Below are 49,584 nucleotides of genomic sequence, written 5' to 3'. Positions count from 1 at the left end.
TTAAATAACTCTATAGAGATATAATATTAATAAAAATATCTCTATAGAGTTATTTTCATTAAAACGAATCTATTTTTTATATACCACATGTTTCTACTTGCTCCCATAATAGATAAGGAGGTTCCTCAGAATGAGAAAAATTTTATATCACGGTTCCTTGGAAATTATTTCTACTCCTATGTATGGTCAGGGAAAGGTCTATAATGACTACGGACAGGGCTTTTATTGTACGGAGAGTCTGGAACTGGCGAAGGAGTGGTCGTGCGCCGAGCGGGAGGACGGCTATGTGAATCAGTATGAAATGGATGAAACCGGTCTTTTGATTTTAAATTTGATGGAGAAGCACTACAGCGTTCTTCATTGGCTGGCGATTTTGATGAAATACCGGAAAATCCGCCTTTCTTCGGCGGTCATGAAACGGGGAAGAGAGTGGCTGCTGGAACATTTCCTCCCGGATGTGGACGGATATGATGTGGTGATTGGGTACCGGGCGGATGATTCGTATTTTTCATTTGCAAGGGCGTTTGTAAATAATGAAATATCGTTAGAGCAGCTTTCGTATGCGATGCGGCTGGGAAAATTGGGAGAGCAGTATGTATTAAAGAGTCAGAAGGCATTTCAGGCGATACACTTTCTTTCTTATGAAGGAGTAGATTCAGTGGAATATTATGTAAAACGAAGAGCCAGAGATGAGCAAGCTAGAAATGCATACCGGAAAAAGGTGGAAGGGGATGATATCGACGGTATTTATATGCGGGATTTGATTCGAGGGGAGGTGTCGGCTGAGGATGAGCGCTTATGGGATTGAATATCTGGATGATGCGATGAGGAATCTGGGGGAAATGACAGATTATGCGGTCAATGCCTGTGGGATGGATCTGGAAGATTTTTGGAAATTGTTTCTTACAACCGGGTATGCAGAAAAATTTGGGGAAGGTGTACCAAGAGTAGTGAGCGGCTTTTCTGGAACGGAGCTTGCGGAGGAAGTGCTTCGAAAAGCGGGAAAAAAGGACGAACTGCCGGAACCGCAGGTAGAATTTACCTGTTCCAGAGAGTATTGGAGTGGCTGGATACTGGCGTATTATCAGTGGTACAGTGAGAAGAAATTTAAGGAAATTGAAGCAGGGCTTCCGGTCCGGGAGGTTGTGGAAATGTATCCGGCACTTCATGAAGCTCCGGAGGATAAATTTGTTGAGGCGGCAGACAGAATCATTCGAAGAAAAGAGCAGGGGAAAAACGCGTTGCGGCGGATCCGGAAGATGGCGGGATATACCCAAAAGGATCTTTCAGAGCAATCGGGGGTTACGCTGCGGAGTATTCAGCAGTATGAACAGGGAAAAAAGAAGATTCAAAAAGCATCCGCAGAAACCGTGCGTGCGCTTGCACGGTCACTGGGATGCCAGATGGAAGATTTGCTGTAATTGCGAAGGAATTGGACAGTTTCAATTTGCTATAGCGCAGTCGCCTTCGGCAGACTGAAAATAAATTCCGTCCCCACGCCCTCGGTGCTGACAACGTCGATATTTTCCCCATGTGCCTGAACAATCTCTTTGACAATCGCAAGCCCCAGCCCGGTGCCCTTTTTATCTTTTCCGCGCGATAAGTCGGTTTTGTAGAAACGTTCAAAGATTTTCTTCTGGCTGTCCTTCGGGATGCCGATGCCGGTGTCTTTGACGGAAATGAAGATTTTTTCGTACCGGATGGAGGTCTGGATGTAAATGATCGAATCCTCGTGGCTGAATTTGATCGCGTTGTCGATCAGGTTGTAGAGAACCTGCTGGATTTTTCCGAGATCGGCGTAGACCATCTGGATGCTATCCGCAAAGGTCAGGTCAAACGTGATGCCTTTCGCGCTGCACGTGCCCTCGAAGGTTGCGGCGGTATCCTTGATCGTCCGGTTGATATCGAAATTTGTCCGGGTTAAGTAGCCTTTGCTGTCTAGGGAGTTGAGTGTCAGCATGCCTTGGGTCAGCTTGTTAAGGCGCTCGGTCTCGGAAATGACGATGTGCAGGTATTTGTGATAGAGTTCCTGCGGGATTGTGCCATCGAGAATTGCCTCGAGATAGCCTTTGATGGAAGTCAGAGGCGAGCGGAAATCGTGCGATACGTTCGCGATGAAATTGTGCTGGTACTGTTCCATTTCATTTAACTCGCTGGACATATAGTTTAATGTGCTGGCGAGATAGCCGATCTCGTCGTGGGTGGTAATCGGGATATTGTGTGCCAGGTTTCCGGCTGCATATTCATTGGCTGCGACCGTAATCTTTTTGAGTGGGAAATAGACCACTTTTGTAAAAACAAGAAGCACCACCAGGGATAGGAAGAACAGGATGATCGATGTTATGTAAATAATATTCAGAAATCCGTTCTGTTCCGCCTCAATGTTCTGGATTGGCATATGAATCACGATGTAGCCGTAGGTCTTCATATTGCCTGTGATCGGGGCGGAAACGGAGAGTACTTTGCTGTCAAACAGGTTGTAATACTGTCCGATGGAATAGAGCCGGTTGCCCTGTGCGGTCGGGTCGAAATCGTCGATTGCGATGCCGGTACGACTGTCGCTGCTGTCCGCAACGATGGTGCCCTCATGGTTCAGGATCCAGATATCCGATTGCAGATAGGCGGAAACCGCCTCGAGCTGTGGGTATGCCGAGTCGAGATTGATGGTTTTGCCCTCGTAGGCTTTGCTGCACCGATCGGCAATCATGGTCGCCTCGTCATACAGAACCTCCGATTCGCGTTCCACCAGATGGTGGTAGGTCATCTCAGATGAGATGGTCGCGATCGTGATGAATCCAAGCAGACCGAAGATGAGATAGCCGATCAGCAGTTTATAATAAAGAGAATGTGTGTAGTGGTTTGATTTCATGGTAAACCTCCGGTTACCTCTTCACGTAACAGTTCAGTTCCTTTACTAACAGTTACCGTTTTACCTCAAATTTATATCCAATCCCCCAGACGGTTGTCAGCGCCCACTTGTCGTTGCCCTTGATTTTTTCACGGAGCCGCTTGATATGGACATCTACCGTCCGCGTGTCGCCGATGTATTCATATCCCCAGATATGGTCGAGAAGTTGCTCCCTTGTGAATACCTGGTTTGGTGAGGACGCGAGGAAATAGAGCAGTTCCAGTTCCTTCGGCGGCAGCTCGATCGAGTGTCCGTTGTAAATGACGGAGTAGTTCGTCAGGTTGACGATGAGATCCGGATATTCGACAAAATTGCCATGCTGTTCGGTCACGGACGATGCAGGCATCTGCACCGGTAGCTGGTAGCGCCGCAGAACGGCTTTGACTCTGGCAACCAACTCTTTCGAATCGAATGGTTTGATCATGTAGTCATCGGCGCCCAGCTCCAGCCCCAGCACCTTATCAAAGATTTCGCCCTTGGCGGAGAGCATGATGATTGGCACCTGGGAGGTACTTCGCAGTTCCCGGCAGACCTGATAGCCGTCGATGCCCGGAAGCATCAGATCAAGGAGAATCAGGTTGGGCTGAAATTCGGGAAATACCCGGAGAGCTTCTTCCCCGTCTCCGACAATTTTCGTTTCAAAACATTCTTTCGTCAGGTAAAGTGAGATTAGTTCAGCAATGTTGTAGTCGTCATCTACGATGAGAATGCGCTGCTTTTCAGCCATGTTGATTCCTCCTGTTTTTTTGGATATTTGTAACTGTTCAGTACCTGAACAGTTATGGATATTTCTTATTTAAATGTCACGATTGTAACGCCTGTATCGCCTTCGCCAAACTCGCCAAGCCGGTATTCCTTGACATAGCTTAATTTCTTCAAGTGGCGGTGTACGCCCGCTTTCAAAGCGCCGGTTCCACGACCATGTACGACGCGGACCTGCGGAAGATGCGCCAGGTAGGCATCATCCAGGTATTTGTCGAGTACCGGGATCGCCTCATCGACGGTCATGCCAATCAGGTTGACCTCCGGCGATACGCTGAAGGACTTGGACATCTTGATCTTGCTGCTTCCGCTTCCGGATCCGCGGGAACCACCCGTATGTGTGCCGGAAAGTCCCGGTCCGGTGATGGATGCTTCCTCGACCATTTCCAGATCGCGGATATTGACGAGGGAGCGCAGAATTCCCATCTGTACATACAGATCGCCCTTGGCGTTCGGCAGGGAGCTGACGGTTCCCTTTAAATTCATCGAGAGAACGCGCACGGTATCGCCGAGACGCAGCTTTTTCGCGGAAACGGCTTTTTTCGGTGCGGCGGTTTTCTTAACTGCCAGTTTCTTGTCTACATCCTGGATCTTGCCGCGCAGCTTGGTCCGCTCGGCTTCCAGTTCTTTATTGACGCCGGAAGACTTGGCAAGCTTGTTGATGTTGCGGATCGTCTGATCGGCGGTGTCCTTTGCATCCTGAAGGATCTTCTGAGCTTCCTCGCGGGCTTTGGAAAGCATTTTTTCCTTCTGCTCGGAGAAACGTTCTTCCTTCTGCTGGAGGCGGTTCTTCAGCGTTTCAATCTCCTGTTTATAGGAGGCGATCTCTTCGCGCTCTTTTTCAATGGTCACGCGGCTGTTTTCCAGATTGGCAAGCAGATCCTCGAAGGATTCGTCCTTCTGCTCCATCTGGTTTTTCGCCTCGTCGATGATATAATCCGGCAGCCCCAGCTTGCGGGAAATGGCAAATGCATTACTTTTTCCTGGAATACCGATGAGCAGGCGGTAGGTCGGGCGGAGAGTCTCGACGTTGAACTCGCAGCAGGCATTTTCAACGCCTGGCGCGGTCAGCGCAAAGACTTTTAATTCGCTGTAATGCGTGGTTGCGATCGTCCGGCAGGTCATGTTGTGCAGGAAATTTAAAACCGCAATCGCCAGCGCCGCGCCCTCGGTCGGGTCGGTACCGGAACAGAGCTCATCGAAGAGACAGAGCGAATTGGCGTCCGCCTCATTTAAAATCGAAACGATATTCGTCATATGGGCGGAGAATGTACTCAGATTCTGCTCGATGCTCTGCTCATCGCCAATGTCGGCAAATACATTGTCAAAAACAGCCAGCTCGGATCCTTCAAATGCCGGGATATGGAGTCCTGACTGCCCCATCAGGGTAAAGAGTCCGACGGTTTTTAAAGAAACGGTTTTACCACCCGTGTTTGGACCCGTCACAATCAGAAGGTCAAACGAATCGCCAACCCAGATGTTGATCGGAACGACCTGTTTCGGATTTAAGAGCGGATGGCGTCCGTCCTTGATATTGATATACCGTTTGTTGTTAAATTTCGGTTCCACGCAGTTATAGTGGCGGGAAAGAGCTGCCTTTGCGAAAATGAAATCGAGCTCTGCCAGAATCGAAAGATCCGAGAGGATCGCGTCGGTGTAAGGCATAAGCTGGCTGGAAAGAGCTGCCAGAACGAACTCAATTTCCCGTTTTTCCTGGATTTCCAGCTCGCGCAGTTCGTTGTTCAGCTTGACGATCGCGAGCGGCTCGATAAATACAGTCGAACCGGTCGAGGACTGGTCGTGCACCATGCCTGGGACCTGGGATTTATACTCAGCCTTGACCGGCAGGCAGTAGCGCCCGTCGCGCATTGTGATGACGGCATCCTGTAAATAGGTCCGGCTGGAATTTAAAATAGAATTTAACTGGGTATGGACGCGTCCGCCCACGATCTTCATGGAGCGGCGCACTTTGGCAAGTCCCGGACTTGCGTCATCGCTGACCTCATCCTCGGATGGCAGGCAGCGCTTGATCTCATTGTTGACCGGCGTCAGCGGATCCAGGGCGCGGAAGCGCTCATCGAGGGAATCATCTGGAAATTCTTCGGATTTCTCATGGCGTCCGTAGCTCTGCGCGCGGGCAGCGACTGTCAGCAGGGAGCTGACAGCGAGAAGCTCCGGGATCCCCAGGGAACTTCCGATTTCCAGACGTTTCATGGAACCACGCACATCCTTCACGCCGCCGAAGGAGAGACTTCCCTTCATGCGGACGCGCGTCAGGGCATCGGTCGTCTCCGTCTGGCTCTGCCGGATCGTCCCCAGATCACAGGACGGCTGCAGTTCCCGGCACATCTGTTTTCCCATCTCCGTGGAGGCGTACTCCGTGAGCTGGTCGATGATCTTTGTATATTCGAGAGTTTTTAATGCTTTTTCATTCATGTTGTGGTAATCCTCTTAATTTAAATGGTGTTCACATGATACCGTGACCACTAAATTCGTGAAAGACCTCATTAAGTGGTCAGGTATAAGTTCTCACTAGACTCGAAAAGACCTCGTCAAGTGTTCACATTATATCACATTCCCCGCCGTCTAGCCAAGCATTCGCACTTTTTTCTTGCATAACCTTAAGAAGGAAAGTATAATTAGGATATGTTATGCAAAGGGGAAAGTGAAATGCCGGATTCAGAAGAACTTGAAAAAAAGGAAAAACGGGAATTCATGAGAGAAACGATAGTGAAGCCGCCGCTGACCAGAAAACAGATTGCGAAGCGGGTGGCTCTCTTTGTATGCGCGTCAGCCGCATTTGGAGGAGTCGCGGCGGTTTCGTTTGCGGCGGTAAAGCCGTTTGCGGATCGGTGTTTTCAGGAAAATGGGATGCAGGAGACATCCTCAGTCGAGTTTTCCAAGGACGATCCGGACTCTGTTTCGCCGTCGGACGGTGCAGATGCGGATATGACAGCGCAGCCGGAACAAATGGAGCAGGAGATTGATGAGGCGGTCAGCGAGGCGCTTTCCAGCTATCAGTTTTCCGCAGACAATTTCAATTCGATGACGTCGGTGCTGCGTGGAATCGGGGAACAGGGTGATAAGTCGATCGTGACGGTCAGCTCCGGCAAACAGGATACGGATATATTTGGAAACCCGGTGGAAAATACGGGTGATTATGCAGGTGCAGTCATCGCGGAGAGTGATGGAGAATTTCTGATCTTTACTTACGCCGATGCGGTGCGGGCAGCAGATTCGATCAATGTGAGATTTTCGGATGGAACGAAGATCGCTGGTACAGTGCGCCAGATTGACGAAGTGCTCGGAATGGCAGTTGTGGCGGTGCCGTCCGGCAATCTGCCGGAAGAAGAGCGGAAAAAGGTGCAGGTGCTTTCACTTGCCAATTCATATACGGTCAAGGCAGGCGATGTCCTCGTAGGTATCGGCGGTCCGTCCGGACAGGTGCATTCGCTTTCGTTCGGAACGGTATCCTACGTGGCGCGCAATGTGCAGATTACAGATGGACTGACGCGGATCCTGTATGTGGATATCAGCAGCAATTCGCAGACGGGTACCTTTTTGATCAATACAGCCGGAGAGATGGTCGGCTGGACATCGGAGTCCTGCCGCAGCGAGAGCTGTACGGATCGGACGGCGGCGTACACCATTTCCAGCTACAAGCCGATTCTGGAGCGGCTGACGAATGGCGCTTCGGCGGCATATCTGGGCATCCTGGGACAGGATGTGAGCCGTGCGATGCAGGGGAGCGGCATTCCGGCGGGCGTTTACGTGACGGAGGCAGTCTCCGGCAGCCCGGCATATGACGCTGGCATCCAGCCCGGCGATATTATTGTGAAATTTGGCACAAAGGAGATCGGAAGTTTCAAAGATCTCCAGGCGCAGATTGAAAATTCCGCGAGCGGCGTGTCTGTATCGGTAAATGTGATGCGGAAAGGGCGCGACGGATACACGGAAATTCCATTTTTGGTATCTCTGCGCGCCAGATAGAAATTCAGGAGGATATAGGCAGAATGAGATATATTGAACAGTTCCGGGAAGGAATGAGAGTCTCGGACGTATATTTATGTAAGACGAAACAGCACGCGGTGACGAAAAACGGAAAAGAGTACGCTTCCGTGCTGCTTCAGGATAAAACAGGCACGGTAGACTGCAAAATCTGGGATTTAAGTTCCCCGGGCATCAATGATTTTGAGCCGCTGCAGTACGTCTATGTGGACGGCGATGTGACGGTCTTCCAGGGTTCCAACCAGTTAAATATTAAGCGCATACGCAAGGCGGACGAGGGCGAGTATCAGGAAAGCGATTACCTTCCGGTCAGCTCAAAGGATATCAAGATAATGTATCAGGAGCTGACGGCTCTGGTGCAGTCTTTCCAGAATCCGTACCTGAAAAAGCTGGCATCCAGCTATTTCCTGGAAGATAAGGCATTTGTGAAGAAATTCTGCTTCCATTCGGCGGCGAAGAGTGTGCATCATGGTTTTGTGGGCGGACTTTTGGAACATACGTTAAGTGTTATGAAACTCTGTGATTTCTACACGAAGTCATATCCGGCGCTGAACCGCGATCTGCTTCTGACGGCGGCGCTGTTCCACGACATCGGAAAAGTGCAGGAATTATCCGCATTTCCGGAAAATGATTATACGGACGACGGTCAGCTCTTAGGTCATATCGTGATCGGCACGATGATGGTTGCAGACCGTATTAAGGAGATTCCGGGATTCCCGGCAAAGACAGCGGCGGAGTTAAAGCACTGCATCCTTGCGCACCACGGCGAATTAGAGTACGGTTCCCCAAAGAAACCGGCGCTTCTGGAGGCGCTGGCATTGAATTTCGCGGACAATACCGATGCGAAGATGGAGACGATGCTGGAAGTCTTAAAGAGCGGCGGGGAGAATCCGGGCTGGCTCGGATATAACCGTTTCCTGGAGACGAATGTGAGAAAGACGACGCCGACGGAATAATAATAAGATAACAGACATCTAAAATGAGTCTAAATGTATATAAGAAAAAGAAAACAGCGCTGCAAAGCAGATGCTGCCTTGCAGAAGCGGGGGAACGAAAAAATAGGAATCAGGTGTCTATGCTGTTGGCAGAGAAGCGAGTTAAATAGCCGCACATAAAATAAATAAGAAAAATGGAGAAGGATACTAGGAAGGTACAGCGGTTCAGCAGGGACCGCACTTTTCTGATATCCTTTTGTTTCATAAGGAAAAATATAGGGGTACAACAGAAAATATGAAAAAACGAGAAAATACAGGCAAAATCATTGGAAAGGTGTTCGGAGAAGCCAGGGCACTTGGCGTCACTGCCTTAGCGGCGGCAGTCATGCTTTCCGGATGCGGAAACGCTGGAAATCAGGCGCAGAAAGGCGGTTCCGGCGCAGAACAGACGGAAAATGTTGAAAACGGCGAAAATGCAGCGGAAAATACCCAAATAAGCGTTATTATCGCGATGCCGCCGACTTCAGAGCCGGAGGCGGGCTTTGATCCGGCATATGGCTGGGGCGCGGGCGAGCATATGCATGAACCGCTGATCCAGAGCACCCTGACGGTGACAGAAGCAGATTTGAGTATCGGGTATGATCTGGCGACGGATGTGGAGACCTCCGAGGATGGAATGACATGGACGGTGACGATCCGCGACGATGCGAAATTCACGGATGGCGAGGCGCTGACCGCGGAGGATGTGGCATTCACTTATAACACATTGAAAAAGACGAGTTCCGTCAACGATTTTTCAATGCTGAAACAGGCGGAGGCGATCGATGATGTGACGGTTGTGTTTGAGATGGAACGCCCGTTTGCTATCTGGTCATACACGATGGCGGTGACGGGAATTGTGCCGGAGCATGCATATGGAACGGATTACGGCACACATCCGATCGGTTCCGGGCGATATATCCTGAAACAGTGGGACAAGGGGCAGCAGGTGATTCTGGAAGCCAACCCGGATTATTATGGGGATGCGCCGAAGATGCGGCAGGTCACGATTCTCTTTATGGAAGAGGATGCGGCATTTGCGGCGGTGCGCGCCGGGCAGGTGGATGTGGCGTACACGGCGGCGTCCTATGCAGACCAGTCGGTTCCAGAATTCAGTCTTTTGGATTGTGAGACGGTGGACAACCGTGGATTTAACCTCCCGGCAGTGCCGGAGACGGTACGGGAGGATGGCGTAAAAATCGGCAATGATTTTACCGCGGATGTGCAGGTGCGCCGGGCGATCAACCTGGCGATTGACCGGCAGGAAATGATCGATCATGTGTTAAATGGTTACGGCAGCCCGGCATATAGTGTCTGTGACAAGATGCCGTGGTACAACGATGAAATGGAGAACATTTCCTATGATGTGGAGAAGGCGGAAGAGATGCTGGATGCGGCGGGATGGAAGAAAAATGCCGACGGCATCCGCGAAAAGGGTGGAGTGAAAGCCATTCTGGAATTTCTCTATCCGACCGGGGATTCGGTGCGTCAGGCGCTGGCAGCCGATACGGCGCAGCAGTTAAAAGAGATTGGAATTGACACATCGATCCGCGGCACCGGCTGGGATACTGCGTATGACGAGGCACAGTCGCAGCCGCTTCTCTGGGGCTGGGGCGCGCACACGCCGATGGAATTTTATAATATTTACCATACAAAGGCAGATACGGGGCTGGCAGAATATTCGCCGTATGCGAATGAGACCGTGGACGCTTATATGGATGAGGCCCTGGCAGCACCGGATCTGGAAAGTTCGTATGAATTGTGGAAAAAGGCGCAGTGGGACGGCGAGACGGGCGTTTCAGCCGAGGGTGATCTTCCGTGGATCTGGCTGGTGAATGTCGATCATCTGTACTGGGTGAGAGACGGGCTTCATGTCGCAGAGCAGAAGGTGCATCCGCACGGTCACGGCTGGTCCATCGTCAACAATGTCGATCGGTGGTACTATGAGTAGGATGAAATGGTTTGGGCGCAGTCTGCTGCACCTGATTCTGCTGCTTTTGGCAGTCAGTCTGGTATCGTTTCTGCTGGTGTCGATGTCTCCGGTCGATCCGCTGCAGACGAATGTCGGGCAGACGGCGCTCGGCTCGATGGCGCCGGAGCAGATCGAGAAGCTGCAGGCGTACTGGGGCGTTGGTGTGCCGGTCTGGAAGCGCTTCTTTAACTGGATTTCGGGCATCTGTCATGGTGATTTTGGCATTTCCCTTCTGTACCGCAGACCGGTGCTGGAGGTGATCGCGGAAAAGGCGTCTGCGTCAGTGTGGCTCCTTCTGTCTGCGTGGCTGTTTTCGGGAATCGTGGGGATATTTTTAGGAATTGCAGCGGCGGCAAAACGGGGCAAGTGGGCGGATCGCCTGATTACGGGCTATTGCATCGTGATCGCGGGAACGCCGTCCTTCTGGCTGGCGCTGGTGCTGCTGCTTCTCTTTACAGTGCAGCTTCCCGTCTTCCCAATCGGGTTCAGTGTCCCGGTGGGAATGGCGGCGGACGAGGTCAGCCTGGCGGATCGCCTGTATCACGCATTTCTGCCGGCGTGTACGCTGGGACTGACAGGGATTTCTTCGATTGCGATGCACACGCGCGAAAAAGTGATTGAGATTCTGGAAAGTGATTACGTACTCTATGCGCGGGCGCGGGGCGAGAGCGGCTGGCGGCTGATTTTTCGGCATGGACTCCGCAACCTGCTTCTCCCGGTAATTACGCTCCAATTTGGCTCGATCAGCGAGATTTTCGGCGGTTCGGTGCTGGTGGAACAGGTCTTTTCCTATCCGGGACTCGGACAGGCGGCGGTCACGGCGGGGCTGGGAAGCGATATCCCGCTTCTGATGGGAATTACACTCATCAGTGCCGTGCTTGTATTTGCAGGAAATGCAGCGGCGGATGGGCTGTACCGGCTGGTCGATCCGAGACTTAGGAAAGGAGGCAGGGCATGAGAAAGAAAACACTCTGGCTGCTGGGAATTTCCCTCCTTTTCCTGATTCTGGTGACAGTGCTTGGAATCGTCTGGGAGGATGCCGCACAGCAGGTCGATTTTGCGAGAAAAAACCTGCCTCCGGGAACCGGCGGGCTGTTTGGAACCGACTGGATGGGGCGGAATATGCTGAAACGGACGGTTGCAGGGCTTTCTTTAAGCATCCGGCTGGGGCTTCTGACCGCGGCGATCAGCGCCGCGGTGGCATTGGCGCTTGCATTGCTGGCGTCGCTTGGCGGGGGACTGATGGATTCATTGGTATGCGGGCTGATTAATCTGGTAATGGGAATCCCGCACATGCTTCTCCTGATCCTGATTTCCTACAGTCTGGGAAAGGGATTCCGGGGTGTAGCAGCCGGGATTGCCCTGACGCACTGGGCGTCGCTGGCGAGGCTTTTGCGGGCGGAAATCTTACAGATCCGGGAAAGTCCGTATGTGCAGATCTCCGAAAAACTGGGGAAAAAGCCCTGGTGGATTGCCTGGAACCACATCGTCCCGCAGGTATCGCGGCAATTTGTAACCGGGTTAATTCTTCTCTTTCCCCATGCGATTCTTCATGAGGCGGGCGTGACCTTTCTGGGCTTCGGTCTTTCCTCCGAGCAACCGGCGATCGGTGTTATTTTATCCGAGAGTATGTCGTACCTGATTACCGGAAAATGGTGGCTGGCGCTCTTTCCGGGCGCGGCACTGGTGCTGGTAACGCTGGGATTTCAGGCGATCGGGCAGAGCCTGGGGCGGCTGATGGATCCGGGGAGCGCGCATGAGTAGAGGATGCTGGGAAAGAGGCAGAAAAACATATATTTTGATAAAATGATGCGATTAAGACAAAAACAATCAAAAACGATGCGGCTATCAGATTTGGAACAGACAGACGTTATCAAAGAACGGAGATTGCGTGAAAATTGTGATTCCATGGAAAAGCCGATATTGAAAATTCAAAATCTAAACTTATATTTTACGCAGTACGCGCGTGGGCTTAGACGGCGCGAACTCCATCCGCTCCTCGACCTTTCCTGCAAACTTTTCAGTGGGGAGCTGACGGCGGTGGTCGGGGCGAGTGGTTCGGGAAAAAGCCTGCTGGCGCACGCGATTCTGGGGATCTTGCCGTACAACTGCCGGATGGAAGGAAAAATTTCCTATCAGGGAGAGGTTCTGGATGAGACGCGGCTTGCCGGGCTGCGGGGCAATGGGATTTCCCTGATTCCGCAGGGGGTTTCCTACCTCGATCCGTTGATGCGGGTCGGGGATCAGATCTGCGGCGGCAGAAAAGATGAAGCGACGCGGGCAAAATGCCGCCAGCTTTTGAAGCGGTACGGGCTGGATGAATCAGTGGAAAAATGTTATCCATTTGAGCTGTCGGGCGGCATGGCGCGGCGCGTCCTGATGGCAGCGGCACTGATGCAGGAGCCGAGGCTGATTGTGGCGGATGAACCGACACCGGGGCTGGAGGCGATGACCGCGCGCCATGTGATCCGTCATTTAAAAGAGATGGCACAGGACGGGGCAGCGGTGCTTTTGATTACTCATGATCTGGAACTGGCGATTGAGATGGCGGACCGGATTCTGGTGTTTTATGACGGGACGATTCTGGAGGAAGTAAAGCCGGAGAACTTCCGGGAGGGACGGAATCTGAAAGAGCCATACACGCAGGCGCTCTACCGGGCACTGCCGGAACATGAATTTTTTGGAGGAGAATGAGATGTCACTAAAGGCGGAAAACCTATCTTTTTCGTATGAAAATGGAGGGCGCCACGTGCTGACGCGTATTTCCCTGAAAATTGAGCCAGGAGAGCGCGTGGGTCTGGTGGCGCCGAGCGGATATGGAAAAACGACGCTGTGCCGCCTGCTGGCGGGATATGAGAGAGCGGAAGCGGGAACGGTAGAGATTGACAGCATACCAATTGAGAATATCCGGGGCTGTATGCCGGTGCAGTTAATCTGGCAGCACCCGGAGCAGGCGCTCAACCCACGCTGGCGGATGCGCCAGGTTCTCAGTGAGGGCGGTCAGGTGGATGAGGAGAGCCGGGGACGGCTTGGCATCCGGGAAGAATGGCTGGATCGGTTTCCATCGGAGCTTTCCGGCGGCGAACTGCAGCGGTTTTGTATTGCCAGAGCGCTGGCGGCAAATCCGCGGTATTTGCTGGCGGATGAGATTACCGCGATGTTTGACGCAGTGACCCAGAGCCAGATCTGGCAGGCGCTTTTGCATGAGGCAAAGGAGCGGGAGCTGGGAATGGTGATTGTGAGCCATTCGGAATCCCTTTTGAAGCGGATTTGCACGCGGCGGATTGATTTGAAGGCATTGCAGGAAAAGATGGCAGCAGTTTAGCCAGTGCACATATTGACAGAGAAAATCGGGATTGACCGGGCGGAATAGAACAATCGGGATTTGGTAAGGAGGTCGAGAAATGGATGTTCGGAAGCTGTTGGAAGAGGTAAAACGGGGGGATACAAGTATTGAGGAAGCGGAGAATGCGTTCAAGAATCTTCCTTACGAAGATTTAGGGTATGCGAAGCTGGATCTGCACCGGAAATTGCGTTCGGGATTCCCAGAGACGGTGTTCTGCCAAGGAAAGCCGGATGCCTATCTGGCGGATATTTTCGAGACGCTGTACCGGGAAAATGGGGAGGTACTCGGAACGCGGGCGACGCCAGAGCAGTGGAATCTAGTGCGGGCGCGCATCCCGGAGATAGAATACGATCCGGTTTCAAAAATTTTGCAGGCGAGAAAATCATCGGAGACACCGTGGAAGCTGGAAGGGCTGGTGGCAGTCTGCACAGGCGGAACCGCGGATATCCCGGTTGCGGAGGAAGCTGCCAAAACGGCAGAATTTTTCGGCTGCCGCGTGGAGCGCTACTATGATATAGGGGTGGCGGGCATCCATCGCCTTTTATCCAAACGCGAGGCGATTGCGCGGGCAAACTGCGTGATTGCGGTGGCGGGAATGGAAGGCGCGCTTGGCACAGTTGTCGCCGGGCTGGTGGAAAATCCGGTCATTGCGGTTCCGACCTCGGTCGGTTATGGTGCAAGTTTTCATGGACTGTCGGCATTGATCACGATGATTAATTCCTGTGCGAACGGCATTTCGGTTGTAAATATAGATAACGGCTACGGCGCAGCATACCTGGCGGCGCAGATCAACCGCCTGGCGGTGCGGGAGCCGAAGAAGACGGCAGAGTGATAGTGGTTTGTGATAATTGCATAAAAGCGAAAAACGGAAATGTATCAATAAAATGAGAAAAGTAGAGGGAGAAGTAAAAATGGATGAGAAAATCTTATATCTGGATTGTGCGTCTGGAATCAGTGGAGATATGACGGTTGGCGCACTGTTGGATCTTGGAGCAAGCCGGGAAAAACTGGTACGGGCACTGGACAGTCTGGGCGTGTCCGGGTATCATCTGCATTTTGGGCGGACGAAGAAATGTGGAATCGATGCGTATGATTTCGATGTACATTTAGAGGAAGAAGAGCATCATCACGACCACGAACATAGCCATGATGAGCACGACCATGAGCATCATCACGATCATGAACACACTCACGACCATGAGCACAGCCATGATCACGCTCACACCCACGACCATGAGCACAGCCATGATCACGCTCACACCCACGATCATATGCATCCTCACGTCCACCGCAACATCCATGACATTTTCGAGATCATCGATCGTCTGGATGCATCTGACCGTGTTAAAAACCTGGCGCGCCGGATGTTTGAGATTGTGGCGGGGGCAGAGTCGAAAGCACACGGAATTCCGGTCAGCGAGGTTCATTTCCATGAAGTCGGTGCAATTGACTCGATTGTGGATGTTATCAGTGCGGCATTCTGCCTGGAGGATCTGGGAATCCACCGCGTGATGGTATCGCCGCTTTCCGAAGGTCATGGATTCGCACGCTGCCAGCACGGTTTAATGCCGGTTCCGGTTCCGGCGACGGCAAATATCGCAGCGGCACAGGGCTTGGAACTGACGCTTCGGGATGTCGAAGGAGAGATGGTAACGCCGACCGGCGCGGCGATCGCGGCGGCATTCCGGACAGAAGCGGCGCTTCCGAAGAAGTACCAGATCGAAAAGATCGGTATCGGCGCCGGAAATAAGGATTTCGCGCACGCGAATATTCTGCGGGCGATGCTTCTGACGGATAAAACGGTGGAAGTAGAAACTGGAAAAGACGGTCACGACGAGAGCTCCATGTGGGTCATGGAGGCAAACCTGGACGACTGCACCGGCGAGGCGCTGGGATATGCGATGGAGGTGCTTCTGGAAGCGGGCGCCAGAGATGTGTGGTACACACCGGCATATATGAAGAAAAACCGTCCGGCGTATGTGCTTCATGTACTGACAACGGCAGAAAAACGGGAAGAATTAGAACAGCTTGTCTTCTCCTGTACGACCACGATCGGTGTGCGCCGCTATCCAGTAGAGAGGACGATACTGCCACGGGAAGTAAAGGAGATCCAGACCCGTTACGGGGCAGCAAAGGTAAAAATCTGCAAGCGCGGCGGCGTGGATACGTGCTATCCGGAGTATGAGAGCGTGCGCGCGATCTGCCGGGAGACAGGGAAGCGCTTCATGGAAGTATTCCACGGAGTAATGGAAGACGGAAGTATTAGTTTACAGTAAGCACTTTTTAGATTGAAAAACGGCACAGTGCATTCTCGTTAGATAATTAAGAGGAGAATCAAGAACCATGGAAAATAAACCAATGATATCAGAGACAGAAAAAAGAGAAGCTTTAAAACATTTCATGGCAGAAAAAGCGAAAGCACCGGTCTGTGTCGCCTTTTCGGGCGGTGTGGACAGCAGCCTGATTCTCAAGCTGGCGTGTGATACGGCGAAGAAGACGGGAATGCCGGTTTATGCCGTGACATTTCACACCATGCTGCACCCAGCCTGTGATCTGGAGATCGCGGAGCGGGTGGCAAAGGAGCTGGGCGCGATCCATAAAATTATCCAGGTCAATGAGATGGAGCTGGAAGCCATCCGGACAAATCCGGTCAACCGCTGTTATATCTGCAAACACCACCTGTTCGCGACACTTCTGGATTTTGCAAAAGAAGAGGGGATTCCGTGCGTGATGGACGGAACCAATGAGAGCGACCTGCATGTGTACCGCCCAGGTATCCAGGCACTCCGTGAGCTGGGTGTCGTCAGTCCACTTGCACAGTGCGGACTGGAGAAAAAGGATGTCAAGGCATTTGCAGCTGACTTAGGAATTTCCGTTGCATCCCGTCCGTCCATGCCATGTATGGCGACCCGCCTTCCATATGGAACTTCCTTTGACATGGAAGTTTTGAAGCGGATTGAGAAAGGCGAAGATTATCTTCGAAGCGTGTTTGGCGGAAATGTGCGCCTGCGCCTGCATGGCGATATTGTCCGGATCGAGGTGGATGCGGATAAATTTGAAAAAGCGATTGCCGAGCGGGAGACGATCTGCAGGACATTAAAAGAAATGGGTTTTCTGTACATTACACTCGATCTGGAAGGTTTCCGGTCGGGAAGTATGGATATAGTGCAGAAACTCAACGCGCTGGCCGGGAAATGAATGTGAAGGAGATGGAAATCCCATGCAAGAAGAATGTATTGTCTGTAAAGCACCTCTTATTTATCTGGAACAGGATGAATGGATGGAGTGCGAATTATGTCATAAAAAAGAATTGAGCAAGACCAGATGCCAGAACGGGCATTATGTTTGTAATGATTGTCATACGAAGGGACTGGACACCATTCTTTCCCTGTGTATAGACGAAACATCCAGAAATCCGATCGAGATTGTCCGGAAGATGATGGATGCACCGTTTTGCCATATGCATGGACCGGAGCATCATGTCATGGTGGGAGCGGCGCTGCTTACTGCATATAAAAATGCGGGAGGTGCTATTAATCTGCGGGAATCTGTGATGGAAATGCTGAACCGTGGAAAAGCCGTTCCAGGAGGAACCTGCGGATTCTGGGGTGCCTGCGGAGCGGGAATCAGCGCAGGTATGTTTGTATCTATCTTGTCTGGGGCGACGCCACTGACGGAGGAATCCTGGGGACTTTCGAATCAGATGACATCAAAAGCACTGGAAGCGATTTCGCACACCGGCGGTCCGAGGTGTTGTAAAAGAGATTCTTATCTGGCGATTCTGGCGGCGGTTGATTTTGTAAAAACGCATTTTGGAATCGAAATGGAATGCACAGAAGTCCATTGTACGCATTATGCTCAGAACAATCAGTGTATTGGCAAGCGCTGTCCATTTTGGCGATTTGATGATAGTATTTGACTATAAATGGATAAACGGAGATAATAAAGTTGCGATATAATTAGATTGTGCGGGATGAGATTGCAGTTTACATAATGTGTGAACTGTGATGAGAGAGCAATTTCTCGTGTAATAGGAAATTCCCTGGAATTCCCTATTACACAAAAAGGCACATCCTTTTTTACGTGGAAAAATCGGAATTGACCGAGCTCTTTGAGCGAGGGATACTTCTTGTCCGAAGGGCAAGAAGGTGGGCGTAAAAAAGATTAGAACAATCGGGATTTATCAGAAAATGAGGAATAGTTGAAAATGGAGGCGCTATAATAACATGAAGATTGAAGGGAACCAGAAAGAACTGGATGCAATGGTAGAATTTCATAAGGGAAACCGTGTCGAGGGGTTGAGACTGCAAGAAGAATTTGCAGCGGAATTTCGTAAGGAGTATAAAGACAAAGATCACTGTCCTTGCCTGAAAGCCTGTCGTTATCACGGAAACTGTAAGGAATGTGTAGCAATCCACAGAGCGCATCAGGAACATGTTCCTAATTGTATGCGACCATTGATTAATAAAAAATTGAAATTGATGTCAGAATTAACAGAGCATACCTTGGCAAATGAAATAGAAGCTCCACATGAGATTTTAAGAAAATAGGCAAGTCAAATTCAAGTTTGAAAAATTGAGAAATCGTAAAATTGAAGAAAAAGAATGCACAGTTCTTAGCATATCGGGAACTGTGCATTTCTGTAAATAAATACTTTTAATTAGCCGATTACGGCATCCTCTGCTGTAAAATGTTCCAGAGAATTTTCTTTTACCTGAATGCAGATATAAGTAATTCCAGAAATATCGGATGCAAAAAACTGACGCTTTGCAGTAGGTGCGATTTTTAGCCAGTCTCCAGTTGAAAGACTGATTTCTTCTCCATCAATTATGGCTTTGCCGTTACCTGAAAGAATTCCATAGATTTCTTCATTTTCTTTATGAGAATGAACAAATGGGACATTTGCTCCTGCAGGTAGTTCGTTTAAACTGATTTCTGCACCTGTTAAAGACAACTTTTCATGCAGCTCAATTCGGTTTTCCTTTCCAATAGTTGTTTTTGTGTAATTTGCCATAATAACCTCCATAGTTAATTTGTAGTTTCTGGTTGCTTGGTATTAGTATAGTGTGAGACACATACAAAAACAAGTACGCACCTTTTTGTAACTGTACACTCAAAAATGAATGTGTTACAATAGACTCGGAGGTGAGAATTATGCGAGCAAAAGAAGAATTACCGGAATGCCCAGTTGCAACAGCAGTATCTCTTATCGGAGGAAAATGGAAACTGCTGATTTTGCGTAACTTAAAAGAGCGTCCATGGAGATTCAATGAGCTACAACGAAGTATAGATGGTATTTCACAAAAGGTTTTGACAGATAGTTTAAGACAAATGATGAGTGATGGGCTGGCATATCGCCACGATTACCATGAGCAGCCACCGAGAGTTGAATACGGCTTAACGGAACTCGGAACAAAAATGCTTCCAATTGTTAATTCACTTGCTGACTTTGGTAACTACTATAAATCAATTATTGAACAGAATTAAGGACGTTAGTATTTGAAAAAGCTTGAACAATTCCAGTTTGAAGAATTGAAAAAAACGGAATTTACCTATTAAGACATATAAACTCTTGACAATAAAACTCCTATATAGTATGTTTTTAATAAACTACTATATAGGAGCTTTTGCATGAAAACAAATGGCGGATTTCTTGTCACCAAAATAAAACAGCTTGGTGACCGGATTTTTGAGAAGATTCTCAGCGAAAAAAATATCGATGCGTTTAATGGAGCCCAGGGACGTATTCTTTATGTGCTGTGGCAGGAGGATGGTATCTCAATCAGGTCACTCTCGATTAAATGCGGATTAGCGATAACATCTCTTACTACGATGCTGGAAAGAATGGAAAATCAAGGGCTGATAAGCCGTGTTCAGTCTGAAACGGACAAAAGGAAAACACTCCTGTTTCTGACTGAGAAAGCACATGCCTTAAAGGGCGAGTACGATTCTGTATCTGATGAGATGGGCAGTATTTACTACAAAGGTTTTTCAGAGGAAGAAATTACCCGGTTTGAGGAATGCCTCGACCGCATCAGAAAGAATCTTGAGGAGTGGCAGAAGTCATGAGTATTTGTATCAAAGATCAGATTCAGAACATGAATATCGTCATCGGCTGCACAGTGGGGTGTACATATTGCTATGCCCGCAACAACGTGAAACGCTGGCATATGATTGATGACTTCGCTGACCCTGAATTCTTTCCGAGTAAGCTCAAGATGATGGAAAAGAAACGTCCGCAGAACTTTCTTCTTACCGGGATGAGCGATCTCTCCGGATGGAAGCCGGAATGGAGAGACGAGGTATTTGCAAAGATCCGTGAAAATCCACAGCATCAGTTCCTGTTCCTTACCAAGCGACCTGATTTGCTGGATTTTGATACCGATCTGGAAAACGCATGGTTTGGCGTTACGGTGACGAGGAAAGCAGAACTGTGGCGTATCGACGCCCTTCGGAAAAACGTCAGAGCAAAACATTACCATGTTACCTTTGAGCCGTTATTCGACGATCCCGGCACAGTTGACCTTTTCGGAATCAATTGGATCGTTGTCGGCACTATGACCGGGGCTCAGAGCAGGAAGATTCATACGGAGCCGGAATGGGCATGGTCTCTGGCGGACCAGGCACATAAGCTCGGCATTCCGGTGTTTATGAAGGAAGACCTTGTCCCTATCATAGGGGATGAAAATATGATTCAGGAAATGCCGGAAGAATTTAATAAAGTGTTAGAGGTACAGAAATCATGGAAGAAGTAATAAATGGAATCCTCATTCGTGAGGTGGAAACAAAGAACATCATGACTAAGTCTAGTCTGCCGGTAGGCGGTTACTCGGTCAATCCCTATGTGGGCTGTACACATGCCTGCAAGTATTGCTATGCTTCTTTTATGAAGCGCTTTACCGGGCACAAGGAGGAATGGGGCACTTTCCTTGATGTGAAGCATTGGCCGGAAATTAAAAATCCGAAGAAATATGCCGGGCAGCGTGTGGTCATCGGTTCTGTGACGGATGGCTACAATCCACAGGAGGAGCAATTCGGGAATACCAGAAAACTTCTGGAGCAGTTAATCGGCAGTGACGCAGATATTCTGATCTGCACAAAGTCGGATCTTGTGGTACGGGATATTGATCTGCTGAAGAAGCTTGGACGTGTAACCGTTTCATGGTCGATCAACACACTAGATGAAAATTTCAAGAACGATATGGACTCTGCTTCGAGCATTGAGCGCCGTATCTCTGCTATGAAGCAGGTATATGAAGCCGGTATCCGTACAGTCTGTTTCGTATCCCCGGTATTCCCCGGTATCACGGATTTTGAAGCAATCTTTGAGCGGGTAAAGGATCAGTGCGATCTGTTCTGGCTCGAAAATCTCAATCTTCGAGGCGGTTTCAAAAAGACAATTATGGATTATATCGCCGGAAAATATCCTGATCTTGTACCACTTTACGACGAGATCTATAACAAGCATAACCGCAGCTACTTTGAAGCACTTGAAGTAAAAGCTGAGAAAATGGCTAAGAAGTATGATTGTGCCTTTGTGGATAATGAAATGCCTTATGGAAGAGTCCCGCAGGGACATCCGGTGATCGTAGATTATTTCTATCATGAGGAAATCCGTGGGACAGAGAATACCGGAAAAAGAAATCACTAACTTCCAGCTTGGTTATAAGATCGGATTTATCAATGATGCTGAGATATGGTTACTCATGTTAAAAAAACGCAATACCTCTGTTATATATAATGAGGATGAAATAGACGAGTTGATTCTGCTGATACGCGATAGCTTTATTCTGGCTTTTACGGTTCTTAAAGATACACTTGTGAAGAAGCTGGAGGAAGCAGAAAGCGATTGGATGTAAAAAAGCAGTCGATAACCCTGGGAGGAGTCCGCGGTGAAGGATAAAACAGTATATACATGTACATATAAATCAAAGTTAGGCGATATTCTGCTGGCGGCAGACGCGATCGGACTCACGGGTCTGTGGTTTGAGGGGCAGAAGTATTTTGCAAATACACTTCCAGACGGAGCTATTTCACAGGAATCCCCGATTTTAACCGAGGCAAAGAGATGGCTGGATATTTATTTTTCTGGCAAAGAACCGGACTTTATTCCGCCGCTGCATCCGACTGGCTCCGCATTTCGACAGGCGGTGTGGCAGATTTTATTGCAAATTCCGTATGGACAGACGACTACCTATGGGGAGATTGCAAAAAAGCTGGCGAAGATGCAAAATGCGTCCCATATGTCCGCGCAGGCGGTAGGCGGTGCAGTGGGGCATAATGAGGTCTCCATCATCATTCCATGTCACCGCGTAGTAGGAACGAATGGAAGCCTGACCGGGTATGCGGGTGGAATTGATAAGAAAGTGGAACTGCTTACGCTGGAACATACCGATATGAGTCGTTTTTTTGCGCCGAAGAAAGGAACGGCGCTTTAGTCATTTAGGTGTAATTTTTAATGTGATATCAATTTTTATTGACGTTACTGTTTCTGTGGAAACAAGCATACCATCGGCTTGTTTCCACAGAAACAAATTTGATAATAACGATATAGGATATTTTCATCAGAATATTTTTCTTATTTCAAAGATTGCGAAGTTTCACAGGCAGGCGGGGATGTTATTTACAGAAATCCAGATGGAATACAAATGCCAGGACCGCTCCTGGAAGACGATGATTGTGCGTGCCTATTAGTTAAAAAACCATGGAAATCACTATTCGTACATTGTAACATATCGGTTTGATATCGCGGAGCGAGTAAAGATTGACAATTTCAAAATCCTGTCGTATACTTCTTTCAGTCCCAAATGGGATTGAATGGGGAAGGTTATGGAATATAAAATACAAAAACTTTACGATCAGGTCAACCAGGCGATCATCCGCTGCCGTGGTGTATACTCGATGTGGGCAAAGAATAACAATGTGAGCTATAACCGGATGCTGGTGCTTTACACCATCCGCGAATTCGGATTCTGTACGCAAAAGCAGATCTGTGATTCGTATCTGCTTCCGCGGCAGACGGTGAACCATGTGATTTCAGAGATGAAAAAGGACGGGATTCTTGTAGCGGATCTGGAAAAGAGCACCGGGAAGGAAAAGGCGCTTGTTTTGACGCCGGAGGGCGAACGGTATTCGGAAAAATTATTATATTCGTTAAGCCGGATGGAAGAACGGGCGGCGAAACGTCTGGGAGAGGACAAGATCCGCAGAATGACGGAACTGTTTATGGAGTATGACCAGATTCTGGAAGAGGCACTGGAGGAGACGGACGATGAAGAGTAAGGCGGGAACGGATACAGAATTTTTCCGGACGGAGAAAATTCCGAAGATATTGCTGCAAATCGCACCTCCGGTTATGCTGGCGCAGCTGATTCAGGCGATGTATAACATTGTGGACAGTTTTTTTGTGGGAAAATATTCCGAATCGGCGCTGACGGCGCTTTCGGTCATTTATCCGTTGCAGCTCATCATCATTGCGCTGGCGGTGGGAACCGGCGTGGGCGTGAATACCTACATGGCGCGCCTGTATGCACAGAAAATGCCGGGACAGGCGGAAGAAACAGCGGGAACAGGCACGCTTCTGGCGCTTGGAACCTGGCTTATATTTGCCATTTTCTCGATCTTCTGTATGCGTCCGTATGTCCTGACAAGTGCGAATACCCCGGAAGCGATCGAGAGTGCTGTTATCTACGGACAGATCGTCTGTATCGGCAGCATCGGGGCATTTCTGGAAGGAAACTGGACGAAGGTCCATCAGTCGCGGGGCAATATGCACCGTCCGATGGTCGCCCAGACCGTGGGGGCGCTGACGAATATCGTGCTTGACCCGATCCTGATTTTCGGACTCGGTCCGGTGCCGGAGCTGGGAGTCGCGGGTGCTGCCTATGCGACTGTCTGCGGACAGGTGGCGGCTGCGGTCATCACATCGTTTGGCGGGGTTGGCAGATTGCCAGAGCGCACAAAAATGCCGCTCTATATCAAGCAGATCTACTGGTTTGGCTACGCGTCGATTATTATGCAGGCATTATTTACAGTTTATATCGTGATCTTAAATGCGATCCTTGCCGGATTTTCAGATTCGGCAGTGACGGTGCTGGGGCTTTATTATAAAATGCAGACGTTTTTCTTTATCCCACTGATGGGCTTGCAGACGTGTATCGTTCCGGTGCTCAGCTTTAACTATGCAACCAAGAGCTATGCGAGATGCCGGGAAATTATGCGGGACAGCTATGGATTTTCCTGTGTGTTTATGCTGGTCGGTGTGATCTGCTTCGTTTTCTTTCCGGTGCAGCTGCTCCAGGTTTTTTCAAAGAGCAGTGAGGTCATCGCGATCGGAAAAAATGCATTCCCTATCATCGGGGCAAGTTTTATTCCGGCGGTATTTTCACTGATGACCCCGGTCTTCTTCCAGGCGATCGGAAATGGAAAGATCAGCCTCTTTTTGTCCGTGATGCGCCAGATCTGCTGCCTGATTCCGATTTTCTGGCTGCTGTCGCTGATTGACCTGCGCTTTACCTGGTTTGCATTTCCGATCTCGGAAGTGCTGGTCGGTGTCACGGGAATCGTGCTTTATTACAAGGAAATCAAAAGAGACTTTGATAAAGGAGCAGCATGAGAAAGCACGTAAAAACATAGAAAATAGTTTCGTAGAAAATTTTTAAACGCTTTTAATGAATTGAAAAGGAACCGCCTGGGTCAGTCTATCAGCTGCATCAGGACGGTTCCTTTTTTGAAAGGAGAATGAATGTGACATAAAAAATTGAATGTATGCATTTCGTGTACGTATGAGGCATAATGCCTGTCAGACGAAATGGGTATTTCACCCTTATGCTACAAATGCGTACATCATCACATAATGGCACAGGCTTCCTCCCATGACAAACAGATGGAAAATCTCATGCGAACCGAAATTTTTATGCGTTGCATTGAAAATCGGCAGTTTTAATGCGTAGATAATGCCTCCAGCCGTATAGATGAGTCCGCCGGTCAGCAGCCAGAGAAATGCGCTTTTCGGAAGTGCCAGTACGATCTGACGGAACGCCAGCACGCAGATCCAGCCCATTGCGATGTAAACTAGCGAGGAGAACCACTTCGGGCAGTTGATCCAGAGCGCGTTGACGAGAATCCCGGCAATCGCGATACCCCAGACGAGCGTCAGAAGCCGGTAACCGGCGTTATTTCCAAGAACGATCAGGCAAACCGGTGTGTAAGTTCCGGCAATCAGGATGAAAATCATCATGTGGTCGATCTTACGCAGGATTTTATTAACGTGCTCGGAAATATTAAAGGTGTGGTAGGTCGTGCTGGCGGCATAGAGCAGAATCATGCTGACGATAAACACAGCCAACGCCGCAAGATGGCGCGAATCTGCTTCTCCAGCCGCTTTGTGAAGCAGCGGAACTGCCGCGATCAGCGCGCCGATCATCGCGATAAAATGCGTCAGCGCGCTTCCGGGATCCTTTACGTGGAATTTATGATGCTTTGTTTCAACGAGTTCCGTTGTGTCAGATGTATGTTTTTGACTAGAAATCATAGGATAACCTCCTTTGTCGTAATCTCAATAAAGTAATTGTGAATATGATATGTAGTATTTAAAACTACATAGAATGTTTTTATATACTATACAACTTTTCTGAAAAATATGCAAGAGGGGAATGGGATATGTTATAATATAATGTATGAATAGTAACGAAAGGTTTTCACGTTTCATGTGAGTTGGCAATAAATATATGCAATGGTTTGCATATGAAAATTTTAAAGTTAGAAGAGAAAGAAAAAAGGCTCATAGATGATTTGAGAAGTTAAAATGCTCGGGAATTCATGGATGAAGTAGAGAGGAAATCGGTTATGTTAGATATATTATACGAAGATAAAGATATTTTAGTTGTGGTCAAACCAGCTGGAGTTGAGTCGCAGACATCGAGACGCCTGGAGCCGGATATGGTCAGCGAGATAAAAAATTATCTCCACCGGAAGGTGCAGGAGACGAAAAAGTTATCCACAGGATTATCCCCAAAAGCGTCCACAGCCCCGGTGGATCCGTATGTTGGAATTATCCACCGACTGGACAAGCCGGTGCGCGGTGTGATGGTATATGCCAAGAACCTGAAAGCGGCAGCGCACTTAAGCCGTCAGGTACAGGAGGGAAAACTGGAGAAAATCTATCAGGCACTCGTATGTGGAAAACCTGTGGATAATGTGGGTAAGTACGTGGATTATCTGTTGAAAGACGGGAAAACGAACACCAGCCGGATTGTGGATAAGTCGGTCGCCGGTGCGAAACGGGCAGAGCTGGAATATCAGATATTAGAAAAAAAAGAACAGGAAGACGGCACCGTGCGTTCACTGGTGGAAATTCATCTTCACACAGGACGCCACCATCAGATACGCGTACAGTTTGCCGCGCATGGGACACCGCTCATGGGAGATACCAAGTATGGCGCACCAGCGGCTGCTTCCGTGGGACGTGCCCGTCGGGAACCGCTGGCGCTGTGCGCGGTCCGTTTATCGTTCCTTCACCCGGTGACGGGAAAAAGAATGGAGTTTTCCACCAAACCGCAATTTGTTCTGTGAGCGAACTTTTCTATAAGTCAAGAAAATAAAAGGTCAAGGGTGAATAGAAGGTAAGACGTGTATATTTTTATCCGACCTGACCATACTAGAGTGTGTACAAAGGAAGTACGAATCATAAATGGGCAAAGTCCATGGGTAAGCCCCGGAGCGACTAAAGAGGGCTTACAAAAGAGACCGCAGGAGCCGGGAGAAGCGGGAGCTGACACCGGTTTCCTGTGGTTTTTCGTTGCCATACATCCGGAAAAAAGGGCGTGTAGGTTTAAGGAAAAGACGTTTGTTTGAATGGATGGCTGTAGAAATCATAGAACCATAACGGTGTATGGCATAAAGAAAAAATCGGGAAGGTGGAGCAGACAGATGGCACTCAGCAGAAAACAGAAAAAAGCATTTCTCACAGCAGTAGTCACGGCGGGCGTGTATTTGAGTTTCCGTTACCTGCTGCCGCTTATATTCCCATTTCTGGCAGCGTATCTGATGGCGCTGCTTCTCCAGCCATCGGCAGCATTTCTCGAAAAACGGCTGCGAATCTCCTTCCGCGGGCGCATGATCGGCGTTCCCATCGGTATGATCGGGGGCGTGGAGCTGATTTTGCTGAGCATTTTTCTGGTCGGTCTGCTGGCAGCAGGGGGACGGCGTTTCACGGAGGAGCTGGAACACTTTTTAGAAGAGCTTCCAGGACGGATGGAGGAATTGTCACTGCTCGGACAGCAATTTGAACAGTCGATCGAGCGAGTCCTTCATCTGCCTGCCGGTAAAATCGGGCAGCTCTTTCGCGGAACAGGCTTGCAGGGCGGTGGACAGGTCAAGGAGATCCTGCTGCCGCAGCTCCTTCAGAAATCAGTTCCTGCTGCGGCGGGGATTGTGCGCGCGGTTATTGTGGTTGTTTTATTTTTCATTGCCTCGATTTTGAGTTTACAGGAGATGGACGAACTGCGCCGGAGGCGGTTTGATTCGATGTTTCACCGCGAATTTTTCCTGCTCGGCAGGCGGCTTGCGGTAACAGGAAGCGCATGGCTGAAAACCCAGTCGGTCATTTTCCTGATGACTTCGGCACTTTCGATGACGGGGCTTTTGCTGATTGGAAATCCATATTATATTCTGGGCGGAATCGGAATCGGGGTTCTGGATGCCCTGCCGATCTTCGGCACAGGGACGGCGCTGGTGCCGTGGAGTCTTTTTCTTCTATTCAAGCGGGAGTGGGGACACGCGCTGATTCTCTTCGGGCTGTATCTGCTCTGTTATTTTCTGCGTGAGTTCACGGAGGCGCACCTGATGGGAAAGAAAATGGGGCTGTCGCCGCTTGAAACGCTGGCGGCGATCTATGTGGGCTTGCAGCTGTTCGGTCTGTTTGGATTTCTGCTGGGTCCGATTGGTCTGTTGATTATTAAGGATTTTGTGGAGGAGTATGGGGAAGAGAACGAAGGAGCGGATGCTCATTAAGTAGGCGCTTTTAGAGGAGAAAAGTGGAGTATTGGTGGATGGACGATCTGAAATTGCTTTTGAATGTGGAAATTTAAGGAGATGAAAGGATTTTTTAGAATTGCCGCGAGACAAAAGGATCATATATAATAGATAAGGAATTAAAAACGCATAAAAGTTCTGGAAAACAGCAGAGAAAGAGTTGCTGGAAGATAGCTGGATGTTAAGCTGAAATAAATATGCATATCATTTAATATGGAGGAACAGACGTGAATTTATATACAAAAGAGTCAGGCTCCGGACAGCCGATGGTGCTGCTTCACGGAAATGGAGAGGACAGCTCCTATTTTGTGAACCAGCTATCCTTTTTTGAATCAAAATATCTCGTGATTGCGGTGGACACCCGTGGACATGGCAGATCTCCGCGTGGTTGTGGGACATTTACCTTGGAACGGTTTGCTGATGATTTGAAAGGATTTCTTGACCGCCGGGGACTTAGGCGGATCATTTTGCTGGGGTTCAGCGACGGCGGCAATATTGCGCTGATTTTTGCACTGAAATATCCGGGATATGTCGATCGGCTGATTTTAAATGGAGCGAACTTAAACCCGTTTGGCATGAAGCCGTCCGTGCTGGCGGATGTGGCGCGGGAGTATGTGGGAGTTGTGGGGAAGCTCTGGCTGCAGAAAAGCGGCATCGGGCAGATACGGGGAAAAATGCAGATGGCAGCAGGAAAAATGCGGACAGAAAAGCAATTTTCAAAAGAAAACGAAAAACAGAATGGACAGGAAAGACTGAATAAACAACAGAGAAGAAGCTGTCAGAAAGAAAAAATTCCTGAAAATAAGGAAAATGATCGGAAGGCAAATATACACAAAAAAGAGCTTCTATCCTTAATGTTGTATGAACCCTGGATCCGCCCTGAACTTCTCCACCGCCTGAAAATGCCCGTCCTTGTGGTAGCAGGGAGCGACGACATGATTCGCGAATGTCACACGCGCCAAATCGCACGTTCTCTGCCAAACGCAAGGCTTCGGCTTTTAGAGGGCACCCATTTTATTGCAGCAGAGAACCCGGACGCATTTAACCAATGTGTTGCATCATTCTTGGAACAGACACAGGGCGGCGAGCTGGCGCAGATGAGCCGAGTCTGGGGCAGCCGGAGAGCCGGAAGACTGGAGAAGGAGAAGATCCGTCGGGCGGCGGTGCTGGTACCTTTGATTCAGAAAGGCGGGGAGTACCACGTGGTGTTTGAGGTGCGCGCGGGAAGCTTAAAAACTCAGCCGGGCGAAATCTGTTTTCCGGGCGGTGCCGTTGAGCGGGACGAGACACCGAAGCAGGCGGCGATCCGTGAGGCGATGGAAGAACTCTTAATCAGTCGCCGCCAGATTCGCGTTATCGCGCCGTTGGATGTGCTGGAAGCACCCGGAGCGATGGAGATTTCTCCATTTTTAGGTGCGCTGCAGGGCTACCGCTGGTCATATTCCGAGGCGGAGGTCGATCATACCTTTTCTGTCCCGCTCCGCTGGTTCGCGGAACATGAACCGGAGCGATATGAAACAGAACTTGTGACCGTGCCGGAAGAGACATTCCCGTTTGAAGATGTTCCGGGCGGACGCGATTACCGCTGGCGGCGCGGACATTACGATGTCTACTTCTACCGCCGTGAGGAAGGAATCATCTGGGGGATGACGGCGAAGATTCTGCGGTCACTGGCGGAGATGTACCGGGAGGACATTTTATTAAAATAGGATTCGTAAGATAGGGATAAAAACATTATTTTTTGTTCGGACGCAACCGAGTCAGTGACGACCGAGTAAAAAATGCGAGGCATCGTCAAGACTTGTACAAGGGCGAGTTCCAGCCTTGACAAACCCGACCGATTGGCGTAAAATCATAATACTGTCAAAAAACAAAACAGGCGAAGAGAGGAATCAGTAAACTTTGACACACGTCCAGAGAGAAAGCCGTATGGTGCGAGGCTTTTGTGTCCCTGAAAGTTGAACCGACCCTGGAGCTGTGCATGAAAATGCAACGTATTTCCGGCGTTAACGGAAGTTAAGTGAGCCAGAATCGGAACGAAATTCTGGTTAAGCAGGGTGGTACCGCCGAAGTTAAGCCATTCGGTCCCTTTGATCGCAGCGATCAGCAGGGATCGGATGGCTTTTTTATTTCTATGAAATACAAAACAACAATAAAATGTTTTTAACAAGGAGAAATGACATGGCAAAGGAAAAGAAAATGGTAGAAGCCATCACATCGATGGATGAAGATTTCGCCCAGTGGTATACGGACATCGTAAAGAAAGCAGAGCTTTCTGATTACTCCAGTGTAAAGGGCTGCATGATTATCAAACCGGCCGGATATGCGATCTGGGAGAATATCCGCAATGAACTGGACAAGCGCTTTAAGGCAACCGGCGTAGAGAACGTATATCTGCCTATGTTTATTCCGGAAAGTCTTCTGGAAAAAGAGAAAGATCACGTAGAAGGTTTCGCACCGGAAGTAGCGTGGGTGACACAGGGCGGTTTAGAGCCGTTACAGGAGAGAATGTGTGTACGTCCGACTTCCGAGACTCTGTTCTGCGATTTTTATGCACATGACGTACATTCTTACCGCGATCTGCCGAGAAACTACAACCAGTGGGCTTCGGTTGTACGTTGGGAAAAGACCACCCGTCCGTTCCTGCGTTCCAGAGAGTTCTTATGGCAGGAAGGTCATACCGCTCATGCAACCGCTGAGGAAGCACAGGAGCGTACCGAGATGATGTTAAATGTATACGCGGATCTGTGCGAGGACTTCCTGGCAATTCCGGTTATCCGCGGACGCAAGACCGATAAGGAGAAATTTGCCGGTGCAGAGGCAACCTACACGATCGAGTCCCTGATGCACGATGGCAAGGCACTGCAGTCCGGCACCAGCCACAACTTCGGCGATGGATTTGCAAAGGCATTTAACATCCAGTATCTGGATAAGGATAATAAATTAAAATACGTTCATCAGACTTCCTGGGGTATGACAACCCGTATGGTAGGCGCGATCATCATGGTTCATGGTGACAATAATGGTCTGGTTCTGCCGCCGAAGGTAGCTCCGACCCAGGTTATGATCGTTCCGATTCAGCAGGCAAAAGAGGGGGTTCTGGACAAGGCATTTGAGGTAAAAGAGGTTCTGTCCAACTTCCGTGTCAAAGTGGATGATTCCGACAAATCTCCGGGATGGAAGTTCAGCGAGTCCGAGATGCGCGGTATTCCGGTACGTGTCGAGATCGGACCGAGAGATATTGCTGAAAATCAGGCAGTTCTGGTTCGCCGTGATACGCATGAGAAGATTACGGTATCTCTGGATGAGATCGCAGCAAAGGTTGGCGAGCTTCTGGAGACGATTCACCACGATATGTTTGAGCGTGCAAAAGCGCACAGAGATTCCCATACTTATGTAGCGACAACACTGGATGAGATGAAGGAGATCGCAGAAAATAAGCCAGGCTTCATCAAGGCAATGTGGTGCGGCAATCAGGAGTGCGAGGATAAACTGAAAGAAGTAGTCGGCGTAACCTCCCGCTGCATCCCGTTCAATCAGGAACATCTGGCTGACACCTGCGTATGCTGCGGCAAGCCGGCAACGAAGATGGTTTACTGGGGTAAGGCATATTAATATGATTCCAAAACGGATAGAAATGCCGGTCCAGGTCGAGGAAATCCTGGGAAAGCTGCGAGAACATGGTTACGAGGCATTTGCAGTCGGCGGCTGTGTCCGCGATGCGATCCTGGGGCGGATTCCCGGTGACTGGGATATCACGACCTCGGCGCACCCGGAGGAGGTGAAGCAGGTGTTCGGTCACACGATCGACACCGGGCTTCAGCACGGTACGGTCACGGTCATGCGTGATCATATCGGATATGAAATAACTACCTACCGGATTGACGGTGAATATGAGGATGGACGCCACCCGAAGGAAGTCGTATTTACTGCCGAACTGCGTGAGGACTTGAGACGGCGTGATTTCACGATCAATGCGATGGCATACAGCCACGAAACGGGAATTGTCGATATTTTCGGCGGGGCGGAGGATCTGGCAGCGCGCCGGATCCGCTGCGTCGGGGATGCGGGAGAACGATTTACGGAAGATGCGCTCCGGATCCTGCGTGCCGTCCGCTTTTCGGCCCAGCTGGGATTTTCGATAGAGAAAAAGACCTGGCAGGCGCTCTGTGAGCTGGCGCCCTCCCTTGTCCATGTGAGCAAGGAACGGGTGCAGGTGGAGTTGACAAAAACACTCCTGTCCGACCGCCCGGAATTTATCTGGAAAACGGAGGCGGCAGGACTGGCACCGTACATTTCAAAGACATTTCCGGAGGTATTTGCGGCGTGGAAAAAGCAGAAAAGCTGTGCAAAGCAGAGTTTGGAAGAGAAAATATGTTCGAAGGATGTGCCAGCTGCTGACAAGGATGCGATCAAAACGGAAACGGCAGCGCAGCAGGGGCACATGTTCGTGAAACATGAATGTGAGACAGACATGGCGGGGGAAATTTCTGCTGCTGCGGCACATCTGCCAGCAGAAAAAGCCTTGCGCTGGTCGTATTTTCTTGCCCCGGCGGGCGAGGAAACTTGTGTCCGGGTTCTGAGAGAACTTAAGATGGACAACGACACGATCGATAAGGCGAAGATTCTGAGCCGTTTTGCATTCACGCAGATGGAACCGGAGGAAAGCGCTGTCCGCCACGCGATGAGTGCGATGGAAGATACGGTCTTTGACTGGCTGCTTCTCCTTCAGGAAGTTCTGATGCCGGAGCGCATGGATGCGGTGGAAATGGTTCGCTCACTTGCAAGGCAGATCCGGGAGCGCGGTGACTGTATCCGTCTTAAAACTCTGGCGGTAACCGGAAAAGACCTGATTCAGGCAGGCATCCAGCCGGGACCGGCGCTTGGAAAAACGCTGCATCTTCTCTTTGAAAAGGTGCTGGAGAATCCGGCTTGGAACGAGAAAGAGCGGCTTCTGGCTGAGGTGGAAGTGTTGAAACAATCGCAGAATGCGGGAACCAGTAAAGCATAAGAAGATTAATAAATAAAAAGAGAAAAGAGGCAAAATCGTTTGGAACCGGCAGGACAAACGATTTTGTCTCTTTTCCTTTTGCTTTTTTAACAACAATAGTTTCAATCAGAGGATGATTAAAAGAGTTATCCCAATTTCTTATACTCCCTGAAAAACAGCGCCGCCGTCGTCGCCACCGCAATCGTGTCTGCCACCGGTTCTGCCACGAACACGCCGAATACCGGATTTGAAACGAAATGCGGCAGGATAAAGATCAGCGGAATCAAAAGCAGCACTTTCCGGAGCAATGCCAGAAAGACGGATGTTTTCGCATTTCCAAGGGCAATAAAAGTCTGCTGGCAGGCGAGCTGGACGGCAAAGAGCAGGGAAGCTGCCATATAGATCCGGAGCGCCCAGATGGTATAGCTGGCAAGGTCTGCGTCGCTGGTAAAGATGGAAATAAAAATCTGTGGAACCAGCATACATAAGAGCCAGAGCAAGGTGGAATAGCAGACTGCCGAGCGCAGAAGCAGGTGAAACGCTTTTTTCACACGGTCGATATTTTTTGCTCCATAGTTAAAGCTGATGATCGGCTGCGCGCCCTGTGTGAGCCCCTGCAGCGGCAGCATGGAAAACTGCATGACGCTGGAAAGAATCGTCATCGCGCCGACCGCGGTATCGCCGCCATAGTTCAACAGGCTGGTGTTAAAGCTGATGGACAGTGCACTTTCTGTAAACTGCATGATAAACGGCGCCAGTCCGAGCGCCAGGCATGGCAGGATAAATTTCTTCTGCGGGCGCAGGTTGCGGAGCCGTATCCGCAGGGTACTATGCGTTCCGGTCAGAAAACGCAGAATCCAGATACAGGAAATACCCTGTGAAAGGATGGTTGCAAGTGCTGCGCCGCGCACATCCAGATGCAGTCCGAAGATAAAGATCGGATCGAGGATGATGTTGCAGAGAGCGCCGATGGCAACGGTAATCATGCCGGTTTTGGCATAACCCTGTGCGTTGATAAAGGCATTGAGTCCGAGCGCCATCTGGACGAAGAAAGTGCCGCAGACGTAGATTTTCATGTAGTTCCAGGCGTAGAGAATCGTCTTCTCACTGGCGCCGAACATCAGGAGGATCGGGCGCCCAAAGCCAAGAAACAGGGCGGTCAGGACGAGCGAAATGACGGTCAGCATGAAGGTACAGTTGCCGAGTACCTTTTCAGCGGAATCCTTGTCGCCTTTTCCCATCAGGATCGACGCCTGCGGGGCACCGCCCATGGCGGCGAGCGCGGCAAAAGCGGAAATGCACATGATAATCGGCATTGTGACGCCGACGCCGGTCAGGGCGCTGGGACCGATGTCCGGGATATGGCCGATGTACATGCGGTCAACCATGTTATAGAGAACGTTGATGATCTGTGCGGCAATTGCCGGGAGCGCCAGTTTAAAAAGAAGTGACCCGATCGGCGCACTGCCGAGATCAGCTTCACGGGATGATGCTGCGCCTGAATGCGGGCGCGTATTTTCATCGTTGGAACGATGAGCGGATTGTATGGACAAAGAGAGCCCTCCTTTTCATTTACAGTCAAATATATTATTTGATTTTTTGCCTGATTGTTGGGACAAATAGCCAGACCGCTTTTTTATCCCAATGTGAATCATTGTAACATACTGTCAAAATGATGGCAATGAACAGAATTTCGTAATCACTCCACATTGGCGATTGTGTATGATAGTTTGTGCGCTGTGTTTCAAATCTGCGATATTTATGCATAAGCATATTTGTAAGCCCCCTCTCATAGGTTAGGAGTAGCAGGCTGGGTGTCTGATGTGCATATTTGCATAATCGTGTGAATGTTGCAATTAACATAGCTGTCAGCAGCTGTGGCCCGGCGTGAAAATGTGCTGTCCACATTCTTTTGGGAAATGGAAAGGCGGGCAGCCGGATAGAGGCAGGAGGGGGAAGCTGTGAACGAGAGAACAACCGAGGTGCTGGAACAGTATGAACTGGAAGTGCAGTCGAAGCGCCGTGGAAGAGGCGCGTGGATCTGCGAGACGAGTCAGGGGTTAAAACTCCTCCGGGAATATAAGGGGACCGTCAAACGTCTTGAATTTGAAGAACAAATCATGAATGTTCTGCAAAATCAGAAAACATGCCGGACCGATCAGTATATGCGGAACCGGGAGGGCGAGCTTTTGTCGGTGGCGGAGGATGGAACGCGGTGTGTTGTGAAGGAATGGTTTTCCGGGCGCGAGTGCAGTGTGCAGAGCGAGGCGGAGGTAGTCCGGGCGGTCGGGCAGATCGCGAAGCTGCACCGGACATTGCGCGGCATTGCGATCGATGAGTCGTGGAATCTGGGGTCAATTCTCACGCGTCCGGCGGTGGCGGAGATGGAGCGCCACAACCGGGAACTTGTCCGTACGCGGAATTATATCCGGAAAAAACGGCGTAAATCGGATTTTGAGAGGGCAGTCAGCGGAAGCTTTGCCATCTTTTATGAGCAGGCGCAGGAAGCAGCAGGCGGGCTGAAAGCGCAGATCGAGCAGGATGGCGAGCCGGAAAACTATTTGTGTCACGGGGATCTGAACCAGCATCATATTTTATTGGTAGAAGAAAATGAGATGGCGGTGATTGAATTTAACCGGATGCACCGGGGCGTCCAGGTCGAAGACCTGTATCATTTTACGCGCAAAATATTGGAAAAGCATGGCTGGGATTTGCGTCTGGGGATGCGGCTGCTGGAGACGTATGATCGTATTCTGCCGTTGAATGCACAGGAGCGGACATACCTCTATTACCTGTTTTTATATCCGGAAAAATACTGGAAACAGTTAAATTTTTATTATAATGCAGGCAAGGCGTGGATTCCAGTCCGCAGCATTGAAAAACTGCAGAAGCTGGAAGAACAGCAGACGGCGCGGAACCTCTTTCTTGAGGCAATCCGATAAGAAATGTTGATTTACATATGCATATAAATTCTTTGGTTAAGCGTATTCGATATATCATGGAGAAACTTTGAAAAACGAAAAAATAAAGACAAAGAATAGTAACCGAAATTCTCTTTATTTTTCAGAATAATTATACTATAATGGAGAAAAAGAAAGTCATCCTAGAAGAAAGCAGGGGGTAAGTGAATCATGAAGGATTACATGACGATTTACAAAGAATGGCTGGAAAATCCATACTTTGACGAGGCAACGAAAGAGGAATTACGCGCCATTGAGGGCGATGAAAATGAGATTAAAGAGCGTTTCTATATGGATTTGGAGTTTGGTACGGCAGGACTGCGCGGCATCATCGGTGCAGGTATTAACCGGATGAATATCTACACCGTCCGCCGTGCGACCCAGGGACTGGCAAATTACATCATCAAGCAGGGCGGCGCGGCAAAAGGCGTGGCGATCGCATTTGACTCCCGTCATATGTCCCCGGAATTTGCCGAGGAAGCAGCGCTGACACTGGCGGCAAATGGCATCAAGGCGTACCGGTTCGAGACGCTGCGCCCGACGCCGGAGCTTTCCTTTGCCGTCCGCGAGCTTGGCTGCATCGCCGGCATCAACATCACCGCCAGCCACAACCCGCCGGAGTACAACGGCTACAAGGTTTACTGGGAGGACGGCGCACAGTTTACACCGCCGCATGACAAGGGCGTGACTGAGGAAGTTATGGCGATCACCGATCTTTCCACCGTTAAGACGATGGGAGCACAAGAGGCAAAGGCAAAAGGACTCTACGAGATCATCGGTGCAGCGATCGACGACAAATATATTGCACAGGTCAAGGCACAGGTAGTCAATCAGGGCGCGATTGACCGCATGCAGGATCAGATCACGATCGTGTATACACCGCTTCACGGCACGGGCAATATCCCGGCACGCCGTGTGATGAAAGAGCTTGGATTTACCCATGTATATGTGGTTCCGCAGCAGGAGCTTCCAGACGGCGATTTCCCGACCGTCAGCTATCCGAACCCGGAGGCAAAGGAAGCATTTGAATTGGGACTGGCTCTGGCAAAAGAGAAAAATGCAGACCTCGTTCTGGCAACCGATCCGGATGCCGATCGTCTGGGCGTGTATGTCAAAGATACCAAGTCCGGCGAATACATTCCGCTGACCGGCAATATGTCTGGCTCCCTGCTCTGCGAGTATGTGCTCAGCCAGAAACAGGCAAACGGCAAGATTCCGGCAGATGGACAGGTTGTTAAATCCATCGTTACGACGAATCTGGTAGATGCAGTTGCGAAGAATTACGGCGCAGAGCTCATCGAGGTTCTGACCGGATTTAAGTGGATCGGCAAACAGGTTCTCAAAAATGAGCAGGAAGGCAAAGGAACCTATCTGTTTGGCATGGAAGAGAGCTATGGCTGCCTGATCGGTACATACGCACGCGATAAAGATGCCATTTCCGCGACTGCAGCACTCTGCGAGGCGGCTGCCTATTACAAGGAAAAAGGCATGACGCTGTGGGATGCGATGGTCGAGATGTACGAGAAATACGGCTATTATAAAGATGAAGTGAAGTCCATCGGCTTAAAGGGCATTGAGGGACTGGCAAAGATTCAGGAGATCATGGAATATTTCCGCGCCCACACACCGTCCGATTTTGCTGGACATAAAGTGCTGGCTGTCCGCGATTACAAGGCAGATACCGTCAAGGATCTGGCAACCGGCGAGGTAAAACCGACCGGACTTCCATCCTCCAATGTTCTCTACTACGAACTGGAAGACAACGCATGGCTCTGCGTCCGCCCGTCTGGAACCGAGCCGAAGATCAAGTTCTACTACGGCGTGAAAGGTACCTCCCTGGAAGACGCGGCAGCGAAATCAGAGAAGGTAGGCGAGTCTGTGATGACGATTGTCAATGGACTGCTGTAGAAAAATAAAAAGAAGATATGAAATAAGTTCCTAAAAGAAATAGGACCATTCGTTCATGCGAAAGGTCCTATTTTTGTGCTATTTTGTTCTTTTAATTCTTTCAACGCCGCTGCAAATTTCGACGAAACCGCAGTAGGATTTCCTCTTAGCAGCCCGCGGCGGTAGAAGGCATGGAGCTTTTTAGCCGGGCGCAGGGACTGGCGGCGGTGTTTGAGTTCTTCTAACCGGGTGCTCAGGCGGGTGAGGCGGTTGTCGAAGGCGATGCGGGCATCGACTTCGGTGCGGACTTCGGCAATGCGCTCGTTGACGCGCTGTTTGGCAGCTTCGATGCGTTCTGCGTTTCCTGCTTTGGCAGCTTCGATGCGGGAGGTGGTTTCTTCTCGAACATCGGACAGGCGTTTTTCGGCGAGTGCCTTGGTCTCAGCCAGGCGCTCTTTGTGTTCGGTGGCAGCCGCCTGCAGTTGTCTGGCAGTCTCGGCGCGTGCGGTTGCCAGGCGTTCTTCGGCGTCACTGCGGATGGCGGCAAGTCTGCGGGCGGCTTCTGCCTGGGCGGCTGCCAGTTTTTCGGCTGTTTCTTCACGGGTCAGAGCGCCGCGCTCAATGGCTTCCTCACGCAGCAGCTCGATCTTGGACTGTAGCTCTTCGATATCGGCTTTGAGCTTCGTCATAGCTTCCAGCGTATGACCCAGAGCCAGGGCTGCCTTGATGGATTCGTAAGCATCGGCGGTGAAAAGAACGCTGATGACGAAATCGCAGATGAGCAGGATAACCGGAGGAACCGCAAGCACAGTGCGGGCGATCGGATCATGGATGACATCGGTCATAAGGATCGTCAGAAATCCCCATGCGATCGAGGAACTCAGGCAGATATAGCCGTGCAGCTGGAACGGCTGGCTGCTGTAATCCCAGTAGCGGACCTTGAATAGGCGTTCCATGACGGCGCCGGTGACATATTCAAGCGCCGTGGCGGCGATAAAACCGGAAATATAGACGAGGGGCAGGCTGTCCCGCACCGGCAGGGACACCCAGAGCATCATCACCGCGCCGGAACCGTAGAGCGGCAGCATCGGAAGCCTCAGAAATCCGCGGTTGACGAGCCGTTTCTGTTTCAGGGAAACATAAGTCGATTCGAAAATCCACCCTAAAAAGCAGTATACATAGAAAAAAGCTAGCCATTGGTACCAGGTATAGGTATACATAAAACCTCCTTTAGAAAATCAAGTCATTTTCTCATTGGTTGAAAAACGTATCTAAAATGAAGTTGTTTCTTATCTTACTATATAAATCTAGAAAAGTTCAAGGCATCTGGGTGAAAAAAGATAATTCCAAAATCTCCGCTTGCCACAAAAGCATGCTTCGTGTACAATAAATCGAAGTCGGCTTTGCCACAGACAGCAGGCAGACGTACAGAAAGCAAATCTTATATGGAGTGGAGTTGTTTTCCAGGATAAAATTTGCAGAAAAACAAAGAACAATTCAACAAATACAAACAATTTACAATAAAAAGAAAAATAGGAGAGGTACACACGTGAGTATACTGAATGTAGAACATTTAAGCCACGGTTTTGGTGACCGGGCGATTTTTCAGGATGTTTCGTTCCGCCTGTTAAAGGGTGAGCACATCGGTCTGATCGGTGCGAATGGCGAGGGTAAATCGACGTTTATGAATATTATTACCGGGCATATGCAGCCGGACGAGGGAAAAGTAGAGTGGTCAAAGCGGGTGCGCGTCGGCTATCTGGATCAGCACACGGTGCTGGAAAAAGGCATGACGATCCGCGAGGTTTTGAAGAGCGCATTTTCCTTCCTGTTTGAGCTGGAAGTGCAGATGAATGAAATCTGCGACCATCTGGGCGAGGCATCGGAGGATGAGATGAACGTGATGATGGAAGAGCTGGGAACGATCCAGGATCTTCTGATGAACCACGATTTTTATTCCATCGATGCGAAGGTGGAGGAAGTCGGACGTGCGCTGGGGCTGACCGATATCGGTCTGGACCGCGATGTAACGGATTTGAGCGGCGGACAGAGAACGAAGGTACTGCTCGGGAAATTGCTTCTGGAAAAGCCAGATATCTTGTTGTTGGACGAGCCGACGAACTATCTGGATGTGCAGCACATCGAGTGGCTGAAACGGTATTTGCAGGAATATGAAAATGCGTTCATCCTGATTTCACACGATGTTCCGTTCTTAAATAGCGTAGTAAATATCATTTATCATATGGAAAATCAGCGGCTTGACCGCTATGTGGGCGATTACGACAAGTTTCTCGAGGTGCACGAGGCGAAGAAAGCGCAGCTCGAGGCAGCGTATAAGCGTCAGCAGCAGGAGATCGCGCAGCTGCAGGATTTTGTGGCACGCAATAAAGCGCGTGTTTCCACGCGAAATATGGCGATGTCCCGCCAGAAAAAGCTGGATAAAATGGATGTGATCGAACTGGCGAAGGAAAAACCGAAGCCAGAGTTCAACTTCCTGGAGGCGAGAGCCTCCGGAAAATGTATTTTTGAGACGGAGGATCTGGTGATCGGTTACGACGAGCCCCTGTCCCGTCCGCTGAACCTCTATATGGAGCGCGGCGAGAAGATTGCGATGGTCGGTGCCAACGGAATTGGAAAGACGACGCTTTTAAAGAGTATTTTAGGTTTGATTCCAGCAGTGTCCGGCAAGGTGACGCTGGGCGATTATCTCTCCATCGGCTATTTCGAACAGGAGATGGCGCCGGGCAATACGACGACCTGCATCGATGAGATCTGGAAAGAATTTCCGTCCTACACCCAGTACCAGGTGCGTTCCGCACTGGCAAAATGCGGTCTGACGACCCAGCACATCGAGAGCCAGGTGCGCGTGCTCAGCGGTGGCGAGCAGGCAAAAGTGCGCCTGTGTAAGCTGATCAACCGCGAGACGAACCTTCTGCTTCTCGACGAGCCGACGAACCATCTGGACGTTGAGGCGAAGGAGGAGTTAAAGCGTGCGCTGGCGGCGTACAAAGGAAATATCCTTCTGATCTGCCATGAACCGGATTTCTATGAGGGATTCGCAACGAATGTCTGGGACTGCAGTGAGTGGAGTCTGAAAATATAAGAAAAAATGTTTTTGAGCGTACCCCAACATTCAGTATAGAGCCCTTTTTTTAGGTGTCTGGCGCTGACAAAAAACAGGAACGCCATCGGCTGAGAGTCCGACGGCGTTCCTGTTTTTCTTAAATTGGGAATGGTAGGTATATATAAAAAAGAAATTGGCTTAGGGGGGCCGGACGATTTGTATCGTCCGGTATGAGTATGAAAAAGCTTTTTTATTTCAAGTAACACTTGAAACAAAGGCCTGTTACCCTTTCGGATAACATACTTGTATTATAGGAGAAACTTGTGACTAAAATATGTCCCTTTCATAAAAAAAATATAAAGTCCATAAAAAAATAAAAACCTCTTTCAAAAGAATCGAAAGTTGTATATAATAGTAAGTGGTATAGTCCGCTCTAAAACAATGCGCGGGCTGGATGGCAGCGAAAAAAGCTGAAATAAAGAAGATAAAATACAATGAAACTCATAGATTTATGTACTCAAGAGTGCATATTCAGAGCAGGAGGAAAACAACTATGTTGATGTCCAATGATATTGGTATCGATCTGGGTACAGCCAGCATCCTTGTATATATCAAGGGAAAAGGTGTCGTACTGAAAGAGCCGTCCGTAGTGGCGATCGATCGGGATACGAATAAGATCATGGCGATCGGCGAGGAAGCCCGCCTGATGATCGGCAGAACCCCTGGCAATATCGTAGCGGTCCGTCCGTTGCGCCAGGGGGTTATTTCAGATTATACAGTGACAGAGAAGATGATGAAATATTTCATCAACAAGGCAGTCGGCAAGAAGACACTCCGCAAGCCGCGTATCAGCGTCTGCATCCCGAGCGGTGCGACCGAGGTAGAGCGCAAGGCGGTTGAGGATGCGACTTATCAGGCTGGCGCACGCGAGGTTTCGATCATCGAGGAGCCGGTAGCAGCTGCGATCGGCGCTGGTATCGATATTTCCAAGGCGTGCGGCAACATGATCGTAGATATTGGTGGTGGTACGGCAGATATCGCCGTTATTTCCCTGGGCGGTACCGTAGTCAGCACTTCTATTAAAGTGGCTGGTGATGACTTTGACGAGGCACTGGTCCGTTACATGAGAAAGAAACACAATCTTTTGATCGGTGAGAGAACCGCTGAGGAGATCAAGATAAATATCGGTGCGGCATACCGTCGTCCGGAGGTAATCACGATGGAAGTGCGCGGACGAAATCTGGTTACCGGACTTCCGAAGACGATCGTTGTCACATCCGACGAGACGCTGGAAGCGCTGCGCGAGCCGGCACTCCAGATCGTAGATGCCGTTCACAACGTACTCGAGCGGACGCCGCCGGAATTGGCAGCCGACATTTTTGACCGTGGTATCGTACTGACAGGCGGCGGCGCACTGTTAAGCGGTCTGGATGCCCTGATCGAGGAGAAAACTGGCATTTCCACGATGATCGCAGAGGATCCGCTGACCGCAGTTGCGATCGGAACTGGTAAGTTTATCGAGTTCGCACACGGTGAGAAGAAAAACTACGATTAAAGAGAACCGCCGGAAGACGGATAGCATAAAAATATGGCAGCAGTTAAAGGATATATTGAAAAAATAAAATACCGCAATGAGGACAATGGCTATACGGTTCTCTCTATCAGCGGCTTGGACGACGGGGAGGAATATGTGCTGGTTGGCACTTTTTCCTACATCGCAGAGGGCGAGATGATCGAGGCGAGCGGGCGTATGACCGAGCATCCGATTTACGGGGAACAGATGGCGGTGGAAAGCTATGAGCTGAAAGCGCCTGAGGATACTGTTTCCATGGAACGATATTTAGGCTCCGGCGCCATCAAAGGCGTCGGGGCTGCTTTAGCTTCCAGGATTGTTAAAAAATTTAAGGCGGACACATTCCGCATCATGGAAGAAGAGCCGGAACGCCTCGCGGAGGTCAAGGGAATCAGTGAAAAAATGGCGATGTCCATCGGTGAACAGGTCGAGGAAAAGCGCGATATGCGCCAGGCGATGATGTTTCTGCAAAATTATGGCATTTCCATCAATCTGGCGGTTAAAATCTACCAGGAATACGGTCCGGCAATGTACACGATTCTCCAGAACAATCCGTATAAGCTGGCGGACGATATTCCGGGCGTCGGTTTTAAGATGGCAGACGAGATCGCGGCGAAGATAGGAATCGTGGCAGATTCGGATTTCCGCATCAAGAGCGGCATCCTGTATACACTCTATCAGGCGACGGCGAACGGGCACACATACCTGCCGGAGGACGAGCTGGCGGATCGGGCGGCAAAGCTTCTACAGGTTGAGATTTCCGAGATTGACAAGCATCTGATGGATATGCAGATGGATAAACGGCTGGTGATCCGGGAGAGGAAACAGCAGAAAACAGCAGAAATGGATGTTTTTGTTCAGGCGGAATCGGCAGTGTCGGGGCAGATGCAGCCGCAGCCAGATGTTTTGGGTGAACCGAATGCATCAAATGTATCAAATATAGCAAACGCCCCGGAACGCGCCGTTTATGCATCACACTACTATTATACCGAGCTAAACACCGCCCGCATGCTGCACGACTTAAACATCACTGGTTCCGAATCGGAAGAACAGATTCGGAAAAGTCTGGCAGTCATCCAGAAAGAGGAACAGATCGAGCTGGATGAACTGCAGATCCGCGCGGTGATTGAGGCGGTCAACTGCGGACTTTTGGTAATCACGGGCGGTCCGGGTACCGGAAAAACGACGACGATCAACACGATCATCCGGTATTTTGAAAAGGGAGACATGGATATCCTGCTGGCAGCCCCGACCGGACGCGCAGCAAAAAGGATGACCGAGGCGACAGGCTATGAGGCGAAGACGATTCACCGCCTGTTAGAGCTGACGGGAATGCCAGAGGAGGATGAGAAGAGCCGGACGATTTCGATGCATTTTGAGCGGAACGAGGACAATCCGCTGGAAGCTGATGTCATCATTATCGATGAAATGTCGATGGTGGATATCAATCTGATGCATTCGCTGCTCCGGGCGGTCAATGTCGGCACACGTCTGATTCTGGTAGGTGATGTGGATCAGCTTCCGAGCGTCGGACCGGGCAATGTCCTGCGTGATATCATCGAGTCAGAATGTTTCCATGTGGTAAAGCTAACCCGGATTTTCCGGCAGGCGGCGCAGAGCGATATTATCGTCAACGCCCACCGCATCAACGCCGGAGAGCGCATTCCGATCGGAAAGTCAAGCAGGGATTTCCTCTTTATAAAGCGTGATGATCCGAATGCGATCATCAATGCAATGATCACGCTGGTACGTGAAAAACTGCCGAATTACGTTCATGCCGATTTGTTTGAGGTACAGGTCATGACGCCGATGCGGAAGGGAGTGCTGGGATCGATACGGTTAAATTCCATTTTGCAGGAATTTTTAAATCCGCCATCGGCAGAAAAGGCGGAAAAAGAGTATGGCGAGACGACGTTTCGTGTGGGCGACAAGGTCATGCAGATCAAGAACAATTACCAGATTGAGTGGACTTCCTACAACCGCAGCGGCATCCCGGTGGACAAGGGAGCCGGCGTGTTCAACGGGGATCTTGGGCGTATCCGCGAGATCAATACCTTTGCGGAGCTGGTAACCGTGGAGTATGATGAGGGAAAACGTGTCGAGTACAGCTTCAAGCAGCTGGAGGAGCTGGAATTGGCATATGCGATCACGATCCACAAGTCGCAGGGAAGCGAGTATCCGGCGGTCGTGATTCCGGTCTGGAGCGGACCGCAGATGCTGATGACGCGGAATCTGATTTACACGGCGGTTACAAGGGCAAGAGCCTGTGTCTGCCTGGTCGGTGTCCCGTATGTGTTTCAGCAGATGGTGGACAATGCGATGGAACAGAAGCGCTATTCGGGACTGCGCGACCGCATTGAAGAAATTATGGAGACATTGTGATAAAAAATATAAAATGGAATCAATTCCCCCGCGCCGCTCTGGATGCGCTATATCCAAGGCGCTGCCCGGTCTGCGGGGAGATCGTGACGCCGAAGGGCAGGCTTATCTGTCCTTCGTGTCTTTTGAGGCTTTCGCCTGTCAAATCGCCGGTTTGTCAGAAATGTGGAAAAGAAGTTTGGAGTGAAGAAATCGAATATTGTCCAGACTGTGTGAAACACCGCCGGTCATTTGCGCGTGGGATGGCACTCTTTAACTATACGGAGGAAGCTGCGCGCTCGATGGCAGCGGTTAAATATAAAAATAAGAGGGAATATCTCGATTTTTATGCCGAAGCTGCAGCGGAAAAGCTGAGGCAGTATGAAAATCGGGAGGAGTGGCAGTTTGACGGTCTGGTTCCCGTTCCGGTCCACCCGGCGCGGAAACGGAAACGCGGTTTCAATCAGGCGGAGGTTCTGGCAAAGCGGATGGGCGAGCGGCTGGAAATGCCGGTGTGCCCGGAATTTTTATATCGGATACGAAATACAGAACCTCTGAAAGAGCTGAATCCAGATGAACGGCTCCGGAATTTACAGCAGGCGTTTCAGGCAGATGCGGAGGCAATCCGGGCAAGTGGTGTGCAAAACGTGCTTCTTGTGGATGATATTTATACGACCGGAAGCACGGCGGAAGCGTGTACCCGGGCGCTTCTGTCTGCGGGGATCGAAAAAGTCTGCTTTTTTGCCGTTTGTATTGGACAAGGACGCTAAAGTGGGATATGATAGAGAAGATAGGCAGAGGGAAGCCTTATAAGTGGAAATACTCCGGCATTTCTGGATGAAAAGAATAGTAGAAAGCATTTGAATCTAAAAGTTTGCGGGAGAGGCAAAAAAAGGTTCAGGAGACGGAAGGAATGCAGGGGGAGATTTCAAGTAAGAAAGAAAAGGAGTAAAAAGAATGCAGGAATTTGAATATCGCCTGGAAAAGGAAGATTATAAAAACTGGATTCACTGGAACGTGCTTAAGCATGAGTCCAAGAAAATGAAGATGGTGTCGGCACTCTTATATGTCGCATTTTTAGCTCTCTTTCTGGGAAAAAATGTGATGCAGGCAAAGGGCAATCTGGTTCTTCTTGTACCGTCCATCGTGATAGCGGTGCTGGTCGGCATCGGCATGTTTTACATGATTTCAAACCAGAACCAGGAGCGGATGATCTGGAAACGGAGCGGACTTAAAAATTTGGAAAAGACGGGCAATTTCCCAGTCGTACATCTGACGCTGGATGAGAAGACACTGACCATGACGGTTGCGGCACAGGAGATGACCAAGACTTACAGCTACAGCGACATTGAGCAGATGGTTGAGATTGAGCGGATGTATCTGCTTGAGACGAACGAGAAAACCTGGCAGTTTATCGCCAAGTCGGCATTTTCCAGCGAGGAAGAGCAAAAGCGGTTTGAGACATTCATGAATGAAAAGCTTGCGGATGCCAAGGAAAACCCGGAAGAATATCCATCCGTGACAAAAAATCCGGAAAATGCGGAGAACCAGGAGGGCGGCGCCCTGCATCAGAACGCCGCGCTTGAGGATGATGTTGTGGAAGCTGATGAGCCGGAGATCACCCGCGTGGATACAAGCCATATGGGTAAGATTGGAAAAATGGCGCATTTTATCGGAAGCCAGGCGGCAGATGAGAAAGAAACCGATGAGTAAACGTTTCTGATTGTTTTATAGCATCATTGTAAGTCCTGATAATGTGAAATACGAGGCGCGGGCAGAATCTGGTTCCAGCCTGCACTAAGTGAAAACGATATCTATAATATAAAAGAGGCGGCGAATGTCGGCAAGTTATTGCTTGACGCGCCGCTTCTTTTATGATATAGTAGACGGGCGAATGGAAGAACATAGGTCTTTTTTTTATGCTCAAAAACCAGATTTCCGGTTGGAGAGTGGAAAGATCGCATACTAAGAAAAATGGAGGTGGAAGTTGTGCGTACAAGAATTACACTGGCATGCACAGAATGCAAGCAGCGCAATTACAACATGACCAAGGATAAGAAAACTCATCCGGACAGAATGGAAACCAAAAAGTACTGCAGATTCTGTAAGACACACACGTTACACAAAGAGACGAAGTAAGAGTAACTGGTTGGTTCTGCGCGATCGGGCATCTGCCTGAGCGCTTTGGAGGACAAAAATGGGTGATACAGAAAATACCAAAAAAGCTCCTAAAAAGAGTTTCTGGAAAGGTCTAAAAGCTGAGTACAAAAGGATCATCTGGCCTGACAAAGAGACAGTTACGAAGCAGACTGGAGCGGTCATCGCCGTTTCCGTTGCGCTGGGACTTATCATTGCGGCTCTTGACACAGCAATCGTGTTTGGACTGCACTTCGTTATGTAAAGGCAAAGGTGAGAAATATGGCAGAAGCAAATTGGTATGTAGTGCATACTTATTCCGGCTATGAAAACAAAGTAAAGGTTGACATCGAAAAGACGATCGAGAACCGGAACCTTCAGGATCAGATCTTAGAGGTTTCCGTGCCGATGCAGGAAGTTATCGAAGTCAAGAATGGAGCCAATAAACAGGTTGCCAAGAAGATGTTTCCCGGATACGTACTGATCAACATGGTTATGAATGATGATACCTGGTACGTAGTACGCAACACCCGCGGAGTGACCGGGTTTGTTGGTCCGGGCTCCAAACCGGTTCCTTTGACGGAAGAGGAGATGGCCGGTCTCGGATTTAAGGAAACCGGCGTTGTTGTTGACTTTGAGGTCGGCGACACGGTTGTTGTAACGACAGGGGCATGGAAAGATACCGTTGGTGTTATCGAGTCCATCAACGAGGAAAGACAGACCCTGACGATTCGTGTAGAACTGTTTGGCCGTGAGACACCGGTTGAACTGAACTTCACAGAGATCAAGAAGATGATGTAAAGAGGTTCATTTATGAGCCTGTGGGAGGGAAATCCCCGCAATTACCACAATTTATAGGAGGTGCCAACAATGGCAAAGAAAGTTACAGGATATATTAAATTACAGATTCCTGCTGGAAAGGCTACACCAGCTCCGCCAGTAGGTCCGGCTCTTGGACAGCACGGTGTAAACATCGTACAGTTCACGAAAGAGTTCAACGCTAAGACAGCAGACCAGGGCGATATGATCATCCCGGTTGTTATTACTGTATATGCTGACAGAAGCTTCAGCTTCATCACAAAGACTCCGCCGGCTGCCGTTTTGTTAAAGAAAGCTTGCAAGATTAAATCCGGTTCCGCTACACCGAACAAGACTAAGGTAGCTAGCATCTCGAAAGAGGATCTGCAGAAGATCGCAGAATTAAAGATGCCTGACTTAAATGCAGCAAGCCTTGAAGCTGCTATGAGCATGATCGCTGGTACAGCAAGAAGTATGGGTATCACAGTTGCCGAGTAATTTTCGGGATGTTTATCAGTAACGTGGGAGGGAATTCCCCGACAATACCACTAGGAGGTTTTTTATAATGAAAAGAGGAAAAAGATACGTAGAGGCTGCTAAATTAGTAGATCGCGCAAGCCTTTATGAAGCTGCAGATGCCATCTCCATCGTGAAGAAGGCTGCAGGTGCTAAATTCGATGAAACCGTAGAACTTCATATCAGAACTGGTTGTGACGGCCGTCATGCTGATCAGCAGATCCGTGGTGCAGTTGTACTGCCGCACGGAACTGGTAAGACCGTTCGTATCCTTGTATTTGCTAAGGGACCGAAGGCAGAAGAGGCTCAGGCTGCAGGCGCAGATTTCGTAGGCGCTGAGGAGCTGATCCCGAAGATCCAGAACGAGGGATGGTTAGACTTCGACGTAGTAGTAGCTACTCCGGACATGATGGGCGTTGTAGGACGTCTTGGTCGTGTACTTGGACCGAAGGGCTTAATGCCGAACCCGAAGGCTGGTACTGTTACTATGGATGTAACCAAAGCTATCAATGATATCAAAGCCGGTAAGATCGAGTACAGACTTGATAAGACTAACATTATCCACGTGCCAGTAGGTAAAGCTTCCTTCACAGAGGAGCAGTTAGCGGACAACTTCCAGACGCTTATTGACGCTATCCTGAAGGCAAAACCAGCTACCTTAAAGGGCGCTTACTTAAAGAGCGTAACCATGACTTCTACCATGGGCCCGGGCGTTAAGCTGAACGTAGGTAAGCTGATTGGCTAATCAGAAGACGTTATAGAATCAAGAGGATGAGGGACTTTTGGGTCTTTCGTCCTCTTTTTTTCGATTGTCGAAAAAATATAAATAAAGTCAAAAAAACAGTTGACTTTATACTTTAGTAGTGATAAAATGTGTTCTGTTGCCGCTGAGAAAGCAGAAACAAAAATTAAAGAGTCAAGACGCACAGGTGATTGTGAAAACTTTCAAAAAGAAAGTGAAAAAGTCCTTGACAAAAATGAATATCCATTATATAATGGTTAAGCACATTTTTGGAGAGATATCGAAGCGGTCATAACGAGGCGGTCTTGAAAACCGTTTGTCCGAAAGGGCGCGTGGGTTCGAATCCCACTCTCTCCGTTTCGAAAACGGTTATTAATTTCATAAGATATGAAAATCAACCTGCAGAAGTACCCAAGAGGTTGAAGGGGCTCCCCTGGAAAGGGAGTAGGTCGTTAGTAGCGGCGCGAGGGTTCAAATCCCTCCTTCTGCGTTCGATGCGAAAGCATCAGGAACCTTGAAAACTGAACAGTATGTAAAACCCTGAAAATTCTAAGAA

46 protein-coding genes, 2 tRNA genes and 1 other annotated feature are annotated in these 49,584 nt (G+C 49.6%); of the genes, 41 read left to right on the top strand and 7 right to left on the bottom strand.

Annotation, left to right across the window (positions count from 1 at the left end; translation table 11 throughout):
* Positions 1-130: 130 nt before the first annotated feature.
* Positions 131-808, top strand: a complete 678-nt coding sequence (locus DWV73_RS10920; protein WP_117796704.1) for a DUF3990 domain-containing protein — start codon at positions 131-133, stop codon at positions 806-808.
* The gene (locus tag DWV73_RS10915; RefSeq protein WP_022358806.1) at positions 789-1,421 is read left to right on the top strand and encodes a helix-turn-helix domain-containing protein; all 633 of its coding nucleotides are present in this window, start codon (positions 789-791) and stop codon (positions 1,419-1,421) included. Before DWV73_RS10920 ends, DWV73_RS10915 begins: the two co-directional genes overlap by 20 nt.
* Positions 1,422-1,450: 29 nt before the next feature.
* Here the strand turns inward: DWV73_RS10915 and DWV73_RS10910 are convergent, their stop codons facing one another.
* From DWV73_RS10910 to DWV73_RS10900, 3 genes are all read right to left on the bottom strand, one after another.
* Positions 1,451-2,869, bottom strand: a complete 1,419-nt coding sequence (locus DWV73_RS10910; protein ID WP_117796703.1) for a HAMP domain-containing sensor histidine kinase — start codon at positions 2,867-2,869, stop codon at positions 1,451-1,453.
* A 52-nt stretch (positions 2,870-2,921) separates the two neighbouring features.
* Positions 2,922-3,635: a response regulator transcription factor gene (locus DWV73_RS10905; RefSeq protein WP_107001860.1), complete on the bottom strand. Its 714-nt coding sequence runs from the start codon at positions 3,633-3,635 to the stop codon at positions 2,922-2,924.
* 65 nt (positions 3,636-3,700) lie between these two features.
* The gene (locus DWV73_RS10900) at positions 3,701-6,106 is read right to left on the bottom strand and encodes an endonuclease MutS2 (RefSeq protein ID WP_117796702.1); all 2,406 of its coding nucleotides are present in this window, start codon (positions 6,104-6,106) and stop codon (positions 3,701-3,703) included.
* A gap of 279 nt (positions 6,107-6,385) precedes the next feature.
* Here DWV73_RS10900 and DWV73_RS10895 point away from each other — a divergent pair, with 279 nt between their 5' ends.
* From DWV73_RS10895 to DWV73_RS10840, 12 genes are all read left to right on the top strand, one after another.
* Positions 6,386-7,660, top strand: a complete 1,275-nt coding sequence (locus DWV73_RS10895) for a S1C family serine protease (RefSeq protein ID WP_242995800.1) — start codon at positions 6,386-6,388, stop codon at positions 7,658-7,660.
* A 23-nt stretch (positions 7,661-7,683) separates the two neighbouring features.
* Positions 7,684-8,634, top strand: a complete 951-nt coding sequence (locus DWV73_RS10890; protein ID WP_022358800.1) for an HD domain-containing protein — start codon at positions 7,684-7,686, stop codon at positions 8,632-8,634.
* 274 nt (positions 8,635-8,908) lie between these two features.
* Positions 8,909-10,603, top strand: a complete 1,695-nt coding sequence (locus tag DWV73_RS10885; RefSeq protein WP_117796700.1) for an ABC transporter substrate-binding protein — start codon at positions 8,909-8,911, stop codon at positions 10,601-10,603.
* On the top strand, positions 10,596-11,582 hold the full coding sequence (locus DWV73_RS10880) for an ABC transporter permease (protein ID WP_333493393.1): 987 nt from the start codon (positions 10,596-10,598) through the stop codon (positions 11,580-11,582). Before DWV73_RS10885 ends, DWV73_RS10880 begins: the two co-directional genes overlap by 8 nt.
* Positions 11,579-12,388, top strand: a complete 810-nt coding sequence (locus tag DWV73_RS10875; RefSeq protein WP_107001864.1) for an ABC transporter permease — start codon at positions 11,579-11,581, stop codon at positions 12,386-12,388. Before DWV73_RS10880 ends, DWV73_RS10875 begins: the two co-directional genes overlap by 4 nt.
* Before the next feature lie 144 nt (positions 12,389-12,532).
* Complete coding sequence (locus DWV73_RS10870; protein WP_117796699.1) at positions 12,533-13,318, top strand: ABC transporter ATP-binding protein; 786 nt, start codon at positions 12,533-12,535, stop codon at positions 13,316-13,318.
* A 1-nt stretch (position 13,319) separates the two neighbouring features.
* Entirely contained in the window at positions 13,320-13,949 is a 630-nt protein-coding gene (locus DWV73_RS10865) for an ATP-binding cassette domain-containing protein (RefSeq protein ID WP_117796698.1), read from the top strand.
* A 79-nt stretch (positions 13,950-14,028) separates the two neighbouring features.
* Positions 14,029-14,802 (top strand): nickel pincer cofactor biosynthesis protein LarB, encoded by a 774-nt coding sequence (larB, locus tag DWV73_RS10860; protein ID WP_117796697.1) that lies wholly within the window; start codon positions 14,029-14,031, stop codon positions 14,800-14,802.
* Between the two features lie 52 nt (positions 14,803-14,854).
* Positions 14,855-16,246 carry a nickel pincer cofactor biosynthesis protein LarC gene (gene larC / locus DWV73_RS10855; protein WP_242995799.1) on the top strand — a complete coding sequence of 464 codons (1,392 nt, stop codon included), beginning with the start codon at positions 14,855-14,857 and terminating at the stop codon, positions 16,244-16,246.
* 67 nt (positions 16,247-16,313) lie between these two features.
* Positions 16,314-17,168, top strand: coding sequence for an ATP-dependent sacrificial sulfur transferase LarE (gene larE, locus DWV73_RS10850; protein ID WP_207661081.1), 855 nt, complete (start codon positions 16,314-16,316; stop codon positions 17,166-17,168).
* Positions 17,169-17,190: 22 nt separating this feature from the next.
* Positions 17,191-17,889, top strand: coding sequence for a DUF5714 domain-containing protein (locus DWV73_RS10845; RefSeq protein WP_107001868.1), 699 nt, complete (start codon positions 17,191-17,193; stop codon positions 17,887-17,889).
* A gap of 307 nt (positions 17,890-18,196) precedes the next feature.
* On the top strand, positions 18,197-18,520 hold the full coding sequence (locus DWV73_RS10840; RefSeq protein WP_004613237.1) for a hypothetical protein: 324 nt from the start codon (positions 18,197-18,199) through the stop codon (positions 18,518-18,520).
* 110 nt (positions 18,521-18,630) lie between these two features.
* Here DWV73_RS10840 and DWV73_RS10835 read toward each other — a convergent pair whose 3' ends face one another.
* Complete coding sequence (locus DWV73_RS10835) at positions 18,631-18,984, bottom strand: cupin domain-containing protein (protein ID WP_020993869.1); 354 nt, start codon at positions 18,982-18,984, stop codon at positions 18,631-18,633.
* 140 nt (positions 18,985-19,124) lie between these two features.
* Here DWV73_RS10835 and DWV73_RS10830 point away from each other — a divergent pair, with 140 nt between their 5' ends.
* The 8 genes from DWV73_RS10830 to DWV73_RS10790 all read left to right on the top strand — a co-directional run bounded on the left by DWV73_RS10830 (position 19,125) and on the right by DWV73_RS10790 (position 24,585).
* The gene (locus DWV73_RS10830) at positions 19,125-19,457 is read left to right on the top strand and encodes a helix-turn-helix domain-containing protein (RefSeq protein ID WP_008373705.1); all 333 of its coding nucleotides are present in this window, start codon (positions 19,125-19,127) and stop codon (positions 19,455-19,457) included.
* Positions 19,458-19,601: 144 nt separating this feature from the next.
* Positions 19,602-20,039, top strand: coding sequence for a radical SAM mobile pair system MarR family transcriptional regulator (locus DWV73_RS10825; protein ID WP_117796695.1), 438 nt, complete (start codon positions 19,602-19,604; stop codon positions 20,037-20,039).
* A complete protein-coding gene (locus DWV73_RS10820; RefSeq protein ID WP_117796694.1) occupies positions 20,036-20,725 on the top strand; it encodes a radical SAM mobile pair protein A in 690 nt (229 codons plus the stop codon). The genes DWV73_RS10825 and DWV73_RS10820 overlap by 4 nt, the downstream gene beginning before the upstream one ends.
* A complete protein-coding gene (locus DWV73_RS10815; RefSeq protein WP_117796693.1) occupies positions 20,713-21,621 on the top strand; it encodes a radical SAM mobile pair protein B in 909 nt (302 codons plus the stop codon). Before DWV73_RS10820 ends, DWV73_RS10815 begins: the two co-directional genes overlap by 13 nt.
* Entirely contained in the window at positions 21,587-21,829 is a 243-nt protein-coding gene (locus tag DWV73_RS10810) for a nucleotidyltransferase substrate binding protein (protein WP_242995798.1), read from the top strand. The genes DWV73_RS10815 and DWV73_RS10810 overlap by 35 nt, the downstream gene beginning before the upstream one ends.
* A 33-nt stretch (positions 21,830-21,862) precedes the next feature.
* Positions 21,863-22,408 carry a methylated-DNA--[protein]-cysteine S-methyltransferase gene (locus DWV73_RS10805; protein ID WP_117796692.1) on the top strand — a complete coding sequence of 182 codons (546 nt, stop codon included), beginning with the start codon at positions 21,863-21,865 and terminating at the stop codon, positions 22,406-22,408.
* Between the two features lie 391 nt (positions 22,409-22,799).
* Positions 22,800-23,252 carry a MarR family winged helix-turn-helix transcriptional regulator gene (locus DWV73_RS10795; protein ID WP_107001883.1) on the top strand — a complete coding sequence of 151 codons (453 nt, stop codon included), beginning with the start codon at positions 22,800-22,802 and terminating at the stop codon, positions 23,250-23,252.
* Entirely contained in the window at positions 23,242-24,585 is a 1,344-nt protein-coding gene (locus tag DWV73_RS10790) for an MATE family efflux transporter (protein ID WP_107001884.1), read from the top strand. Before DWV73_RS10795 ends, DWV73_RS10790 begins: the two co-directional genes overlap by 11 nt.
* A gap of 210 nt (positions 24,586-24,795) precedes the next feature.
* On the opposite strand, the gene DWV73_RS10785 is transcribed toward DWV73_RS10790, so the two are convergent.
* Entirely contained in the window at positions 24,796-25,503 is a 708-nt protein-coding gene (locus DWV73_RS10785) for a hemolysin III family protein (protein WP_107001885.1), read from the bottom strand.
* A 314-nt stretch (positions 25,504-25,817) separates the two neighbouring features.
* Between DWV73_RS10785 and DWV73_RS10780 the strand changes: the two genes are divergently transcribed.
* The 5 genes from DWV73_RS10780 (at position 25,818) to DWV73_RS10755 (ending at position 33,015) form a co-directional block, all read left to right on the top strand.
* Complete coding sequence (locus DWV73_RS10780; RefSeq protein WP_107001886.1) at positions 25,818-26,543, top strand: RluA family pseudouridine synthase; 726 nt, start codon at positions 25,818-25,820, stop codon at positions 26,541-26,543.
* Positions 26,544-26,900: 357 nt separating this feature from the next.
* The gene (locus tag DWV73_RS10770; protein ID WP_107001888.1) at positions 26,901-27,983 is read left to right on the top strand and encodes an AI-2E family transporter; all 1,083 of its coding nucleotides are present in this window, start codon (positions 26,901-26,903) and stop codon (positions 27,981-27,983) included.
* Positions 27,984-28,231: 248 nt separating this feature from the next.
* A complete protein-coding gene (locus DWV73_RS10765) occupies positions 28,232-29,713 on the top strand; it encodes an alpha/beta fold hydrolase (protein WP_107001889.1) in 1,482 nt (493 codons plus the stop codon).
* Positions 29,714-29,877: 164 nt separating this feature from the next.
* Positions 29,878-30,097: a binding site (T-box leader), on the top strand.
* Positions 30,098-30,185: 88 nt separating this feature from the next.
* Positions 30,186-31,619, top strand: a complete 1,434-nt coding sequence (proS, locus tag DWV73_RS10760) for a proline--tRNA ligase (RefSeq protein WP_022359111.1) — start codon at positions 30,186-30,188, stop codon at positions 31,617-31,619.
* Position 31,620: 1 nt separating this feature from the next.
* Positions 31,621-33,015 (top strand): polynucleotide adenylyltransferase, encoded by a 1,395-nt coding sequence (locus DWV73_RS10755; protein ID WP_107001890.1) that lies wholly within the window; start codon positions 31,621-31,623, stop codon positions 33,013-33,015.
* Positions 33,016-33,140: 125 nt separating this feature from the next.
* Here DWV73_RS10755 and DWV73_RS10750 read toward each other — a convergent pair whose 3' ends face one another.
* The gene (locus DWV73_RS10750) at positions 33,141-34,541 is read right to left on the bottom strand and encodes an MATE family efflux transporter (RefSeq protein WP_117796755.1); all 1,401 of its coding nucleotides are present in this window, start codon (positions 34,539-34,541) and stop codon (positions 33,141-33,143) included.
* A 414-nt stretch (positions 34,542-34,955) separates the two neighbouring features.
* Here DWV73_RS10750 and DWV73_RS10740 point away from each other — a divergent pair, with 414 nt between their 5' ends.
* The gene (locus tag DWV73_RS10740) at positions 34,956-35,936 is read left to right on the top strand and encodes a phosphotransferase (RefSeq protein WP_107001892.1); all 981 of its coding nucleotides are present in this window, start codon (positions 34,956-34,958) and stop codon (positions 35,934-35,936) included.
* A gap of 189 nt (positions 35,937-36,125) precedes the next feature.
* The gene (locus DWV73_RS10735; protein ID WP_117796691.1) at positions 36,126-37,862 is read left to right on the top strand and encodes a phospho-sugar mutase; all 1,737 of its coding nucleotides are present in this window, start codon (positions 36,126-36,128) and stop codon (positions 37,860-37,862) included.
* A gap of 53 nt (positions 37,863-37,915) precedes the next feature.
* Here the strand turns inward: DWV73_RS10735 and DWV73_RS10730 are convergent, their stop codons facing one another.
* Positions 37,916-39,061 (bottom strand): putative ABC transporter permease, encoded by a 1,146-nt coding sequence (locus DWV73_RS10730; protein ID WP_107001894.1) that lies wholly within the window; start codon positions 39,059-39,061, stop codon positions 37,916-37,918.
* A 329-nt stretch (positions 39,062-39,390) separates the two neighbouring features.
* Between DWV73_RS10730 and DWV73_RS10725 the strand changes: the two genes are divergently transcribed.
* The 12 genes from DWV73_RS10725 (at position 39,391) to DWV73_RS10670 (ending at position 49,518) form a co-directional block, all read left to right on the top strand.
* On the top strand, positions 39,391-40,944 hold the full coding sequence (locus DWV73_RS10725; RefSeq protein WP_107001895.1) for an ABC-F family ATP-binding cassette domain-containing protein: 1,554 nt from the start codon (positions 39,391-39,393) through the stop codon (positions 40,942-40,944).
* Between the two features lie 514 nt (positions 40,945-41,458).
* Positions 41,459-42,460, top strand: coding sequence for a rod shape-determining protein (locus DWV73_RS10720; RefSeq protein ID WP_022359104.1), 1,002 nt, complete (start codon positions 41,459-41,461; stop codon positions 42,458-42,460).
* A 33-nt stretch (positions 42,461-42,493) separates the two neighbouring features.
* The gene (locus tag DWV73_RS10715) at positions 42,494-44,860 is read left to right on the top strand and encodes an ATP-dependent RecD-like DNA helicase (protein ID WP_117796690.1); all 2,367 of its coding nucleotides are present in this window, start codon (positions 42,494-42,496) and stop codon (positions 44,858-44,860) included.
* A complete protein-coding gene (locus tag DWV73_RS10710) occupies positions 44,857-45,606 on the top strand; it encodes a ComF family protein (RefSeq protein WP_022359102.1) in 750 nt (249 codons plus the stop codon). The genes DWV73_RS10715 and DWV73_RS10710 overlap by 4 nt, the downstream gene beginning before the upstream one ends.
* A 187-nt stretch (positions 45,607-45,793) precedes the next feature.
* Positions 45,794-46,549: a YcxB family protein gene (locus tag DWV73_RS10705; protein WP_117796689.1), complete on the top strand. Its 756-nt coding sequence runs from the start codon at positions 45,794-45,796 to the stop codon at positions 46,547-46,549.
* Positions 46,550-46,810: 261 nt separating this feature from the next.
* On the top strand, positions 46,811-46,975 hold the full coding sequence (gene rpmG / locus DWV73_RS10700; protein ID WP_207722866.1) for a 50S ribosomal protein L33: 165 nt from the start codon (positions 46,811-46,813) through the stop codon (positions 46,973-46,975).
* A 58-nt stretch (positions 46,976-47,033) separates the two neighbouring features.
* Positions 47,034-47,237, top strand: a complete 204-nt coding sequence (gene secE, locus DWV73_RS10695) for a preprotein translocase subunit SecE (protein WP_022359100.1) — start codon at positions 47,034-47,036, stop codon at positions 47,235-47,237.
* Positions 47,238-47,254: 17 nt separating this feature from the next.
* On the top strand, positions 47,255-47,773 hold the full coding sequence (gene nusG / locus DWV73_RS10690) for a transcription termination/antitermination protein NusG (protein WP_022359099.1): 519 nt from the start codon (positions 47,255-47,257) through the stop codon (positions 47,771-47,773).
* 69 nt (positions 47,774-47,842) lie between these two features.
* The gene (gene rplK, locus DWV73_RS10685) at positions 47,843-48,268 is read left to right on the top strand and encodes a 50S ribosomal protein L11 (RefSeq protein WP_022359098.1); all 426 of its coding nucleotides are present in this window, start codon (positions 47,843-47,845) and stop codon (positions 48,266-48,268) included.
* A gap of 67 nt (positions 48,269-48,335) precedes the next feature.
* On the top strand, positions 48,336-49,031 hold the full coding sequence (gene rplA, locus DWV73_RS10680; protein WP_022359097.1) for a 50S ribosomal protein L1: 696 nt from the start codon (positions 48,336-48,338) through the stop codon (positions 49,029-49,031).
* Positions 49,032-49,299: 268 nt separating this feature from the next.
* Positions 49,300-49,385, top strand: a tRNA-Ser gene (locus tag DWV73_RS10675).
* Between the two features lie 44 nt (positions 49,386-49,429).
* Positions 49,430-49,518: transfer RNA gene (locus DWV73_RS10670), tRNA-Ser, on the top strand.
* Positions 49,519-49,584: the final 66 nt, after the last annotated feature.

Source organism: Clostridium sp. AF12-41 (assembly GCF_003461685.1).
Lineage (GTDB): Bacteria > Bacillota > Clostridia > Lachnospirales > Lachnospiraceae > Otoolea > Otoolea fessa.
Note: the sequence above shows the minus strand (reverse complement) of the source record. Positions and strands in the feature narration are given on the sequence as shown.

What these genes read in the sequence shown, in the direction of transcription:
- DWV73_RS10915 (WP_022358806.1), top strand. Translation starts at nt 789, where the DNA reads ATGAGCGCTTATGGGATTGAATATCTGGATGATGCGATGAGGAATCTG.
- DWV73_RS10840 (WP_004613237.1), top strand. Translation starts at nt 18,197, where the DNA reads ATGAAGATTGAAGGGAACCAGAAAGAACTGGATGCAATGGTAGAATTT.
- larC (WP_242995799.1), top strand. Translation starts at nt 14,855, where the DNA reads ATGAGAAAAGTAGAGGGAGAAGTAAAAATGGATGAGAAAATCTTATAT.
- DWV73_RS10790 (WP_107001884.1), top strand. Translation starts at nt 23,242, where the DNA reads ATGAAGAGTAAGGCGGGAACGGATACAGAATTTTTCCGGACGGAGAAA.
- DWV73_RS10820 (WP_117796694.1), top strand. Translation starts at nt 20,036, where the DNA reads ATGAGTATTTGTATCAAAGATCAGATTCAGAACATGAATATCGTCATC.
- DWV73_RS10735 (WP_117796691.1), top strand. Translation starts at nt 36,126, where the DNA reads ATGAAGGATTACATGACGATTTACAAAGAATGGCTGGAAAATCCATAC.
- DWV73_RS10720 (WP_022359104.1), top strand. Translation starts at nt 41,459, where the DNA reads ATGTTGATGTCCAATGATATTGGTATCGATCTGGGTACAGCCAGCATC.
- DWV73_RS10770 (WP_107001888.1), top strand. Translation starts at nt 26,901, where the DNA reads ATGGCACTCAGCAGAAAACAGAAAAAAGCATTTCTCACAGCAGTAGTC.
- proS (WP_022359111.1), top strand. Translation starts at nt 30,186, where the DNA reads ATGGCAAAGGAAAAGAAAATGGTAGAAGCCATCACATCGATGGATGAA.
- DWV73_RS10900 (WP_117796702.1), bottom strand. Translation starts at nt 6,106, where the DNA reads ATGAATGAAAAAGCATTAAAAACTCTCGAATATACAAAGATCATCGAC.
- rplA (WP_022359097.1), top strand. Translation starts at nt 48,336, where the DNA reads ATGAAAAGAGGAAAAAGATACGTAGAGGCTGCTAAATTAGTAGATCGC.
- DWV73_RS10870 (WP_117796699.1), top strand. Translation starts at nt 12,533, where the DNA reads ATGGAAAAGCCGATATTGAAAATTCAAAATCTAAACTTATATTTTACG.
- DWV73_RS10890 (WP_022358800.1), top strand. Translation starts at nt 7,684, where the DNA reads ATGAGATATATTGAACAGTTCCGGGAAGGAATGAGAGTCTCGGACGTA.
- DWV73_RS10880 (WP_333493393.1), top strand. Translation starts at nt 10,596, where the DNA reads ATGAGTAGGATGAAATGGTTTGGGCGCAGTCTGCTGCACCTGATTCTG.
- DWV73_RS10835 (WP_020993869.1), bottom strand. Translation starts at nt 18,984, where the DNA reads ATGGCAAATTACACAAAAACAACTATTGGAAAGGAAAACCGAATTGAG.
- DWV73_RS10895 (WP_242995800.1), top strand. Translation starts at nt 6,386, where the DNA reads ATGAGAGAAACGATAGTGAAGCCGCCGCTGACCAGAAAACAGATTGCG.
- DWV73_RS10755 (WP_107001890.1), top strand. Translation starts at nt 31,621, where the DNA reads ATGATTCCAAAACGGATAGAAATGCCGGTCCAGGTCGAGGAAATCCTG.
- nusG (WP_022359099.1), top strand. Translation starts at nt 47,255, where the DNA reads ATGGCAGAAGCAAATTGGTATGTAGTGCATACTTATTCCGGCTATGAA.
- DWV73_RS10785 (WP_107001885.1), bottom strand. Translation starts at nt 25,503, where the DNA reads ATGATTTCTAGTCAAAAACATACATCTGACACAACGGAACTCGTTGAA.
- DWV73_RS10875 (WP_107001864.1), top strand. Translation starts at nt 11,579, where the DNA reads ATGAGAAAGAAAACACTCTGGCTGCTGGGAATTTCCCTCCTTTTCCTG.
- DWV73_RS10825 (WP_117796695.1), top strand. Translation starts at nt 19,602, where the DNA reads ATGAAAACAAATGGCGGATTTCTTGTCACCAAAATAAAACAGCTTGGT.
- DWV73_RS10905 (WP_107001860.1), bottom strand. Translation starts at nt 3,635, where the DNA reads ATGGCTGAAAAGCAGCGCATTCTCATCGTAGATGACGACTACAACATT.
- DWV73_RS10730 (WP_107001894.1), bottom strand. Translation starts at nt 39,061, where the DNA reads ATGTATACCTATACCTGGTACCAATGGCTAGCTTTTTTCTATGTATAC.
- DWV73_RS10715 (WP_117796690.1), top strand. Translation starts at nt 42,494, where the DNA reads ATGGCAGCAGTTAAAGGATATATTGAAAAAATAAAATACCGCAATGAG.
- DWV73_RS10885 (WP_117796700.1), top strand. Translation starts at nt 8,909, where the DNA reads ATGAAAAAACGAGAAAATACAGGCAAAATCATTGGAAAGGTGTTCGGA.
- larB (WP_117796697.1), top strand. Translation starts at nt 14,029, where the DNA reads ATGGATGTTCGGAAGCTGTTGGAAGAGGTAAAACGGGGGGATACAAGT.
- DWV73_RS10815 (WP_117796693.1), top strand. Translation starts at nt 20,713, where the DNA reads ATGGAAGAAGTAATAAATGGAATCCTCATTCGTGAGGTGGAAACAAAG.
- DWV73_RS10910 (WP_117796703.1), bottom strand. Translation starts at nt 2,869, where the DNA reads ATGAAATCAAACCACTACACACATTCTCTTTATTATAAACTGCTGATC.
- DWV73_RS10795 (WP_107001883.1), top strand. Translation starts at nt 22,800, where the DNA reads ATGGAATATAAAATACAAAAACTTTACGATCAGGTCAACCAGGCGATC.
- rplK (WP_022359098.1), top strand. Translation starts at nt 47,843, where the DNA reads ATGGCAAAGAAAGTTACAGGATATATTAAATTACAGATTCCTGCTGGA.
- DWV73_RS10830 (WP_008373705.1), top strand. Translation starts at nt 19,125, where the DNA reads ATGCGAGCAAAAGAAGAATTACCGGAATGCCCAGTTGCAACAGCAGTA.
- larE (WP_207661081.1), top strand. Translation starts at nt 16,314, where the DNA reads ATGGAAAATAAACCAATGATATCAGAGACAGAAAAAAGAGAAGCTTTA.
- secE (WP_022359100.1), top strand. Translation starts at nt 47,034, where the DNA reads ATGGGTGATACAGAAAATACCAAAAAAGCTCCTAAAAAGAGTTTCTGG.
- DWV73_RS10705 (WP_117796689.1), top strand. Translation starts at nt 45,794, where the DNA reads ATGCAGGAATTTGAATATCGCCTGGAAAAGGAAGATTATAAAAACTGG.
- DWV73_RS10865 (WP_117796698.1), top strand. Translation starts at nt 13,320, where the DNA reads ATGTCACTAAAGGCGGAAAACCTATCTTTTTCGTATGAAAATGGAGGG.
- DWV73_RS10780 (WP_107001886.1), top strand. Translation starts at nt 25,818, where the DNA reads ATGTTAGATATATTATACGAAGATAAAGATATTTTAGTTGTGGTCAAA.
- rpmG (WP_207722866.1), top strand. Translation starts at nt 46,811, where the DNA reads ATGGAGGTGGAAGTTGTGCGTACAAGAATTACACTGGCATGCACAGAA.
- DWV73_RS10920 (WP_117796704.1), top strand. Translation starts at nt 131, where the DNA reads ATGAGAAAAATTTTATATCACGGTTCCTTGGAAATTATTTCTACTCCT.
- DWV73_RS10845 (WP_107001868.1), top strand. Translation starts at nt 17,191, where the DNA reads ATGCAAGAAGAATGTATTGTCTGTAAAGCACCTCTTATTTATCTGGAA.